This window comes from Flavobacterium sp. C3NV (assembly GCF_046825355.2).
In the GTDB taxonomy this organism is placed as follows: Bacteria; Bacteroidota; Bacteroidia; order Flavobacteriales; family Flavobacteriaceae; genus Flavobacterium.
Genome location: NZ_JBKQBJ020000010.1, coordinates 173,015 through 226,940 on the forward strand (window position 1 = coordinate 173,015; position 53,926 = coordinate 226,940).

45 protein-coding genes (1 of these 45 only partly in view) are annotated in these 53,926 nt (G+C 33.9%); 17 read left to right on the forward strand and 28 right to left on the reverse strand.

The features are described 5' to 3' along the window. On the reverse strand, window positions 1-590 hold the 5' portion of the coding sequence (locus ACIDC4_RS15670; protein WP_412043486.1) for a hypothetical protein. The gene continues 415 nt to the left of window position 1, outside the view; the window shows 590 of its 1,005 coding nt (coding positions 1-590); its start codon is at window positions 588-590; the stop codon falls past the left edge of the window. Between the two features lie 174 nt (window positions 591-764). Here ACIDC4_RS15670 and ACIDC4_RS15675 point away from each other — a divergent pair, with 174 nt between their 5' ends. After that, window positions 765-2,453: an Ig-like domain-containing domain gene (locus tag ACIDC4_RS15675; RefSeq protein ID WP_412043487.1), complete on the forward strand. Its 1,689-nt coding sequence runs from the start codon at window positions 765-767 to the stop codon at window positions 2,451-2,453. Here the strand turns inward: ACIDC4_RS15675 and ACIDC4_RS15680 are convergent. Beyond that, the gene (locus tag ACIDC4_RS15680) at window positions 2,450-3,217 is read right to left on the reverse strand and encodes a nitrilase family protein (protein WP_412043488.1); all 768 of its coding nucleotides are present in this window, start codon (window positions 3,215-3,217) and stop codon (window positions 2,450-2,452) included. The two genes, ACIDC4_RS15675 and ACIDC4_RS15680, sit on opposite strands and share 4 nt — an antisense overlap. A gap of 234 nt (window positions 3,218-3,451) precedes the next feature. On the opposite strand from ACIDC4_RS15680, the gene ACIDC4_RS15685 reads away from it, so the two are divergent. From ACIDC4_RS15685 to ACIDC4_RS15720, 8 genes are all read left to right on the forward strand, one after another. Then, complete coding sequence (locus ACIDC4_RS15685; protein ID WP_412043489.1) at window positions 3,452-6,607, forward strand: SusC/RagA family TonB-linked outer membrane protein; 3,156 nt, start codon at window positions 3,452-3,454, stop codon at window positions 6,605-6,607. A 34-nt stretch (window positions 6,608-6,641) separates the two neighbouring features. Further along, window positions 6,642-8,171 carry a SusD/RagB family nutrient-binding outer membrane lipoprotein gene (locus ACIDC4_RS15690; protein ID WP_412043490.1) on the forward strand — a complete coding sequence of 510 codons (1,530 nt, stop codon included), beginning with the start codon at window positions 6,642-6,644 and terminating at the stop codon, window positions 8,169-8,171. A gap of 220 nt (window positions 8,172-8,391) precedes the next feature. Then, entirely contained in the window at window positions 8,392-9,711 is a 1,320-nt protein-coding gene (locus tag ACIDC4_RS15695) for a GntP family permease (protein ID WP_412043491.1), read from the forward strand. Window positions 9,712-9,715: 4 nt separating this feature from the next. Next, the gene (locus tag ACIDC4_RS15700) at window positions 9,716-10,183 is read left to right on the forward strand and encodes a RidA family protein (RefSeq protein WP_041518541.1); all 468 of its coding nucleotides are present in this window, start codon (window positions 9,716-9,718) and stop codon (window positions 10,181-10,183) included. A gap of 237 nt (window positions 10,184-10,420) precedes the next feature. After that, entirely contained in the window at window positions 10,421-11,449 is a 1,029-nt protein-coding gene (locus ACIDC4_RS15705; RefSeq protein ID WP_412043492.1) for a PfkB family carbohydrate kinase, read from the forward strand. Between the two features lie 9 nt (window positions 11,450-11,458). After that, the gene (locus ACIDC4_RS15710) at window positions 11,459-12,106 is read left to right on the forward strand and encodes a bifunctional 4-hydroxy-2-oxoglutarate aldolase/2-dehydro-3-deoxy-phosphogluconate aldolase (protein ID WP_412043493.1); all 648 of its coding nucleotides are present in this window, start codon (window positions 11,459-11,461) and stop codon (window positions 12,104-12,106) included. Window positions 12,107-12,110: 4 nt separating this feature from the next. After that, a complete protein-coding gene (locus ACIDC4_RS15715) occupies window positions 12,111-13,226 on the forward strand; it encodes a D-TA family PLP-dependent enzyme (protein WP_412043494.1) in 1,116 nt (371 codons plus the stop codon). Window positions 13,227-13,354: 128 nt separating this feature from the next. Continuing rightward, entirely contained in the window at window positions 13,355-14,425 is a 1,071-nt protein-coding gene (locus ACIDC4_RS15720) for a dipeptidase (RefSeq protein WP_412043495.1), read from the forward strand. Window positions 14,426-14,642: 217 nt separating this feature from the next. Here ACIDC4_RS15720 and ACIDC4_RS15725 read toward each other — a convergent pair whose 3' ends face one another. Then, a complete protein-coding gene (locus ACIDC4_RS15725) occupies window positions 14,643-15,422 on the reverse strand; it encodes a DeoR/GlpR family DNA-binding transcription regulator (protein WP_412043496.1) in 780 nt (259 codons plus the stop codon). 191 nt (window positions 15,423-15,613) lie between these two features. On the opposite strand from ACIDC4_RS15725, the gene ACIDC4_RS15730 reads away from it, so the two are divergent. Further along, window positions 15,614-17,917 (forward strand): family 20 glycosylhydrolase, encoded by a 2,304-nt coding sequence (locus ACIDC4_RS15730; RefSeq protein ID WP_412043497.1) that lies wholly within the window; start codon window positions 15,614-15,616, stop codon window positions 17,915-17,917. 67 nt (window positions 17,918-17,984) lie between these two features. Here the strand turns inward: ACIDC4_RS15730 and ACIDC4_RS15735 are convergent, their stop codons facing one another. Genes ACIDC4_RS15735 through ACIDC4_RS15745 form a run of 3 tightly spaced genes read right to left on the reverse strand, consistent with a single transcriptional unit; the run spans window position 17,985 to window position 21,456 of the window. After that, window positions 17,985-18,731 carry a succinate dehydrogenase/fumarate reductase iron-sulfur subunit gene (locus tag ACIDC4_RS15735; protein ID WP_412043498.1) on the reverse strand — a complete coding sequence of 249 codons (747 nt, stop codon included), beginning with the start codon at window positions 18,729-18,731 and terminating at the stop codon, window positions 17,985-17,987. Window positions 18,732-18,778: 47 nt separating this feature from the next. Further along, the gene (locus tag ACIDC4_RS15740) at window positions 18,779-20,779 is read right to left on the reverse strand and encodes a fumarate reductase/succinate dehydrogenase flavoprotein subunit (RefSeq protein ID WP_412043499.1); all 2,001 of its coding nucleotides are present in this window, start codon (window positions 20,777-20,779) and stop codon (window positions 18,779-18,781) included. A gap of 11 nt (window positions 20,780-20,790) precedes the next feature. Next, window positions 20,791-21,456, reverse strand: a complete 666-nt coding sequence (locus ACIDC4_RS15745; RefSeq protein ID WP_056248540.1) for a succinate dehydrogenase cytochrome b subunit — start codon at window positions 21,454-21,456, stop codon at window positions 20,791-20,793. A gap of 356 nt (window positions 21,457-21,812) precedes the next feature. Between ACIDC4_RS15745 and ACIDC4_RS15750 the strand changes: the two genes are divergently transcribed. Beyond that, the gene (locus ACIDC4_RS15750; RefSeq protein ID WP_412043500.1) at window positions 21,813-23,174 is read left to right on the forward strand and encodes a hydroxymethylglutaryl-CoA synthase family protein; all 1,362 of its coding nucleotides are present in this window, start codon (window positions 21,813-21,815) and stop codon (window positions 23,172-23,174) included. A gap of 221 nt (window positions 23,175-23,395) precedes the next feature. Here ACIDC4_RS15750 and ACIDC4_RS15755 read toward each other — a convergent pair whose 3' ends face one another. From ACIDC4_RS15755 to ACIDC4_RS15765, 3 genes are all read right to left on the reverse strand, one after another. Beyond that, window positions 23,396-23,578, reverse strand: coding sequence for a hypothetical protein (locus tag ACIDC4_RS15755; RefSeq protein WP_412043501.1), 183 nt, complete (start codon window positions 23,576-23,578; stop codon window positions 23,396-23,398). A gap of 77 nt (window positions 23,579-23,655) precedes the next feature. Then, window positions 23,656-24,027 (reverse strand): hypothetical protein, encoded by a 372-nt coding sequence (locus ACIDC4_RS15760; RefSeq protein ID WP_412043502.1) that lies wholly within the window; start codon window positions 24,025-24,027, stop codon window positions 23,656-23,658. Window positions 24,028-24,292: 265 nt separating this feature from the next. Continuing rightward, window positions 24,293-25,033 (reverse strand): LytTR family transcriptional regulator DNA-binding domain-containing protein, encoded by a 741-nt coding sequence (locus ACIDC4_RS15765; RefSeq protein ID WP_412043503.1) that lies wholly within the window; start codon window positions 25,031-25,033, stop codon window positions 24,293-24,295. A 284-nt stretch (window positions 25,034-25,317) separates the two neighbouring features. Between ACIDC4_RS15765 and ACIDC4_RS15770 the strand changes: the two genes are divergently transcribed. Next, window positions 25,318-25,521 (forward strand): bacteriocin-like protein, encoded by a 204-nt coding sequence (locus ACIDC4_RS15770; RefSeq protein ID WP_412043504.1) that lies wholly within the window; start codon window positions 25,318-25,320, stop codon window positions 25,519-25,521. Window positions 25,522-25,594: 73 nt separating this feature from the next. On the opposite strand, the gene ACIDC4_RS15775 is transcribed toward ACIDC4_RS15770, so the two are convergent. From ACIDC4_RS15775 to ACIDC4_RS15795, 5 genes are all read right to left on the reverse strand, one after another. Then, complete coding sequence (locus ACIDC4_RS15775; RefSeq protein ID WP_412043505.1) at window positions 25,595-26,032, reverse strand: GNAT family N-acetyltransferase; 438 nt, start codon at window positions 26,030-26,032, stop codon at window positions 25,595-25,597. 38 nt (window positions 26,033-26,070) lie between these two features. Beyond that, on the reverse strand, window positions 26,071-26,697 hold the full coding sequence (locus ACIDC4_RS15780) for a hypothetical protein (protein WP_412043506.1): 627 nt from the start codon (window positions 26,695-26,697) through the stop codon (window positions 26,071-26,073). 8 nt (window positions 26,698-26,705) lie between these two features. Beyond that, window positions 26,706-28,061, reverse strand: coding sequence for a polymer-forming cytoskeletal protein (locus tag ACIDC4_RS15785; RefSeq protein ID WP_412043507.1), 1,356 nt, complete (start codon window positions 28,059-28,061; stop codon window positions 26,706-26,708). Between the two features lie 17 nt (window positions 28,062-28,078). Beyond that, complete coding sequence (locus ACIDC4_RS15790) at window positions 28,079-28,531, reverse strand: GNAT family N-acetyltransferase (RefSeq protein WP_412043508.1); 453 nt, start codon at window positions 28,529-28,531, stop codon at window positions 28,079-28,081. Window positions 28,532-28,612: 81 nt separating this feature from the next. Further along, complete coding sequence (locus tag ACIDC4_RS15795; RefSeq protein WP_412043509.1) at window positions 28,613-29,092, reverse strand: hypothetical protein; 480 nt, start codon at window positions 29,090-29,092, stop codon at window positions 28,613-28,615. Window positions 29,093-29,498: 406 nt separating this feature from the next. On the opposite strand from ACIDC4_RS15795, the gene ACIDC4_RS15800 reads away from it, so the two are divergent. Together ACIDC4_RS15800 and ACIDC4_RS15805 are read left to right on the forward strand one after the other, a co-directional pair. Beyond that, entirely contained in the window at window positions 29,499-30,791 is a 1,293-nt protein-coding gene (locus ACIDC4_RS15800) for an aminopeptidase P family protein (protein WP_412043510.1), read from the forward strand. 188 nt (window positions 30,792-30,979) lie between these two features. Next, window positions 30,980-31,756: an alpha/beta fold hydrolase gene (locus ACIDC4_RS15805; protein WP_412043511.1), complete on the forward strand. Its 777-nt coding sequence runs from the start codon at window positions 30,980-30,982 to the stop codon at window positions 31,754-31,756. Between the two features lie 76 nt (window positions 31,757-31,832). Here the strand turns inward: ACIDC4_RS15805 and ACIDC4_RS15810 are convergent, their stop codons facing one another. Continuing rightward, window positions 31,833-32,207 carry a hypothetical protein gene (locus ACIDC4_RS15810; RefSeq protein WP_230033574.1) on the reverse strand — a complete coding sequence of 125 codons (375 nt, stop codon included), beginning with the start codon at window positions 32,205-32,207 and terminating at the stop codon, window positions 31,833-31,835. Window positions 32,208-32,225: 18 nt separating this feature from the next. Further along, entirely contained in the window at window positions 32,226-32,546 is a 321-nt protein-coding gene (locus tag ACIDC4_RS15815) for a roadblock/LC7 domain-containing protein (protein ID WP_078006835.1), read from the reverse strand. A gap of 288 nt (window positions 32,547-32,834) precedes the next feature. Between ACIDC4_RS15815 and ACIDC4_RS15820 the strand changes: the two genes are divergently transcribed. Beyond that, window positions 32,835-32,978, forward strand: a complete 144-nt coding sequence (locus tag ACIDC4_RS15820) for a hypothetical protein (protein ID WP_412043512.1) — start codon at window positions 32,835-32,837, stop codon at window positions 32,976-32,978. 7 nt (window positions 32,979-32,985) lie between these two features. On the opposite strand, the gene ACIDC4_RS15825 is transcribed toward ACIDC4_RS15820, so the two are convergent. The 7 genes from ACIDC4_RS15825 to ACIDC4_RS15855 all read right to left on the reverse strand — a co-directional run bounded on the left by ACIDC4_RS15825 (window position 32,986) and on the right by ACIDC4_RS15855 (window position 43,930). After that, window positions 32,986-33,660: an ATP-binding cassette domain-containing protein gene (locus ACIDC4_RS15825; protein ID WP_412043513.1), complete on the reverse strand. Its 675-nt coding sequence runs from the start codon at window positions 33,658-33,660 to the stop codon at window positions 32,986-32,988. A 293-nt stretch (window positions 33,661-33,953) separates the two neighbouring features. Further along, on the reverse strand, window positions 33,954-36,719 hold the full coding sequence (locus ACIDC4_RS15830; protein WP_412043514.1) for a PD-(D/E)XK nuclease family protein: 2,766 nt from the start codon (window positions 36,717-36,719) through the stop codon (window positions 33,954-33,956). Window positions 36,720-36,782: 63 nt separating this feature from the next. After that, window positions 36,783-38,246 (reverse strand): OmpA family protein, encoded by a 1,464-nt coding sequence (locus ACIDC4_RS15835; RefSeq protein WP_412043515.1) that lies wholly within the window; start codon window positions 38,244-38,246, stop codon window positions 36,783-36,785. A 113-nt stretch (window positions 38,247-38,359) separates the two neighbouring features. Further along, window positions 38,360-39,553 carry a glycine C-acetyltransferase gene (gene kbl, locus ACIDC4_RS15840; RefSeq protein ID WP_412043516.1) on the reverse strand — a complete coding sequence of 398 codons (1,194 nt, stop codon included), beginning with the start codon at window positions 39,551-39,553 and terminating at the stop codon, window positions 38,360-38,362. 81 nt (window positions 39,554-39,634) lie between these two features. After that, on the reverse strand, window positions 39,635-42,793 hold the full coding sequence (locus ACIDC4_RS15845; protein WP_412043517.1) for a UvrD-helicase domain-containing protein: 3,159 nt from the start codon (window positions 42,791-42,793) through the stop codon (window positions 39,635-39,637). A 188-nt stretch (window positions 42,794-42,981) separates the two neighbouring features. Then, window positions 42,982-43,581: a lipoprotein signal peptidase gene (locus tag ACIDC4_RS15850; RefSeq protein WP_412043518.1), complete on the reverse strand. Its 600-nt coding sequence runs from the start codon at window positions 43,579-43,581 to the stop codon at window positions 42,982-42,984. Between the two features lie 124 nt (window positions 43,582-43,705). After that, complete coding sequence (locus ACIDC4_RS15855) at window positions 43,706-43,930, reverse strand: hypothetical protein (protein WP_208683374.1); 225 nt, start codon at window positions 43,928-43,930, stop codon at window positions 43,706-43,708. A 178-nt stretch (window positions 43,931-44,108) separates the two neighbouring features. Between ACIDC4_RS15855 and ACIDC4_RS15860 the strand changes: the two genes are divergently transcribed. Together ACIDC4_RS15860 and ACIDC4_RS15865 are read left to right on the forward strand one after the other, a co-directional pair. Then, on the forward strand, window positions 44,109-44,465 hold the full coding sequence (locus tag ACIDC4_RS15860; RefSeq protein WP_412043519.1) for a roadblock/LC7 domain-containing protein: 357 nt from the start codon (window positions 44,109-44,111) through the stop codon (window positions 44,463-44,465). Window positions 44,466-44,499: 34 nt separating this feature from the next. Continuing rightward, window positions 44,500-44,880 carry a hypothetical protein gene (locus ACIDC4_RS15865; protein ID WP_230033589.1) on the forward strand — a complete coding sequence of 127 codons (381 nt, stop codon included), beginning with the start codon at window positions 44,500-44,502 and terminating at the stop codon, window positions 44,878-44,880. Window positions 44,881-45,127: 247 nt separating this feature from the next. Here the strand turns inward: ACIDC4_RS15865 and ACIDC4_RS15870 are convergent, their stop codons facing one another. The 5 genes from ACIDC4_RS15870 to recO form a co-directional block, all read right to left on the reverse strand. Next, on the reverse strand, window positions 45,128-45,508 hold the full coding sequence (locus ACIDC4_RS15870; RefSeq protein ID WP_007807070.1) for a TraR/DksA family transcriptional regulator: 381 nt from the start codon (window positions 45,506-45,508) through the stop codon (window positions 45,128-45,130). A 7-nt stretch (window positions 45,509-45,515) separates the two neighbouring features. Next, the gene (gene ileS, locus ACIDC4_RS15875; RefSeq protein ID WP_412043520.1) at window positions 45,516-48,917 is read right to left on the reverse strand and encodes an isoleucine--tRNA ligase; all 3,402 of its coding nucleotides are present in this window, start codon (window positions 48,915-48,917) and stop codon (window positions 45,516-45,518) included. A gap of 202 nt (window positions 48,918-49,119) precedes the next feature. Next, window positions 49,120-51,039, reverse strand: a complete 1,920-nt coding sequence (locus tag ACIDC4_RS15880; protein WP_412043521.1) for a hypothetical protein — start codon at window positions 51,037-51,039, stop codon at window positions 49,120-49,122. A 56-nt stretch (window positions 51,040-51,095) separates the two neighbouring features. Next, window positions 51,096-52,985 (reverse strand): outer membrane protein assembly factor BamB family protein, encoded by a 1,890-nt coding sequence (locus ACIDC4_RS15885; protein ID WP_412043522.1) that lies wholly within the window; start codon window positions 52,983-52,985, stop codon window positions 51,096-51,098. Window positions 52,986-53,115: 130 nt separating this feature from the next. After that, the gene (gene recO / locus ACIDC4_RS15890; protein ID WP_230033597.1) at window positions 53,116-53,829 is read right to left on the reverse strand and encodes a DNA repair protein RecO; all 714 of its coding nucleotides are present in this window, start codon (window positions 53,827-53,829) and stop codon (window positions 53,116-53,118) included. Window positions 53,830-53,926: the final 97 nt, after the last annotated feature.

The window sequence follows — 53,926 nt, forward strand, 5'->3', positions numbered from 1 at the left end:
GAATTTTCAGCATCCGGTGCAATTGTTCCCATATTATAATACATCAAAACTCCGGAATCGACATTTGGAATTTTTGTCTTTTTAAAATATTTGACCTGATGCAAACGAATTGTTGCCGAAAGTTTTTTCTTCGAAAGTTTTTTAAATTGTTCTATAAATTTAAGATAATTGTCTTTACTTTTCAATGTCCAATCGCAATCGATTTGAATTTCCTGACAAGAAATTTTATTCTTAGTATTCATTTCTTCGACCAAGTGAACGGTCTTCTGAACCAGATCATCAATATTAAGATTAGGTAATGACATGACTTTGTTTTGAATAAAAACTACCGGAACAACATTAAAACTATTGATATTTTCCTGAAACCGGATGGGACTTATTGGAATTGGTTCTTTGGTTTCAGGATACAGACCTATATCAAAATAACGGATGTAAAGCTTAGTCACATTATTATCCGTCAAAACTTCCTTCTCAGTTTCGGATAATTTAAAGATCGTTTTCCAATAATAAAAAGCTACGACTGGCTTTTCATTTTTACCACAAGAAATCAGTAAAAGGAATACTAAACCAACGAAAAATCTTTTTGTCAAAACGAGGAAAAATTATATTTGAAATCAAAAGTAAGAAATTATATCGTGGCGATGATTTCAAATTCAAAAAAAATAGAGAAACAAGTGAAAGCTGCAAATCCTAATAAATGGATAAAAAATTTCAATTAAAGCAAATATAATCGTTATTTTGTGCAATCAAATTCAGAAAACATTATGTTGAAAAACAACTTCAGATATATTTCCTTTTTACTGGTATTTTTAATGTTGAGCTGCGCCAAACGAGGCAGCATTACCGGTGGATTAAAAGACACGCTTGCTCCGGTTTTAAAATATAGTTCTCCAAAAAATATGAGTACTAATTTTGAAGGAGACGAAATTATTTTAGGCTTTGATGAATATGTAAAGCTTAAAAACCTGAACAAGCAGCTTATTATTTCGCCGCCAATGAAACATGAGCCGTTGATTTTACCAACAACTGCAAGCAAAGTTATTACAATAAAAATAAAAGATACTTTACAACCTAATACAACTTACAGCTTTAACTTCGGGCAAAGTATTGCAGACAATAACGAAGGAAATGCCATCAATCAGTTTAAATATATTTTCTCTACAGGACCTTATATTGATTCGCTTTCTATTAGCGGACAAATTAAAGATGCGTACGAAAAAAACGTAGACAATTTTGTATCTGTAATGCTTTATGAAGTAAACGACACTTTTAAAGATTCTGTAATTTACAAACAAAGCCCACGATACATTACCAACACTTTAGACAGTTTAAGAACTTTTAAATTAGAAAATTTAAAGGCCGGAAAGTATTTATTGGTAGCACTAAAAGACAAGGGTGGAAATAACAGATACAATCCAAAAGATGATAAAATTGGATTCTTAAAACATTATATCACGGTACCAAATGACACTGTATTTGAGTTAGAATTATTTAAAGAAGTGCTTCCGCTAAAGGCATTCAAACCAATCCAGGCATCCGGAAACAGATTATATCTACCTTACGAAGGAAAACAGGATTTTAAAACTTCTAAACCAAAAATTGTTCTTAAACACGGTGATGAAGTTCTGGAAACTATAGTAACTGCTTTCCCTAAAAAAGATTCCCTGCAAGTTTGGTACAAACCATTGAAAGCAGATTCTTTGTCTATGGAAGTTAGCAGGGACACGTATAATAAACGTTTTTCGTTTAAAGTAAAAGACATAAAAAAAGATACTTTAAATATTAAGGCTGTACAAAATGGGGTTATAAATTTCAGGGATCGTTTTACCTTAGAATCTGCAACACCATTGGTTAAATTTGATAAATCAAAGATTAGATTAGTCAATAAAGATTCTGTAGCTGTAGACTTTACTACAGAATATGATGAATTCGAACAAAAATTATATGTCGACTTTAAAAAAGAACCGGTCGACAAATACAATGTCACCTTTTTTCCGGGTGCTTTGACTGATTTTTATGAAAAAACGAACGATACTCTGGCTTATAAATTAACCACAAAAGAACATGCAGATTACGGAAATCTTGTTTTGAATTTACGAAATGTAAAACGTTTCCCTATAATTGTTGAGATTACAAATAAAAAAGGAGATGTTGTTCTCGCAAGTGCGTACTCTGAAGGAAACACAAAAATCACTTTTGACTTACTGCAGCCCGAAGCATTTACATTGCGAATAACGTACGACGACAATAAAAACAAGAGGTATGACGCGGGAAGTTTCCTGAACAAAACTTATTCTGAAGAAGTATTTTATTATCAAAAAGAAGTTGATGTAAGAACAAATTGGGATGTAGATGAAACAATCGATTTAAGCATACCATATAATCCTGAAGTCGAGAAAAAACAAATTGATAAAAAGAAAAAAGAAGACGCCAAAAAGAGGACGGCATTCTAGATTTTAATTTCGAAAATATCTTTATCACTTAAGAAATCGAGTTTTTTTCGGGTTTCTACCATGGCTTTTTTGTCTAATTCAACGATAAAAACAGCTTCGGTTTCTTGAGGTTCTAAAATAAAATCCCCTAAAAAATCAACGACTTGCGAATGCCCTACGTGTTCGTAATTGTTGGCATCCAGCCCTACCCTGTTTACGCCCACTACATAACTTAAATTTTCGATTGCTCTTGCTTTTAGCAAAGTGTCCCAGGCGTTGGTACGCACTTTTGGCCAATTGGCAACATATAAAAGCAAGTCATAGTTTTCGACATTTCGGGCAAAAACAGGAAACCTTAAGTCGTAACAAACCTGCAGACAAATCTTCCAATCCAGATAATCTATAATTACTTTCTCTTTTCCGCTGGTGTAAAATTTATCTTCTCCGGCAAGCGAAAACAAATGTCGCTTGTTATAATACTGAATTTCTCCTGACGGAAAAACAAACAGCATTCTGTTATAATACTTTTCATTTTCGACAATAATCAAACTTCCCGTAATGGCGAAGTTTTTTTGTTTTGCCAAAGATTGAAGCCATAATACGGTTTCACCCTGCATAGTTTCAGCAACTTCGGGAGCATTCATGCTAAATCCCGTTGAAAACATTTCTGGAAGAACTACCAAATTAACCTCAGAATCGATCTGATTTATTTTCGATTCAAAGCTTTTTCTGTTTTTAGAAGCATCTTCCCAATAAAGATCTGATTGTATAAGTGCGATTTTCATATTTCAAAAATACGAATTTTAAGATTAAAATTAATTTCTGCAAAAAAAGCATTATCTGCAAAATTTTCTCAAAACACCTCGCGAAATCACACATCTTTTGGATATTAAAAATGCTTCGCGAAAAAATATTGCAAAAAATATGCGCTTTGTGCAAAAAATATGCAAATGTGAAAAATAAATTTTTATATTTGATCGCCAATAAAAACCAAAAAGAAACATGAAAACCAAAGAATTATGAAAACAAAGCTAATTTCATTAGTGTTTATTGGGGGGATGATCTTCTCAGCAAATGCAAAAGAGGCTGCAATTAAAAAGCACCTTTTTGAACAAAAAAGCAATCAGACAGAAATTTCAGGCCAGATAGTTGGTCAGGATGACGGAATGCCAATTGCCGGAGCAACGATTTATGCAAAAGGCAATAATAAAATAGCAACCATAACTGACGAAACCGGAAAATTCAAACTAAATGTTCCGGAAAACGAAACTCACATCATCGTTACTTACATGGGTTATGCCTCTTTAGAATATAAATTAGACAATAAACAAGATTTAGTTATAAGCTTAAAACCAGCCGAAAATGTTTTAGATCAGGTTTTGGTTACGGCATTAGGAGTTAAAAAAAGCAGCAAATCTGTTGCATATGCAGTTACGGAATTAAAAGGAACCGAATTTACAAAAGCGAAAGAAACCAATATCGCCAATGCATTAGTCGGTAAAATTGCCGGTGTCAACGTGAGCAGCACCGCAACTGGCCCTAACGGTTCGAGCAGGGTTGTAATAAGAGGTAACGGATCATTAAACGGAAATAACCAGCCGATGTATGTGGTCAACGATTTACCAATTGACAATACTCAACTGAACTTACCGGGAATTGGAAACGGGCCTGGATCTACCAGAATAAATGTTGACCGAGGTGACGGAACATCTGTTATCAATGCTGATGATATTAAAACCATCACTGTTTTGAAAGGTGGAACGGCCGCTGCATTATACGGAGCAAATGCCGCGAATGGTGTTATTTTGATTCAGACCAAAAGAGGATCTGCTCAAAAAGGAATTGGAGTAGATTATAATACTTCATTTACTTTCGAAACGCCTTCAATCATACCTGATTGGCAATATGAATATGGTTCTGGAGCAGGCGGTAAAAAACCAACAACGCAAGCTGAAGCTATTGCAGACGGGCGCTGGTCGTGGGGAGCCAAAATGGACGGAACGAATGTTATTCAGTTTGACGGAGTTGCAAGACCTTATGTAGCGCAAAAAAATAACATCAAAAACTTTTACGAAACTGGAACTACATTCATTAACTCTTTGGCTTTATCAGGAGGAAACGAAAAAGCTACAGGACGTCTTTCTTTTTCGAACATGGACAATCAGGGTGTGGTACCAAATTCTGATTTTAATCGAAAAAGCATTAACATCGCGAGTAACGTAAACCTGACAAATTGGTTAAAGTTTGATGTTGTAGCACAATACAATTTAGAGAAATCAAATAACAGAGTTACCGTTTCTGATGCTGAAGCAAATCCAAACTGGGGAACGTATATGATTGCTAATACGGTTGACATTAGAAATCTTGCTCCCGGATATGATGCAAATGGCGTAGAAGAAGCATGGAATCCTGTTGCGGTGGCTACAAACCCTTATTTTGTAGTAAACAAGATTAAAAACAATGATACCAAAAATCGCTTTATCGGAATGTTGAATGTAAAATTGAACTTTACACCAGAATTATTCCTTCAGGGTAGAATTGGTCAGGATTTTACGGATTATGAATTCTTTGGATACATCCCAAAAACAACTTTAAACAATCCTATTGGTTATGCTCAGGGTTCAAGAATGAAAATATCAAACCTGAATTCAGAAGCTATTTTGAATTATACGAAGAAAAACATCTATAATAATTTCTCTTTAAATGCTTTAATTGGGGTTAACTCCCGTACCAACTTAAGAGACGAAACCAGAGTTGAAGGTTCCGGGTTTGTACTGGATGATTTTTATGCTTTAAGCAATTTATCGACGCTAACTTATAGCTATCCATACGGGAAAACCAAAACAAATTCGGTTTATGGTGCTGCAGATTTTGATTATAAAAATATCGTGTTTTTGAACATTACAGGCCGTCAGGATTGGTTTTCTACACTTTCAAAAGAAAACAATACTGTATTTTATCCTTCTGTTGGAACAAGTATAATAGTTTCAGACATTATAAAAATGCCGGATTTTATTTCATTTGCAAAACTAAGAACTTCATGGGCTCAGGTTGGTGGTGCAACACCGGATCCTTACGCGTTAAACCAATCGTATTCGATGATTCAGGGCGGACACAATGGTCAGCAATTGCAAGGACCAACAAGTTCTAGAGTTCCTAATGCAACTTTAAGTCCGTTGACTTCTACAACATTTGAGATTGGAACCGATTTAGGATTTTTCAACAATCGCTTAAATTTAGATTTTGCTTACTACAACCGCGCCACAACAAATGATATTGTCGAAACTACCATTTCAAACGCTTCAGGATCGAGCACCGCTTTATTAAATCTTGGAAAAATGAGAAATAAAGGGGTTGAAGTTTTATTGAGTGGAAAAATCATCAATTCTGAAAATTTCTCCTGGGATGCAAGTTTCAACGGATCATACAACCAAAACACAGTTGAAGCACTTACAGATCAGCTGAACTCTATTACAATGGCAACATCTGTAAACGGATATGTAACCATAACAAGTGATGTTGGCCGCCCTTACAGCATTATAAAAGGATACAAACCTCGCGTAGATGCCAACGGAAATACAGTTTACAACGTAAGCGGTGGTTCTGCCACTATTGCACAAGGTCCGCTTGAAGAGTTAGGTCAGGGAGTTCATCCTTGGGCAGCGGGAATTAGCAATGAATTCAAATACAAAAATATCTCTTTCAGCTTTTTGATTGATGGTAAATTTGGAGGAAGCTTATATTCCGGAACTGACTTGTACGGAACTCGTATGGGATTGACAAAACTAACGCTTGAAGGCCGCGAAAATGGCTTACCAATAAAAGGTGTTGATACCAACGGAAATCCTGTTGATATGGTTATTGCTCCTGAAAACCTAAGAACGTATTACGACGGTTTAAGAAACATTTCATCAACATTTGTTTACGATGCAAGTTTTGTAAAACTAAGACAAATAATCTTGGGGTATGATTTACCAATTCAAAAGATAAAAGGATTATCAAAACTTCAGGGAGCTTCTGTTTCATTTATTGCCAGAAACTTATTCATTCTTTATAAGAAAACACCAAACGTAGATCCGGAATCTGTATTTAGTGCAGGAAATGCTCAGGGTGTAGAACAATTTGGAGTGCCAAAAACCAGAAGTTTCGGTTTAAGTTTAAATGTTAAATTTTAAACTCACTTAGTTGCTAATTTTTAAATTAAAAGACATGAAAAAGTTAACCATATTATATATCGCAGGAATACTTTTAGGAAGTATGGCATCCTGTACTGATGATTTTGAAGAAATCAATACCAACCCGAATTCTGTTGATAAACCAAACCCTAATTTTGTTTTTAGTAAAGCACAGCTTGACGGTTTAAACAACAATTATTTTTTTACTAATATTCTAGAATGTGGCGGAATGATCCAACACTATGCGACTTACAAAGAAGCATCGGGCGTGGGAGATAAATATTTAAGTAATGAAGTTTACTTTTCGGCTTATTACAATCAATTGTATCCAAATGCTTTAAATGAAACTGAAATTGTAATTAATGCTTTAAAAGCAAATCCAAATGACAGCAACCGATTAAATATTGCCAGAATCTGGAAGGCGTATTTGTATCACCGTGCTACAGATTTGTATGGCGATATTCCGTACTCAGATGCTGCAAAAGCAATTAGTACACAAGTTTTTCTTCCAAAATATGATACACAGGAATTCATATACAAAGATTTACTAAAAGAATTAGATGAAGCTGCAATAGCATTAGATCCTGCGAAACCAAGTTTTGGCAAAGCCGATTTTATTTATGATGGCGATGTTGCAAAATGGAAAAAATTCTCTTATTCTCTAATGCTTCGTTTAGGATTGAGATTAAGCAAAGTTGATCCTGCCCTATCAAAAACCTGGGTAACCAAAGCGATTGCCGGAGGAGTAATTTTAAATACTGCTGACAATGCGATTATGAAATACACAGACGGACCAAATGATTTCAACAGAAATCCGGTTGGTTTCGATGCCAGAAGACAAGATTTTACAGCAGGATCATACGGTCAAAAAAATGTTGAAGGCGGAAAATTAGCCCAAACCTTTATCGATTTATTAAAAAATACTGCCGATCCAAGAATTAGTGTTTATGCTGGAGTTTGGCAGGGAACTGTTCAAAACACCACTCTTGCAGCTCAAAAAGGTTTTCCTAACGGAACTAAAATTGCGCCAACGCCTGCTGAACAAGCCACTTATTCTGAACCTAATCAAAGTACTATTCTTAAATATGATGCTCCGCTTGTACTTTTAAGCAATGCCGAAACGAATCTTTATTTAGCAGAAGCTGCCGCAAGAGGATGGTACACTAATGAGACTGATAAAGATTTATACGAAAAAGGAGTTAAAGCGTCTTTCTTAAATATGGGGATTTACGGTATAAGTTATGCGATCACAGATGCAACCGCTTATTTAACGCTAAATCCATATAATGCGGCAGGATCATTTGAAGAAAAAATGAACCAGATTCATACTCAAATTTACGTAGCGTTATTTGTAGATGAGCAGGAAGTTTATGCCAACTGGAGAAGAACAGGATATCCTGTTTTAGTTCCTGTAAACTTTCCGGGTAACGTTACAAACGGCACAATTCCAAGACGTTTGAAATATTCCACCAGCGAATATTCAGTGAATTCAGCTAACTTAGCAGAAGCAGTTAAACGCCAGGGAGAAGATAGTTTTACAACCAGAATGTGGTGGGATAAATAATAATTAAGAGTTAAGATGTGCCTTTAGGCACTAAATACTGGTAGAAAACATGAATCAGAATATCCAGCGTGCTGTAGGTACGCAATAATTAACATTTTGTTCCGTACCTACGGCACGCCCACGAATCTCAAACCTGTTTTTTCTACCAACCTTTAGTGTCTAACGGCACAAGTCAAAAACCACCAACCGTTAACTGGGATAAATAAAATACAAAAGATAAATGAGCATTTTAATTCTTACGGCATGCATTGCGTTTTTAATCATTCAGATAGCCTGGCTTAAAATAAATCCTTTTATTGCCTTTATCATAACAGCTTTATTAGCAGGTCTGTTTTTAGGTTTGCCAATAGAAACTTTGTCTCAAACGGTTCAAAAAGGTTTGGGCGAAATGTTAGGATCTATCACTTTGATTATTGTTTTCGGGACCTGTATTGGTAAACTTACCGTTTCGTCAGGTGCCGCCAATGTCATTGCCAAAACAGTTATGGGATGGACGGGCAAAAAATACGTTCGCCTTGGCTTAATGATTACCGGATTTATTGTTGGGATACCGCTATTTTACAGTGTTGGATTTGTTTTGTTAGTTCCATTAATCTTCTCAGTAGCCCATCAATTTAAGCTTTCAAAAGTATATCTGGGAATCCCAATGCTGGCGTCGCTTTCAGTAGCACACGGTTTTTTGCCTCCACATCCGTCTCCTATGGCTTTGAGCAGTATTTTAAATGCTGATATCGGACTTGTTTTAGTCTACGGAATCATCATTGCGATTCCAACCATTTTTATTGCGGGTTTGTTATTTTCTAATTTATTAAAGAACATCAAAACCGAATCGGATCATGAAATATTGAATGTTGAAGAAGTCGTCAACGAAGGAAAAAAACCTAGTTTCTCGCTGAGTTTATTCTCCGCCTTATTTCCCGTTTTCGGATTAACGTTGACATCCTTATTACCCATGATTTCTAAAAATGAAACTCTGGTCAATATCTGCAAAACGGTTGGAGAACCAAGTATGATTATGCTGATTTCTTTATTGATTTGTACCTACACGTTAGGAATCAGAATGAACAGAAGCATCACATCGGTAATGGATGATTATGCCGTTGCGATAAAAGATGTCGCTCTTATTGTTCTCATTGTTGGTGGAGCCGGAGGTTTAAAAGAAGTGATGATCGTAAGCGGCGTAAACGAAACTATCGTAGCTACTTTAACACAAATAAACATTCATCCGTATTTATTGGCCTGGATGATGGCGGCAATCATACGCGTTTGTGTGGGTTCTGCTACAGCAGCCGGATTAATGACTGCGAGCGTTTTATTACCTTTACTACAAACCACCGGACTCGACCCTAACTTACTGGTTTTATCCGTAGGAGCCGGAAGTTTAATGTGTTCACACGTCAACGATCCAAGCTTTTGGATGTTCAAAGAATATTTTAATATCAGCCTGAAAGACACGTTCAAATCATGGACCGTCATGGAATCTCTAGTATCTGTTTTAGGAATCATTTTCGTTTTTATTTTAAACTCTATAATACATTAATATCATGAATTTATTACCACAAGAAAAATTTGAAACATTAGGCTTATCCTTACCGCCGGCACCACAACCGTTAGGTATTTATAAACCATATTTAGTTGATGGTAAATATTTATACCTTTCAGGTCACGGGCCTGTTAATGACGACAAATCCCTGATCATTGGCAGAATTGGTGATGACATGGATATCGAAGAAGGAAAATTAGCAGCAAGACAAGTCGGCTTAACAATGCTTTCTACAATTGTAACTAATTTTGGAAGCCTGAATAAAGTAAAACGAGTTATAAAAGTTTTAGGAATGGTCAATTGCAATGGCGATTTCCTAAGACATCCGTATGTAATAAACGGATGTAGTGAATTATTCGCCGAAGTTTGGGGACAAGAAAACGGAATTGGCGTAAGAAGCGCCGTAGGAATGGGATCTTTACCAGATAATATTCCTGTTGAAGTTGAAGCTGTTTTCGAATTATATTAGATTAAAGAATTTAGCCCACGGGTTTGACGGATTTAAACAGGTTTACACAGATTTTTTTTTCGCCGCGAATTTCACGAATTTTCACTAATTCGATGTGTGAAAATAATTCGTGCTAATTCGTGAAATTCGTGGCAAACTAAACACAACGTATATAAATCATTTCAATCTGTGAATCCCGATAGCTACCGGGAGTGGCAAAAAAGGAACCCATATAATCTGTGGCAAAAAACAAAAAATATGAATACAACACCACAAACTAGAATTGCAACTTTCGGAGAATTATTACTCCGGATGAATGTTGCAGATGGAAACCGATTTACGCAGGCCAATGAAATAAAAATACACGTTGGTGGTGCCGAAGCAAATGTTTGTGTTTTACTTTCTCAACTCGGCATTCAAACCGATTATATTACCCGATTACCCAAAAATGATTTGGCGCAATTAGCCTTAAACGAACTTCAGAAATATAAAGTAAATACCTCAAAATGTGTTTATGGCGGAGAACGTTTGGGATTGTATTTTGTCGAAGCCGGAAATCAAATCAGGCAATCGCAGGTTATTTATGACCGTAGCAATTCTTCGTTTGCAACCATTCAAAAAGATCAGATTAATTGGGATTTGGCTTTCGCCGATGTTACGCATTTTCACTGGTCCGGAATAAGCCCGGGAGTTTCTGAAGAAGCAGGTTTAGCTTGTAAAGAAGGAATTCTCGCAGCGCATAAAAAAGGAATTCCGATTTCTTCTGATTTTAACTTTCGATCAAAATTATGGCAATACGGAAAACATCCTTCTGAAATTATGTCCGATTTGCTTCAATACAGCACAATCACCGTTGCTGATCTTGATGCTATTGAAATTTATTTCGGAATCAAAACAGATCAAAACGAATCCGATGAAAATCGTTTTCAGAAAACGTTCGAATTAGTAAAAGTAAAAGTGCCTTTTCTAAAAACACTAGCAATGAGTTTTAGAAAATCAGACGGACCGGCACATTTATACAAAGGATTACTGATTCATGAAGGTAATTTCTACCAAACACAAGAACACAAAATACATGTTGTAACGGATCAAATTGGTTCCGGAGATGCCTTCAATGCCGGATTATTATACGGATTATCGAATAAATTATCGGGACAAGAATGCATCGAATGGGCAACGGCTTGTGGCGTAATCAAACAAAGTATTCACGGAGATTTTGCTATAACAAATCTCGACGAAATAAGTCATTTTATCAAAAACGGCTCAAGTAATAGAATTAATAGATAAATAAAGAATATGTACAGCATTTTAAAAGCACAAGGCGTACTACCATTAGTGACACAAATTAATATTGAAACCGCACAGATTGTATTGCAATCGGCGGCTGATGCTGGCATAAAAATTATCGAGTTTGCTGCTCGTGCAGATAATGCTAAAGAAGTTTTTACGCAAATGGTCGCCTTTAAAAAAGCGAATAATCTAAATGTAAAAATAGCTGTTGGATCTATTCTAAGCGTAGATGATGCCAAAGCATTTCATCTATTAGGTGCAGATTGTATTGTTTGCCCTCACACCGATTTAGAAATTGGCAATTACTGTTTTAAAAATAATATTTACTGGATTCCCGGAGCTGCGACATTAAACGAAATTCTTCACGCTAATAAACTAGGTGCCGAAATTGTAAAGCTTTTTCCAGCCGACAAAATTGGTGGTCCGGGATATGTAAAAGCAATTAGAGCTCCATTTCCGAATTTGAAAATTATGCCAACAGGAGGTGTAACTTTAGAAGAAAGCAACTTGAAATCCTGGTTCAAATCGGGAATTGTTTGCGTTGGAATTGGTTCTAATTTATTTTCAAAAGAAATGCTTTTGAACTTAAATTATGAGCAATCATTACAGGCTTTTCAAAGTTTAATTGAAGTGGTAGAAAAAATAAGAAACTAAAGTTATGCAAAACAATTGGTGGAAAATTAATTCCGAAATCCGCATTGATACGCCATTTTTAGCCGTTTACGAAGATCGTATTCAGGCAAATATCGAGCGTTTGATTGAATCAGTAAATGGTGATACTCAAAAATTGAGACCACACATCAAGACGCATAAAATTGGTGAGATTCTGGATTTATTTAAAACCTACAACATCAACAAAATTAAATGCGCTACCATTGCCGAAGCCGAACTTGGGGCAATTCACAAAATTGAAGACGTACTTCTCGCCTACCAACCTGTTGGTGTCAAAAAAGAAAGATGGATCGCATTGATTCAAAAATATCCAAATACTGCTTTTTCGACTATAGTTGACAATCTTGATTCGGCGAAAGCCTTAAATGAAATTGCAGAGAAAAGCAATTTAAAACTTACGGTTTATTTGGATTTAAATACGGGAATGAACAGAACCGGAATTTCGATTCATAAAAACTGGAGCGCTTTAATTGATGAAATTGCTACACTAAAAAATCTTCATTTTGCGGGAATTCATATTTACGACGGCCATTTAAAAGGTGATGTCAAAAAACGAACAGCTGTAGCTTCCAACTTATTTTTTAGTATAAATGAAGAAATTGAAAACATTGAGAAAAAACTGGGTTACGAACTAAAAATTGTTGCCGGAGGATCGAATACATTTCCGTTTTATGCGACTCAAAAAAATGTAGAATGCAGCCCGGGAACTTTTGTTTTTTGGGATTCAAATTACCAAATTCATTTACCGGAACAAAATTTTGAACCGGCGCTGGTTATTGTTGGAACCATAATTTCAAAACCAACCACTTCTACTTTTTGTATTGATATCGGATACAAAGCCGTAGCTTCTGAAAACACGATTGATAAAAGATTAGTGATTTTAAATGACGAAAATCTAATTCCGATCGCACATTCAGAAGAACATTTAATTATAGAAAACCAAGGAAAAAACGAGTATACAATTGGCGATACGATTTATGCCCAACCGTATCATGTTTGCCCAACTTGCGCACTTTACGATTTGGTTCAGGTGGTCAATGCGGCGCATGAAATTTGCGATCAATGGCAGGTTGTTGCCCGAAGCAGAAAAATTAATATCTAGCAGCAGAAAAAGGAGAATAAAGAAAAAAAGAATAGAAAAATAGAGCGAAGAAGAAAGAGAATAGACCTCATAATAACACTTGTAGAGAACCTGAGCCTTTGGACCTTTGTGCCTTAAAAAAAAATACTATGTTTATAATAGACGCCCATTTAGACCTGAGCATGAATGCGATGGAATGGAATCGAGATTTAAGAAATGACGTTCCCACTTTGCGCCATCTCGAAAAAGGAATGACGGACAAACCAGATCGCGAACGTGCAACGGTCTCATTTCCGGATTTGCGAAGAGGAAATATCGGAATTGTGGTTGCCACTCAAATTGCAAGATTTGTAAAACCGGACAGTATTATTCCGGGATGGAATTCTCCTGAACAAGCCTGGGCGCAAACTCAGGGACAATTGGCGTGGTACAAAGCAATGGAAGAAGCCGGCGAAATAACTTCAATTACCGATAAAAAATCGCTCCAGAAACAAATTGATTTATGGAATGACGGAACGCCAAACGATAAAAAAGCTATTGGTTATATTTTGAGTTTGGAAGGTGCCGATTCTATTATTGATGTTTCGTATTTAGAGAAAGCACACCATTACGGATTACGCGCGATTGGTCCTGCACATTATGGTCCGGGACGTTACGCAAACGGAACGGACGCAACGGGAAAAATGAATCAAAACGGTCTTGATTTATTAAAAGAAATGGAGCGCTTGAATATTATTCTGGATGCAACACATTTATGTGACGATGCTTTTTGGCAGGCATTAGATCATTATCACGGGCCAGTTTGGGCAAGTCATAACAATTGCAGAAGTCTGGTTGATCATAATCGCCAGTATAGTGATGAAATGATTCAGGCTTTAATTTCGAGAGGAGCAGTTATTGGCGGCGCTTTAGACGCTTGGATGTTAGTACCAAATTGGGAAAGAGGTGTTTCTACTCCGCAAGGTACCAATTGCAATCTGGAAACTGTTTTTAAACACATGGATCACATTTGCCAGTTGGCAGGAAATGCAAATCATATTGGTATAGGTTCCGATTTAGACGGCGCTTTCGGAACAGAACAAGGTCCGTATGATTTAGATACGATTGCTGATTTGCAAAAATTAGTTTTGATTTTTAAAGACAAAGGATATTCTGATGATGATTTAGATAAAATTTTTCACCAGAACTGGATTAATTTTTTAATGAAAAACTGGGATTAAATAGTATGACAAAAAATACCAAACTTATTTTTTTTGCCACTAATTTCTCGAATTTTCTCGAATTTCTATTTTGAAACTGCTTAAAAAAACTAACCGCAAATTTCACAGATTTACACAAATTTTTTAATCTGTACAACAAAAATAATTCGCGGTAATTCGAGAAATTCGTGGCAAACTTTTTATATTATTTTGGCTTGGTATTCGTCACAGAATCATATTAAATAAAAACTAAACTGGGAACTGCCTTCTTATACGATTGTAATTTTTCGTCACTGGGATCAACTTCCGTGACAACATAATCAACCTCAGATAAGTTGGCAATTTTCATTTTTAGAACTGTATCGAGTTTTTCAGAAATAGTCAGAATAGCTGTTTTTTCAGAAGCCTGAATCATTGCTTTTTTTACCTGAACGGTTTCCCAATCAGAGTCTGAGAATCCGCCTTCAATATCTAAAGCATTGGTTCCTAATATTAATAAATCGACTTTAATATTCGCCAATTGATTGTAGACATCGCCGCTCACACACATTTGGCTGTAAGAGGAAATACTGCCGCCAATCATGATAATTTTAACATTGGGTTTATCCAGAAGTTCAACAGCAGATAAAACGGTAACAGTAAAAATGGTCAGATTTAAATCATCAGGAATTAAGCGAATGAATTCGCGAATGGTAGTTCCGCCGCCAATTAATAAAACCATTCCGTCATGAAGTAAACCTAAAGTTTTTTGGGCAATAATTTGTTTTGATTCGCCTGCATAAGTTTGATTATTAGCCGAAGAATGGTGATAGGCCTTTGTCATCGCACCACCTTTTACCTTAATCAATAAAGATTCTGATTCAAGTTCATTAATATCACGTCTAACCGTATCTTCTGAAACAAATAATTTTGCTGAAAGTGTTTCAAAACTTACACGAGTATGCAAGTTTATTTCTTTTAAAATAAGATTTTTACGTTCTTCCTTAGTGTAATTAACCACTTCATTATCATTACTCATGCAAATTCAATTTTATTGAAGCAAATGTAAACATAAAATGCAATATTATTGCGAAACAAATTATAACACAATGTAATAAAAAAGTTAATTCGTCTATTTTAAAGACATTTAAGCATAAAATCATTTTGCAAAAAAAATGCAAACTAATTTACAAATCCTAAATTTGTTTAACAAACCAAAAAAAAACAACCATGCATAAAAGTTTATTACTCCTTTTACTATTTTGTTTTTCTTTCGCGAATGCCCAAACTTCTTTCGTAAACAATTCTATTATTCCTGCTCCCAATTCATACAAAGCAACCGGAGATAGTATTCGTTTAAACGGACAGATAAGGTTTACTTTCGAAAAAAATAAATTCAGCGCCAAAGAACTTAAAACCGCTCAAATTTTCGAGTCGGCTATAAACTCGAATACTTCAAACAAAAAAAGCAACATTGAAGTTTTGTTTGTTGCTAAAAATCCATCAACATCTTTAAAAAAGGAAGCGTATAAAATTGTTATTACTCCAAAAAAGATTACCGTTACCGGAAGTGAAGAAGGATTATTTTATGCCGTTCAGAGTTTGTTACAGCTTTTGCCCAATAAACCAAAGAATCAGGAAATAAAATTGCCTTGTGTTACTATCGAAGATGAGCCCAGATACAACTACCGCGGGCTTCACCTGGATGTTTGCCGTCATTTTTTCTCTGTCGATGTTATAAAAGATTTTATAGCACAAATGGCCAGTTATAAGTTAAACAACTTCCATTGGCACTTAACAGATGATCAGGGATGGAGAATTGAGATTAAAAAATATCCAAAACTGACAGAAGTAGGTTCGAAAAGAGCACAAACTTTAGTGGGAAATAAATTTGAAAGATCACCTTATTTTTTTGACGGAAATCCGTACGGAGGTTTTTATACTCAGGAAGAAATCACAGACGTGGTGACGTTTGCCGAAGATCATTATGTAAATATAATTCCTGAAATCGAAATGCCGGGGCATGCAACTGCAGCTGTTACAGCTTATCCTAATTTATCCTGTTTTCCGGATCGCCCTTATAAAGTGGTAGAATATTGGGGCGTTTTTGATGATATTTTCTGCGCCGGAAAAGAAGAAACTTTTACTTTCCTTGAAGATGTTTTGACAGAAGTTATGGCTTTGTTCCCAAGTAAATACATTCATATTGGCGGAGATGAATGCCCGAAAACAAGATGGAAAGAATGTCCGAATTGTCAAAAAAGAATCAAAGAATTAGGTTTAAAAAACGAACACGAATTACAAAGTTACCTGACAACCCGAATCGAGAAATTCCTCAATGAAAACGGAAGGCAAATTTTAGGATGGGATGAAATGCTCGAAGGCGGACTCGCGCCAAACGCAGCTGTAATGTCATGGCGAGGTGAATCTGGGGGAATTGCCGCTGCCAAACAAAAACACAATGTGATTATGAATCCGGAGCAGGTTTTGTATCTGGATTATAATCAAGGTTATTCACCGAATGAACCCTTAACAATTGGAAGATTAACCACAGTTGAAAAAATGTACAACTACAATCCAACTCCGGTTGATAGTTTAACCGTTGAGGAACAAAAATATATTATAGGCGTGCAATCTAATCTTTGGTCAGAATACTTAACAAGTCCTGCCAAACTGAATTATATGATTTATCCTCGTGTATTTGCTTTAGCCGAAATTGCCTGGACTGCACCTCAAAATAAAAATTTAAATCATTTTATTCTGAATCAAATTCCGTATCATTTAGAAAAACTGGAAGCACAGAAACGATTGTATAAAGTTCCAACACCTTTTGGCGCAAACGAAACGGCATTAATCGCGGATAAATATGTTTTGGATTTAAAGCCAACTATCAAAAGCGGACAAATATTTTATACTATTGATGGATACAATCCAGACGAAACTGCAGAACTTTACACAAAACCTGTCACAATAAACATTCCGAAAGGAGAATTCAGAATCATCAAAACGGTCCAGATTAGCCCAAGCGGAAGAAGAAGTTCTATAAATAAAATATTGGTTCGAAACCCGGATTTAAAATCGGCTCTAGCCATAAAACCAACCAAGAAAGGTTTAAAATTTGATTATTATACCGGAACATTATTTCAACAAACACAAGATTTAGAATTAGCAAAACCTGTGAATTCAGGGATTTTTGAAGGCGCCATAAGCAGTGAAAAATGGAAAACGAAAACAGAGCGTTATATCGGTTTAAAATTCGATGGTTATATCTATATTCCGGAAACGGCAAATTATACGATTTCGACGCTTTCAGACGACGGATCGAAGCTTTTTATCGATAATGAATTAGTAGTTAATAATGATGGTATTCATTGGCTCAACGAAGCTTATGGAGCGGTAAAACTTGAAAAAGGATTTCACAAAATCAACATTAGTTATTTTGACCAGATTGGAGGAACTACTTTAAGCTGTTTTATTCAGCAGGAAGGAAAGGAAAAACAAGAAATTAGCGGTTCGCAATTGTATTACGAATAAGATCATAAAAAAACGCATCAGCCGTGGCTGATGCGTTTTTTCTATTTAACTAAAAATGTTTTTTAGATTATCCTTTCAAACTTGCAGATAAATACTCACGGTTCATACGTGCGATATTTTCAAGTGAAATTCCTTTTGGACATTCAATTTCACAAGCTCCTGTATTTGTACAGTTACCAAAACCTTCTAAATCCATTTGGTGTACCATGTTTAAAACACGATCAACTGCTTCAACCTTACCCTGAGGTAATAATGCATATTGAGATACTTTTGCTCCAACGAACAACATTGCTGATCCGTTTTTACAAGTTGCAACACAAGCTCCACAACCAATACAAGCTGCAGCATCAAATGATTTATCTGCATCATGTTTGTTAATCGGAATTGTATTTGCATCAATTGTATTTCCTGAAGTATTTACCGAGATAAATCCTCCTGCGTGTTGAATTCTGTCTAAAGAACTTCTGTCAACAACTAAATCCTTAATTACAGGGAAAGCTTTTGCTCTAAATGGCTCGATAAAAATCGTATCGCCATCTTTAAACATACGCATGTGTAATTGGCAAGTAGTAACTCCTCTGTCTGGTCCGTGTGCTTCTCCGTTGATGAACAAAGAACACATTCCGCAGATTCCTTCACGACAATCGTGGTCAAATGCTACTGGCTCTTCTCCTTTATTGATCAATTGTTCGTTAAGAACATCAAGCATCTCAAGGAAAGACATATCTGGTTCGATTCCGTCGATTGGGTAATCAACAATTCCCCCTTTATCTTGGGCGTTTTTCTGACGCCATATTTTTAATGTAAGTTTCATTTTGTGTAAGTTTTAAGTATCAAGAAGTATCTGAACTTTCTTAAATACTATTTGTAGCTTCTTTGAACTAATTTAATGTTTTCGTAAACCAGAGGTTCTTTGTGTAATACTGCATCACTTGGTTTTCCTTTGTATTCCCAGGCTGCAACGTATGCAAAGTTTTCGTCATCACGAAGTGCTTCTCCTTCTTCAGTTTGGTATTCTTCACGGAAGTGACCTCCACAAGACTCATTACGGTGTAATGCATCTTTAGCGAATAATTCTCCTAACTCTAAGAAATCGGCAACACGAGTCGCTTTCTCTAATTCCTGATTAAATTCGTTTGCGCTTCCAGGAACTTTTACATCTTTATAAAACTCTTCACGTAAAGCAGCAATTTCTTCGATAGCTTCGGCTAAACCTTTAGCATTACGAGCCATACCAACTTTATCCCACATAATTTTTCCTAATTTCTTGTGGAAATAATCTACAGAATGAGTTCCTTTATTATTGATAAATCTGTCGATTTGATCTTTTACTTCTTTTTCTGCTGCTACGAATTCTGGTAAATCTGTAGAAATTTCTCCCATCTTAATATCCGGAGCTAAGTAATCTCCAATAGTATAAGGTAATACGAAATATCCATCAGCTAAACCTTGCATTAAAGCAGAAGCTCCAAGTCTGTTTGCTCCGTGATCAGAGAAGTTAGATTCTCCAATTGAGAAACATCCCGGAATTGTAGTCATTAAGTTATAATCAACCCAGGTTCCACCCATTGTGTAGTGAACCGCAGGGTAAATCATCATTGGCGTTGTATAAGGATCTTCGTCGACGATTTTGTAATACATCTGGAATAAGTTTCCGTATTTACTTTTCACGATTTCAGCTCCTAATTTTGTTACCAAAGCAGCATCATTAGCATCTAAACCTTTTACGAAAGCTTCTTCAGTTCCGTAACGTTTGATAGCCGCAGCGAAATCTAAGTAAACAGCTTCTCCAGTTTTGTTAACTCCAAAACCGGCATCACATCTTTCTTTTGCAGCACGAGATGCAACATCACGAGGTACTAAGTTACCAAAAGCAGGATATCTTCTTTCTAAGAAATAATCTCTTTCAGCTTCAGATAAATCAGTTGCTTTTTTCTTTCCTTCACGAATCGCTTTTGCATCTTCTTGTTTTGCAGGAACCCAAATACGACCGTCATTACGTAACGATTCAGACATCAAAGTCAGTTTTGACTGGTGATCTCCAGAAACCGGAATACATGTTGGGTGAATTTGTGTGTAACAAGGATTTGCGAAAAATGCTCCTTTTTTATGAATTTTCCAAGCTGCTGTTGCGTTACTTCCCATAGCATTTGTTGACAAGAAAAATACGTTTCCGTATCCTCCTGAACCTACTACCACTGCGTGAGCAGAATGTCTTTCGATTTCTCCGGTAATTAAGTTACGAGCGATAATACCTCTCGCTTTTCCGTTCACGATTACAATGTCAAGCATTTCGTGACGGTTGTACATTTTTATTTTTCCACGACCAATCTGACGGTTCATTGCAGAATAAGCTCCTAACAATAATTGTTGTCCGGTTTGTCCTTGTGCATAAAAAGTACGGGAAACTAAAGTTCCTCCAAAAGAACGGTTATCTAAAAGTCCGCCATATTCACGAGCCAATGGTACTCCTTGAGCCACACACTGGTCAATAATATTAGCAGAAACTTCAGCCAAACGGTGAACGTTTGCCTCACGTGCACGGTAGTCACCCCCTTTTACAGTATCATAAAATAATCTGTAAACTGAGTCACCGTCACCTTTATAATTTTTTGCTGCATTGATACCACCTTGTGCAGCAATAGAGTGCGCACGTCTTGGTGAATCCTGAAAACAAAATGCTTTTACGTTATATCCCTGCTCAGCCAAAGTAGCCGCAGCTGAACCTCCAGCCAAACCTGTACCAACAATGATAATATCTAAATTACGTTTGTTTGCCGGGTTTACTAAATTAATATGATCTTTATAATCTGTCCATTTGTCCGATATTGGGCCGTGTGGAATTTTTGAATCTAATGCCATTATAATTTATATTAATTATTGAAATGATGAAATAATGCGATAATTACGAAAAGTGCCGGTACTACAACTGCAAAACCGTAACCTACTTTACTTAAAAATCTTGAATACTTATTGTGCATCCCCATTGACTGAAGAGATGAACCGAATCCGTGCCAAAGGTGAAAACCTAATAACACAAATGATATACAATACAATCCTGTACGAATTGGATCATGAAATTTATGCACTAACTCTCCATAATACCTTGTAGCATCTGGCGTAGCACCTGCAATATATTTGTAGTTAACCTCCGGAAACCAGAAATCATAAAAATGCAATCCTAAGAAAGCCAAAATAACTAATCCAGAAATAATCATATTTCTAGAACTCCATGAAGCATTTGCAGCTCCGTTGTATTTTGCATATGCAATTGGTCTAGCAGCAGTATTTTGAGCAGTCAATACGAATCCCATAACGAAATGGAAGATTACTCCGATTGCCAAAACTGGTTGCATTACATATTGAATCAGCGGATTGTATCCCATAAAGTGAGATGCTTCGTTAAAAACATTTTCACTAATAATAGAAATAAAATTTAAGGAAACATGCAGCGCTAAAAACGTGATTAAGAATATTCCCGAAAGGGCCATAGCCACTTTCTTTAAGATGGAAGCATTCAATAGTGCAGATTGTGCCATAATTGTTTAAGTAGTTTGTTTTAAAAAATTACACAAAAATAACTCAATTAACAAAGAACTACAACCATTTCGCTGTTATTTATAATGATTTTAAAATAGACTACGTAATACGTATTTTTACGTATGAACAATGTTGTATCCCAAATTATTTCATTATAAAAACTAACAAAAGTGTCATTTAACCAAATTTTCAGCATAATAACGAGCTTATCAATAGATAAAAGTTTGTCATATTATTATTTTAAGTAAACTTTTAATTTGTTTTCTTCAAAAGTTACTACCTACCGAAATTTTATAAGGTTAAAAAATTGTCATTCCACAACATAATTTTACCTTTATCGGCTTAAAATTTAATAATGAAAACAGGAATTGACGCTATCTCTTTTGATGTAGCCAACATACATTTACCCATAAAAACTTTGGCTGTTGCCAGAAATATTGAACCCGAAAAATTAGAAAAAGGTCTTGGATTAATAAAAATGACTTTACCGGACGTTCATCAGGACGCGGTGGTTTTTGGAGCAAACGCTCTGACAAAACTTATTCTCGAGAACGAAATAAACCTAAACGAAGTTAGCCGGATTTATGTTGGAACCGAAAGCGGAATCGACAGTTCTAAACCAATTAGTTCTTTTTTAATTAGTTTAATGGAACAAAAATTCGGCGAAGATTCTCTTGCCGAATGTGATGTTGTCGATTTTACTTTTGCCTGTATTGGCGGTGTTGATGCTTTGCAAAACTGTATCGACTTTGTAAAACTGAATCCAACCAAAAAAGCAATTGTTGTTACTACAGATTTTGCCAAATACGATTTAAATTCTACCGGAGAATACACACAAGGAGCCGGAGCATTGGCAATGTTGGTAGCTTCAAGCCCAAGAATTATTGCTTTTGATGAAAATTGGGCAACAAGCACAAAAGGTGTTTTCGATTTTTTCAAACCTTACAGAACTATATCTAAAGAAGCAATTACCAAAAACGAAAGCAACGATCCGTGGTTTGATAATTTAGAAGCCGAAATAGAAATTCATAAAGATCAACCGGTTTTTGATGGTCAATATTCGAATCAATGTTATATGGATCGTACACGAAATGCGTACTTTTCGTTTAAGAAACTAAAAAACACTACCGAAATTTTATATAATTCCTGGAACAGCATTATTATGCATCTTCCGTACTCTTTTCAGGGACGCAGAATGTTGTCTGAAATTTATGCTTTAGATCACGCTGATAAAATTATTGTAGAAAATATCGAACCGGCAGATTATCAAACTAAAATTAAGGAAGTTGGAAAATCTGATGAATACAGAAAATTTGTAACAGAGAAATTACAGCCTGCAGAATTGGCTTCCTCTTTAATAGGAAACCTTTACACAGGATCTATTTTTATGGGATTATTATCAACTTTGGCTCATTATTATGATACCAAACAGGAAGTTGCCGGAACAAAATTTGGATTTCTTGCTTACGGAAGCGGATCGAAATCGAAAGTTTTTGAAGGAACGATTCAACCCGAATGGCAATCGGCTTTAGCCAAAACCAAACTTTTTGAAAACTTAGCAGAAAGCGTGGAAATTGGTTTTGAAACTTACGAAAGTCTTCATAAAAAAGAACAAAAACAAAGTGTAAGAACTCCTAAAAATGAATGGGTTTTAGATCGAATCGAAAAAGAAATTCCTGTTTTGATTGGGGCGAGATATTATAAATGGATTGAGTAATTAAATTCCTCCCGATAGCTATCGGGACCAAATTCCAATAAAAACCGAAGCAGAATTGCTTCGGTTTTTTTATTAGCACAATCTTGTCATCCTGAGCGAAGTCGAAGGACACGCAAGTAGCTCGACAATGTAAATCTCTTTGTGTTAATTTCGTACGTATCCTTCGACTTCGCTCAGGAGGACATACTGTATGTTTAAAAGATCTTTTCGCAGAAAAACATTCAATCCTTTTTATGCTGCTCTGTATAATTCTGATTTCCTTTAAGTGCTTCATCATGCACATTCATTCCGTTTGACATTCCGAGCATAAAAGCGGTTATAATTACTATGAGTTTTCTTTTTACCCAATAAAGAACTGGCCGCTTAGATTGCTCTAAACGTTTTTTATTATTTTGTTTATACATTTTGAAAATGATAAATGATTAAACATTATTTTATCATCGTATACGCTGAAACGCATACTATTTAGAAAATAAATTCTCTAAATGTTGTATAAACTTTTGCGGTAATTATTTGAAGTGATTATTTCGTTTACAAAAACAGATTGTTTTATTAATGAATTTATTCTTTGATGAAGAAGTGCCCGTGTTTTTTGAAAAACCTGAATTTGAAGACTAAAAACTACTGCAAACTCAAGAAATTTTACAGGAATTAAAAATGAACTTTTTATTCTGGAAACAAATTGACTGAATGTATATAAACGAGAATTTTTAAAATCTAATTCTGTCTTTAGAATTACATAAGAAGATTGATAATAATCGGCTGATTTTGATTGAGAAACTAAAGTACCATCACTTGCAATCACGACAAAAGCGAGAAAGAGTGAGATTAGATATTTTAGATATTTATTCAATTTATTCTGTTTGATTTTATCAGCTAAACGAAAGTACAAATTAAAACAAAACCTACAATTTTGTAAACTGTTTTTGTTTATTGGTTTTTATTTCGATAAAGCAAAAGTCCCAATCCTGAAGTAAAAACCATACAAATCAGCAACTTAAGTTGTTTTGTTGTCATAATTTATGTTTTAAATTGATGAGACAAAACTACTATAGAGATATTTCTTAACAGCTTATTTTATTGAGTTTGGTACAAAACTATCGGTTTTAGATACAGAATTATAATGCCAATAAAGTTTCTTTATAGTTTTTAGAAACCGGAAGTTCTATTTGGGTTAGAATTATTGTATTTGGATTTCTCCAGGACTTAAAATGCGCAGGATTTATTAAATGAGAACGATGTATCTGCATTAAAAAATCAAAATCTTCCTGGACTTTTTTAAGCGAAGACCGAATCAATTTTGACACGAGTTTACCGTTCTCGATATAAAAAATCTCTACATAATTTTGAGCATTTGAAACACAAACCAAATCGTCTTTTTTGATTTTTAAAACATCCAGTTTATTTTCTCCCCTAAAATTCAAAATATCTTCTTTTAAAAGAATCAGTTTAATCAAATACCTTCTTGCCAGAATAATCACAGGAGTTAAAATCAAGGCAACTTTAATAAATATTACAACAAAGAACTCTTCAAAACCATATCCTCCATTTAAAATCGGACTTTTATAATAGGCGTAAATTCCAAAAAAATAAATCACATAAAAAAACAGCAGACTAATTACTTCATAATTTATATTCCATTTTGATATTTTCTCATAAACACTTTTTTGAAGAACGGCGAGAATAGCATAACATAAAAAAGCCATTACACTAAAACCAAAACTGATTAAAAACCAAGCTCTCAAATTTATTGTTCCGTCATCAAAAGGTTTTATGATGAAAGCAAAAATAAAAAGCCATAAAGCGATTAGCAAACCCACTATTAAATTATGTTTTATGGACATGTTGAGTTGTTTCATTTTCTTAAAGCGATTATTAACATACAATATTAGACTTAAATTCAACTTGTTTCAAGTAAGATTTATCAGTTTTCCACTTTTTTCAAGATCAACAATTACCAAAATACAAAAGAAGTAAAATACCACAAACTAATTTTTAAAAAGAAGAATTTTATATCGTATTAAAAAAATAAAACAGGGCTTCAAGCATTTCTGTAAGTATTTATTTAAAAATAATTTGTATTTTTATCACAGTCGTATCCGAAAAACTTATAGAGTAGGAAAACCCAAAAAACAAATTAACTATGAAAAATTTACAAAATTTATCAAAATTGCAAAAATTATCAAAAGAAGAATTGAAATCAATTAACGGTGGTAATGGCACACCCTGTGAACCATGGCCGCTATGTAACGGTCAAGGAGTCGATTTTTATGCAATAAACTCATGTGGTTGGTATTTATACAAAACATCAACAAGTAGCACCTGTATGGAATATGGAGCAGTATAAGCATTAATTTATTAAAACTGCTATCCTGGTCGATAGCAGTTTTTTTTATGTTCAATTTTTCATCGCTCGAAAGTTACTTATAAATAGTAAATTTATTATGCGTTAAACCAAAACCAAGATTCTCGTAGATAAGCACATTTTCTACCCGTCTTTTATTTGTTGTAACTTCTATACTTTTCAGGTTATTTTGATCAGCATAATTCATGATTTTTTCGATCAATTGTTTACCAACGCCTTGACCGCGATAGCTTTGATGGATAAAAAACCCCTGAATCTCGCCCACTAATCCGCAATGATGAAGAAGGTTTTGGGTATGAAAACTAATAAAACCTACGCCTTCATTCTGGTTTTCTGCGAGTAAATATAAATTCTTTGGGTTGGAGATATTTTCATTGAAAATTTTCTTGAAAACTTCAAAATCTAAAACTTCACTTTCGAGTTCGCAAATTGCTTTGTAAACAAAGTCCAGGTCTTGTTTTTCTACTCTCCTGATTTTAATATCTAATTCCATAATTTAATAAATTACCAAACAAAAATATTATTAATTTGTTAGTACATTGGCGAAAGCTTTCCACCATTATTAAAGGCCTTTTTTAACTCTTCAAGATTTGCTAACCATTCAATAGTTATAAATTTTGAACAATCATTTTTCAATTCATTAGACCAGTCAATTAAAATAGCTGCGCCATCATTTTTAATTTCATCTTTAGCAAATTGATATGTTTTATTAAAATATGCCGCTGCTTCTCCCCTAAGATCAAAAGACACATATTTTGTTTTTGAAAAAACTGCACATAACGAAAGTCGTTTTCTCTCACTCGTATCAAGTTTTTTTACTTTGTCTTTTTTTGTAAAATCATCGACTTCGAAAATTCTCGATACTGAGTTTTTTAGATTTGCATTTCTTTTTAAATACCCGCCCACACTCATCGGATTAAATATTCTTTTTAGTGCTGATTCTTCGATTGGTCTTGCAAAAGTCAACGGTTTTATTACTTTTACATTCTCATGATGTGCTTTTCCTGCAAAAATAGCTACCAATTGCTCTTTCAGATCATCAAAATGAGCTCCTCCTTCTAAATAGACAATAACCAACTCTCCTTCTCTTAATTCAAAAGGCGGTATAAAATAATGATCTGTCTTGATTCCTTTACTTTCAATTATAAGGTCCTTCATAATATCTTTTACAAATACTCATTCAACTCAAGACGCTCAAATTTAACCTTGTATTTCTGAACGTAATTATTCCATTCTTGTTTATGATTTTCATTATTATAAATTGCCGCTGCATAATCAACAACTTCTTTACTAAAATGATTTCCAAAAATAGCATCTAAATTCTCTATTCCAGTATCTACAATTCGTTTTAAAATTGATAATTTATCTTTCCCATTTTCTTTACAAGCTTTATCAAGCCATAATCCTTTGCCCATTTTCACATATTCTTCAAGCAAAGTATCAGTAATAAATTCAAAAGGAACATCATTTATGTCGGGTTCGTGTTCGCCGTTTTTGAATGTCGTTAAAATCAATTCTTCCGAATAAAATTCATTCGGGATAAGCGAAATCAGTGTTCCGCTTTGAGCCGCTTTTAGACAAAGTTCTTTTGTTATAAATTTATCCGGTATTTTCTGAATAGCAAAGCCATTTTTTTCTACTAATCTTTCGCAAAGTTCGGGCGTAATAAATTCCGGATCAACATAAGGCAATGCGTGAAAAGTAATATCTAATGCCAACTTAATAAGTTCAGCAGTTTTAAATTCCTTCGGAACCAATTTTAGATCTCTATAATTTAACTTTACTCTCTTTTGCCAATATTCATAGTTTTTCGACGGCGGATTATTTTGTTTTAAAACCAACTCTCCACTTTCTAATTCGCGTTTTAATTCTTCGAAGGTTTCGATCAAAGGATTTTTGAGATGTTTGCGCAACTCGGTTGAGATAATATATTCTTCGCTTTCATCATCATATTCACAACTATTTTTAGCATCAAAATCATCTGTTTTATCGTTATAATAAAACAAATCGTTTTTTCGATCTGCAAATGTAGTATAATGATCATCGACTATAAAAACGGGAGCTTCAATAATGCCCGAGCATTTAAAATTTCCGTGATTATACGACGTCATTACCACTTCCTGAGCTTTTACATTACCGGTTATTTCGACATATGAACCGCCTAATAATAAACTTTGACAAGTTACATTTCCATTAATAAAAACATAAGGCCCGTAATCACCTTCGGCATTTATAATTGTTCCGGTTGTCGAGAAATTTCCGTTTATTAAAATTCCTTCGATTCTTATTTTCTCCATTTCTTTTAATGAAAGATTTAAGATCTTGCCAAGCCATTTTTTCTCTTTATCTTCATAAAGATCCAGATAGAAGTTGCCTTTTAAATCAACATCTTCGTTTGCAACCAAAAAGAAATCTTCGTCGTTCCATTCATCGAAATAATCAAATCCTTCATGATCAATTAGAAACGGAAATTGGGATTTTACTTCTTTTATTGTTATTAGTTTAAAGTTTGAATGCTGCATTTTATTATTCCTTAATTCTAATTAATTCTCAACTCCATTACAGGCAAATATCGATCTTTAATAGAAGTTTCAATTTGTCCCACTTTTATAAATCCGAATTTAGCATAAAATATTTCAGCATTTGGTTCAGAATTGAGAACTATTTTTTGAACGTTTTGATCTTTTATTCGAAGCAGAAAATCATTCATTAATACTTTCCCGAATCCTTTGCCAATAAACTCAGGCAAAACAAATAAATTATCGAGTTTTATTGTATTTTCACTTTCGTGAAAGAATGAATAATAGCCAACAATCTCATTATCTACCATTAAATTAAAAACTGAATTCGTCTCGATATATTCTTCTGAAACCGTTAGAAATGGATGCCAGATTTCTATTTGTTCATTTGAATATCCCCAATAAGCTTTTGACTTTTTGGTTATTTGGGTTAAGATTTCGTGGTCGTTTCGGATTGCTTTTTGTAGGGTCATTATTCAATAAATCTTGAGTTAATATCGATTTTGTTTTCGGTATGGATTTCAAATCCTAAAACCAGATTTAAGAGTCTAGTACTAACATTGTATTCTTTTTGCTCCAACAATAAAACTTCCCTCAACATCAGTAATAAATGCTCCATAGGGATCAACATATTGATTGGCATTATTTTTATTTTCAATATTAAACCAAAGCGAAAAATTATAATAGCCATCACTAAAATTATTCTTTACAGAACCTTTAAATTGCAAACTAGAAAAAACCATATGATAATCTTCTATTTTTTCATCTTGATTTATACTACTTCCAAAAGCTTCTGCCAGAGCCAGCAATACTTTTTTAGATTTAGACAATAGTAAAGGCAAACTGTTTTTATGTTTTATATTCTTAACAAAATCAACAAAAAGATCCCAGTCGATTTGACTTTGATTATATTCATCTTCATAAATTTCAAAACTAACATCTATATCATTAACATACTGAGTTGACATGTAACATTTTGCACTTTCGGAATATACAAAATCAAATTTTTGATTATCAATTTGAAGTGTTTTCATAAGAATTTGAGTAAGAGGTCTAATTAATAAAATGGTATTGTTTTCAAGCCAATATACAAAATACCACAATTTAAAAAAACCGATGTTCTAAATAAATAATTAGATTACTAATGATTTCGCGTGAGGGATAGAGGCGGTATCCTTTTATGAAGCGGAGCGGAGTAAAAGATATAGCCGAAAGCCCGACCCGGAGGGACACGCCATTATTAAGATTCTGTGCTGAGTTTTCTAAACCTTTGCGTCAATTGTTAGTGAGGTTGCTTCGTTTCTCGCAATGACAAAAACTTTGTGACTTAGCGCCTTCGTGGCAAACCAAAACAAATAAGAAAACTTTAATAAATCAATCTTATGCCACTTCTGTAAAAATCACTAATTTTGAAATTCGAAGTTCAAAACTCACATTATTATGAAATATCATCAAATAAACAGCGCTCTTTTTGTAAAAAATCGCAAAAAATTCACGGCAGAAATGAAACCTAACAGTGTTGCCGTTTTTAATTCAAATGACATTTACCCGGTTAGTGCTGATAGTACTTTGCCATTTGCGCAACACAGGGATATTTTTTACCTAAGCGGTGTTGATCAGGAAGAAAGTATTTTGCTTTTGTTTCCAGATGCACCTTATGAGAACCAAAAAGAGATTCTTTTTTTAAAAGAAACCAATGATCATATCGCAGTTTGGGAAGGTGAAAAGTTAAGCAAAGAACGTGCATTTCAGGTTTCAGGAATCAGAACGGTTTATTGGTTGCAGGATTTTCATAAAGTTTTGAACGAAATGATGACGTATGCTGATACAATGTATATTAACACCAACGAACATTATCGTGCAAGCGTTGAGACCGAAACTCGCGAGGCTCGTTTTATAAAATGGTGGAAAGAGCGTTATCCGGCACATAACGTAGCAAAAAGCAACCCGATCTTGCAACGTATTCGCTCTGTAAAAGAAAGCGAAGAAATCGATTTGATTCAGCAAGCTTGTGATATTACTGAGAAAGGTTTCCGTAGATTATTGTCGTTTGTAAAACCAAATGTTACAGAATATGAAATCGAAGCCGAATTGATTCACGAATTCGTTCGTAACCGTTCTAAAGGTTTTGCTTATACACCAATTATTGCTTCGGGAAATAATGCAAACGTTTTACATTATATCGAAAACAATCAGCAATGTAAAGCCGGAGATTTGATTTTATTGGATGTTGCTGCTGAATACGCGAATTATTCAAGTGATATGACAAGAACAATTCCGGTTTCGGGGAAATTCTCAGATCGCCAGAAAGCGGTTTATAATGCTGTTTTGAAAGTAAAAAATGAGGCTACAAAAATGTTGACTCCGGGAACGCTTTGGAAACAATACCATATTGAAGTGGGTAAAATCATGACATCTGAATTACTTGGTTTAGGTTTATTAGACAAAGCCGATGTTCAGAACGAAAATCCGGAATGGCCTGCTTACAAAAAATATTTCATGCACGGAACTTCTCACCACATGGGACTTGACACGCATGATTACGGATTGCTGCACGAACCAATGAAAGCTAATATGGTTTTTACGGTTGAACCAGGAATTTATATTCCGGCAGAAGGTTTCGGAATTCGTTTAGAAGACAATGTTGTCATTCAGGAAAAAGGAGAGCCTTTTAACTTAATGCGCAATATTCCGATTGAAGTTGATGAAATCGAAAGTTTGATGAATTCTTAAAAGAATATAAATTATAGAAAATAGAATAAAGACGGCTGGCAGAAATGTTAGCCGTTTTTTTTTCCATATAAGTAATATAAGTTCATCTAAAATTGAACCAATACGTAGTAATTTTAACTCAAATGAACTTATAGTACTTATATGGTTTTAGCTTTTCTTATCTTTGCAATTATAATAAAAACACTATTTTGAAAACTCTTTTATATAAAAATACCAAGATTTCTTATTCTGATTCAGGTCAGGGAACTGCAATTGTTTTGCTTCACGGCTTTCTTGAAAATAAAAAAATGTGGGACGATTATGTTGCTCTTTTCGCTGAAAAATATCAGGTTATCGCTATCGACTTATTAGGTCATGGCGAATCTGATTCGTTGGGATATGTTCATTCTATGGAGGAAAATGCAAATGTTGTACACGAAATTTTAAAACATTTGAAGATCGAAAAAGCCACAATTGTGGGGCACTCTATGGGAGGTTATGTTGGTTTGGCTTTCGCCGAATTATTCCCAAAGAATATCAATAAATTGGTTCTGCTCAATTCTACATCAAAAGCAGACAGTCACGAGAAAAAAATAAACCGAAATCGCGCCATAAAAGCAGTAAAACAAAACTATGTAAACTTTGTAAGTCTTGCGATTGGTAACTTGTTCAGTGAAAACAACCGAACGCGATTGGCTGACGAAATAGAAAAAGCAAAAGTTGAAGCTTTAAAAACTCCATTACAAGGAATTGTAGCTTCGCTCGAAGGAATGAAAATTCGAAAAGACAGAGCATCGCTTTTGCAAAAAAACTTATTCCCCGTTTTATTGATTTTAGGTAAAAAAGATCCGGTTTTAAACTACGAAGAAAATATTAGTCAAATCGAAAATACAAACGCAAAATTAGTTTCTTTTGAAGACGGACACATGAGCCAGATCGAAAACAAAGAAGAACTGAAAACCACTTTATTGGATTTTTTCGAATAATTATAATCCACTTTATAAAACCAAAAAAGGCTGCTCAAAAAATATGAACAGCCTTTTTCTCATTATTGGGGCAAACTTATAATTTTGATATAATGTCTTTTTTGAATTTAGACAAAGTTGCTCTTGTTAATCCAAGATTCGCTTTTGTTGAGTCAACCGCTAAGTAAATAAAATACTTACCATCTTCAGAAACATCTATAATATGTATCTGATCTGTAAGTGTTATTAAGATATCATTGATTTTTTGATCTAATCCCAAAGCTTTAATAGCACTTAATTTTGCTTTTACCACTTCTAAATTATAAGCAGATGCTAATTCCGGGTCAAAATTAGGATTTAAAGAAAGCGAAGAGTAAGACATTCCTGTTTCAACCTCGGTTACTGAAACAGCAATAAATCCGTTGATATTTTCTTTTAAATCGTTTTGGAAATTCTGTAAAAAATCTGACATGTTTTAATTGTATTTAAATTAATTATTGAAAACGGTATCCATTTTGCGCAGCAAAAGTCCCATTTTACTTATATCTTTAGAAAGCAACGCAACACAGTTATCCTGTTCGTCTTTATTGGCCACCACAATACCATCTTTGTTCTTAATCATGACTTGTTTAAGATCTCCGTTATTTACATCTTCAGACATTTCTAAACACATCTTTAATATCATTCCGATCATCGCTGCTACATTTCCGTCATACTCTAAATTAACCGATTCGAGCAAAATACCATCTATGTTAAAAGTTAATCCAGATTCGGCTCCAGTCTCTTCTACGAGTGTGTTTAAATCAATCATATCGTTGTTATATCATTTTTAAGAAGAGCCAAAGATATTTTAATAAATAGAATTGTCCGATAAACACTTGTTAAAAAAAAGACACACGTAACCGTTTGAAACACTTTTATTTATACGATAGTGTTTCTTTATTTTTTAAATAAACTTTCTAAAAAACGTTAACAAAAAAAGAAGATTTAACTAAAAAGAGATCAATCTGTTTGAGATATCCTAAATAGTATTTTAACATTTGCAAGACCATCTGTTTACAGCAAGTTTTTCCATAGCTTTGCAAAAAAATTGAACAAAATGAAAACTGTTGACGAACTACGTTTTGACTTAAATGTAAAATTGATGAAATTTAGAAGATTTCGTTTTGAAAACGGAAGCATAAACAATCCTAATTTGCAGGAAAGCGCAAAAAAGGGATTTTTTAAAAAGATTTTCAGCTAAAAGCCCCCTACAAAAGCTCCAAATCTACCAAATAACCTTTTGACACAAGTTCTGCATTATTCCTGATATAATGCGTTTTACCCTCTTTGATCAAAACCAATTGAGTTGAAATTTTGATTACATTTTTATAATTGTGATCTGTAATAACAATTCCCTTTTTGTCTGAATTTGCCTCGATCATTTCATTGACAACATCTACCATCAAAGGAGATAATCCATTATAAGGTTCATCTAGCAAAACGAATTTTGAAGGATTCGAAAGAACAATTTTAATTTCTAAATATCGCAATTCGCCACTTGACAAATGACTTATTTGTTTCCCTAAAAGAGGCGCAATAAATGAATCATTGTTAAAAAAACTAATTTTTTGTTTATCGATTGATAATGACACTGCTTTTTTTACCGAAAAGTGATTTGGAATAAATTGTTCCTGCGACAAATAACTAATCTCACTGAACACATTATTGTCATTGTTTTTTGAAACTGAATCGATACGGATACATTTATTAGGTGCCGGTATTATTCCGAAAATAATTTTCAATAAAGTTGATTTTCCTGAACCATTTCGTCCTAATAAACCAATGATTTGCGAGGTTTCACATTTTAGATAAACATCTGAAAGAATTACTCTGTCATTGTATTTTTTTTGAATTCCGTCAACTTCTAAAATATGTTTTTTCAAAATATTTTCTTTAATAAAAAAATTATCAAACCAATTAAAACTGTAGCAATAAAAGTCATCAAATAGCTGGAAAGCAAAAGCCAGAGTTTTGAAATTCCGTTATTCGAATAAAATAAATAATCATTTTTTCTATACAACTCTTTAAAACCAATACTGATCAAAAATCCGAAACTCAGGAACATTATAAAAAAGTAATCAAAACCTCCCAATAAAACAGCAATAGCACAAACAGTTAAATTAATAACTAAAGTGGTTTTAAAAAATTCAAAAATGTTGTTTAGCTTTCTGATACTTTACATTATTTTTTCCTCAAAAGGAATATTAATATTAAAAATTTCTGTAAGCAGAATAACAATTTCTTCTAAATAATTCTTCAAAATCTCATTTGAAACCACCATATCCAATTCTTTTTCCTCTTTAAATCCAAAAGGAAGAAATCCCGATTTTAGATTTTTAAACGAGATAATCCCAACTTCAATTGGCAAACCTGCAGCTTCATTTTCGAACATAAACGCATAAGCCAAAACCTGAATGATTTTATCGTTTTTAAGCTCCTGTGTCAATCCGTTCCATGACTTTAGTATAACATTGTTTTTTTCTACTTTACCGGTCTTATAATCGATAATTCTTATTTTTCCGTTACGTATTTCAATCCTGTCGACATTTCCTTTTATTAAAACCGGAAAAGGCAAATTTGGATGATTTAATGTGCGACCGTAAGTTTGTTCTAAAGCTATAATTTTAACTGCATCTCCATTTTTAATAGCTTCTAATTCCATTTTCAAGAAGTTCGAAACATTTCGCTTTGCCACTTCAAAAGCCAGAAGATTACGTCCTTTTTTAATTTCACCTTCTTTATAGACAACTTTAAATTGTCGTAAAACTTCATCATCTAACAATTTAAAACAATTTTCAAGATCAGTCTCAGAAATAAACCTGCCCACAAAAGGATCATACAACGCTTTTAAAGTTTCATGAATTATTGTTCCCAGTGTATTTAACGCAATATTTTCTTCTACCTCTTCTACTTCACGAATACGCAGTATTTTTTGAAAATAAAACTCAATCGGATTTCGAATATAACTCGTCAATGCCGAAGGCGAAAAACCAGCAGTAGCAATTTCCTTTAAACGTTCCATAACCGCATCAGATTTTGGAACTACCATAGGCTGATAGGCCGATGTTGGCAAAACAGGATTATAAATATCAAATGTCAGATTGTGCTTCGATTGCTTCTCGACCTCAAGCTGCGTTATAAAACGGCTTCTTTCTCCTGCATCTAAACCATCATTTTCGGTATTATAAATCAGATAGATGTTTTTAGCTCTTTGCAATAAGTGATAAAAGTGATAGGTATAAATGGCGTCTTTTTCCTTGAAAGTTGGCAAACCCAATTCTCTTTTTACATCATACGGAATAAATGAATTCTGAGATTTTCCTGCAGGAAACTTTCCTTCATTCATAGAAGTTACAATCACGGTATCAAAATCAAGAACACGACTTTCTAAAACTCCCATGATTTGTAGCCCATGCAAAGGTTCACCTTCAAACGAAACTTCGGCCACATCAATAATTTGCTTATAAATAGCGTGCAAAGTATCAATATTATCAATATGATGATGTTGCGAATAATAGTTAATCAATTTATTAATGACTTTAAAAACAGCAAAAACAAATGCTTTTGCAATCTTTTCTTCTTCATTGTCATTGCTAAAATTCTCTTTGATTAACAGCAAAAGTGCCGATACATTTTCAAGAACTGCAATCGACCCGTTTTCCCATTTCTGAAACAACAATTGAAACAATTGCGACGGATAGGAATTAAGTTCAATAATTCGGTTATGAGTAATAAACGTATAATTATTTTCTTTGATGATTCGAACTAAATTGCCTGAATTTGCATAAGGTTCAACTAAAGGATGGGTCAAAATATCAAGTACATCTTTATAATAAAACACATAACTCTCGCCTTTTCTGGAAAGCGCATTGGTATGCATTTTAAACAATTTGGCAATCAATATTTGTGATGGATTATTCTTCCCGGAATATCCCATTGTAATATTTAAACTTCCAATAGAAGAAGGTAATGAATACAAAACAGGCATTAATAAATTTTCCTCCCCCAGTACAATAGCCACTTTATCGAGCGATGTTGTAGGGTTTTGATTAATTATATTTTCGACAATACTTCCGGCTAACTTGGCCTGCCCTATTGTTTTAGGAGTCCCTATAACCTGAATATTTTTAGACTGAGAAAAATCATCTACAATCCATTCAAAAATATTTGTTTTATAATGTTTCCAATTCTCTTTAAAACGACGAACAAAAAGTCCGGCATCATGATACGGATCATTAAGAAAAGTTTGATCTACATCCCAATAAATTTTAGCCCGATCTAACGCCAATAAATGTTGTACAATTTTTTCCTCAGCAGCATTTAAAGCATTAAAACCGGCGAAAATAAAATTTCTGTTTGCAATAGTATTCGAAAAGTGATTCAGATTATTTACTGCTTCTCTATAAATCAAACCTTGATATCCAATTGATTTATTCAGTAAATGATTGTATAATGAATCATAGTATAAAGGCAGAAGTTTCCAAAAATCGATATAATTTTCTAAAAGTTTGGTTTTATTTTCGACTTCAATTCCCCATTTCTTGATATCTTCTATATCTTTCAAATAGGATAAAACATGAACCGGATCTAATAAGTAGCGATCGATTTCATTAAAATCCTGCAAAAGCGTTTTAGCCCAATTGGCAAATAACTCGAAGGATTGCTGATTTTGTTTTTCTGTTATAGAAAGATACACTTCATAAAACTCAAACAAAAGCTCAATTGAATCTATCGATCTTATTGAGGCTACATCTTGTACAAAGTCTTCTATACTAATAATTTCCGGAGAAAGAATAGTATTTTTAGTTTCATTTTTTAAAGCTTCAATCAAAAAAACCTTTGCTCTTTTGTTTGGCAAAACAATAGTAGTTTCAGTAAGCTTATCCGAATAATCCTGAATTATAACAGTTGCTATTTTTCCGAGAAAAGAAGTATTTATCATTGTATAAAAATAAAAAAAGCCATTCAATTAAGAATGGCTTTTAGTATTTATTTAGAAAGTAAATTAGATTTTACCTTGGTATTTAGAACCAATGTGTCTAATTTCAGTTCTTCTGTTTTGTGCTTTACCTGCAGCAGTTTTGTTAGTTGCAACTGGTTGAGACTCTCCAAAACCTTTAGAAACTAAGTTATCAACGTTTACTCCTCTTTCGATCAAAGCGTTCATAACAGCAGTAGCTCTTTCTTCAGAAAGTTTTTGGTTCAATTTGTCAGAACCATCGCTATCTGTGTGACCTTCAATACTGAATTTCGCGTTTGGATAGTTTTTAAGGATTTCTTTAATAGCATCTAATCTAGCTGGAGTTTCTTTGTCACCAGTTTTGAAAGTAGCTTTTCCAGAGTTAAAGTAAATAGCTCTTGCTTGAACTTTAAGATCTTCTAAAGCTTCAGTAGTAACTTCAGGACAACCTCTGTTAGAAGCAGGACCGTAAACTGTAGGACAATCATCATCTTTATCAGCTACACCATCTTTGTCAGCGTCTAAGAAAGGACAACCACCATTTTCTTTAGGACCAGCAACTGTAGGACATTTGTCATCTTTATCAGCGATTCCATCTCCGTCAGTATCAGGACAACCTTTTAAAGCAGCTAAACCAGCAACATCTGGACAAGCATCATCTTTATCAGCAATTCCGTCTCCGTCTTTATCAGGACATCCGTTTAATGCAGCTAAACCAAATTCAGTTGGACAAGCATCACTAGCGTCAACGATTCCGTCTCCGTCAGTATCAGGACATCCGTTGAATTGTTTTAAACCAGCAACATCTGGACAAGCATCATCTTTATCGTAGATTCCGTCTCCGTCAGTATCTTTACCTCCGAATTTGAAAACTAAACCAGCAGTGTGTTGGAAGTGAGATACAGCATCTGGAGTTCCAGAAGCATCAACTCTATCTCCGCTAACTGCCCATTTGTATCTTGTAGCAAGCTCAAGACCAATAGCATCTGTAAACCAGAAAGTTAGACCAGCACCTGGATTAACTGTTCCGTAGCTGCTATCACCAAAGAAAGTATAACCTCCACCAACAGATAACGAAGGATCGATTACTTTAGATTTGATTAATTCCTGGAAGCTATATTTAATAGTAGCATCAATTCCGTAGTACATTAAATCACCAGGATTACTTACAACGTTTCCTCTTGAATCATGCCCTGGAGCAGTTGGAAGAAAAGTAACGAATTTATCAATTTTGTTTACAGATCCTTGTAAACCAACAGAGAAACCACTACCTACATATCTAGACACACCAATGTAAGATAGAGAAGGAAGAATATTCCAGTTGTCTTTTGCAGCGAATGCTTGAGAAAAGTGTTGATCAAAGAATCCACTTCCTGATCCAGAACTTGTTCTAGTATCAACGGCATTAACTCCAAAAGAGATAGCCCATGGATTGTTACTGTCTTGTGCGTGAGAACTTAAACCCATCACCATCATCACAGCAACTAAAAGTTTGTTAAGATGTTTCATACTTAATTTTTTTTAATTACAATTTAGTTAATTACAAGCAAAAGTAACACCAAATTTTTTAAATACAAAATGAAATGTTAAAAAAAACCTACAAAAATTTCCGTATGTGGAAATTATATAACTTTTAACATTTTTCCGACAACTGTAAAGGCTGCTATAGCTCTATCTAAGTGGTCTTTAGTATGTGCAGCAGATAATTGAACCCTAATTCTGGCTTTTTCTTTAGGCACAACCGGAAAGAAGAATCCTATTACATAAATACCTTCTTTCAAAAGTTCATTAGCCATCGTTTGTGATAGTTTTGCATCATATAACATGACAGGAACTATTGCAGAGTCTCCATCAATGATATCAAAACCGGCTTTTTTCATTCCTTCTTTGAAATAATTCGTATTCCACTCTAATTTATCACGCAAAGAGGTATCTTTTTCTAACAGTTCAAAAACTTTTATAGAAGCACCAACAATAGCAGGCGCTAATGAATTTGAAAATAAATACGGACGTGAACGCTGACGCAATAATTCGATTATTTCTTTTTTAGCAGTTGTATAACCTCCCATTGCACCACCAAGTGCTTTACCAAGAGTTCCTGTTATAATATCAACTCTTCCCATTACACCTTTTGCTTCAAGCGTACCTTTACCAGTTGCTCCAATAAATCCTGCCGCATGACATTCGTCCACCATTACCATTGCATCATACTTATCTGCCAGGTCACAAATTTTATCTAAAGGCGCCACAAGACCATCCATAGAGAAAACTCCATCAGTAACAATTAATTTAAAACGAGCTCCGGCTTCATTAGCTTTAATCAGCTGCTGTTCTAAATCTTCCATATTACTATTTTCATAACGGTAACGTGCTGCTTTACACAAACGAACTCCATCAATAATAGAAGCGTGGTTCAAACTATCCGAAACAATTGCATCGTTTTCTCCTAACAATGGTTCAAAAACACCACCATTTGCATCAAAAGCTGCTGCGTAAAGAATAGTATCTTCTGTACCATAAAAATCAGCAATCTTTTTTTCTAATGTTTTATGAATATCCTGAGTTCCGCAAATAAAACGTACAGATGACATTCCGAAACCGTGTGTATCCATCGCATCTTTTGCAGCCTGCACCACCTCAGGATGCGACGAAAGCCCCAAATAATTGTTCGCACAAAAATTCAATACTTTCTCTCCTGTCGAAATAGTAATTTCTGCATCCTGAGCAGAAGTTATAATTCGTTCTTTTTTAAAAATTCCGTTTTCTTCAATAGTTTGCAACTCACTTTGCAAATGTTCTTTTATTTTACCGTACATTTTTATTTATTTAAAACGTTAAAAATTAACAACTTAAGCCTGTTAAGACCTAAATATCTCTTTAACATCTGATTAATTTCTTCACAAATTTACTACATCGATTTCTGTTCCTATATACACCAAAGCTTTTTTTAACACTTTGTACCCTAAATCTTCAATAGCATCCTGATATTCCTGAATTTGTTGTGTGTATTTGGAATTTATCGCCCCTGTCTTATAATCTAAAAGATAAGCTTCTTTGTTAGCAGTCAAAACAATTCGGTCCGGCTTTAATATTCTGCCTTCTTTCTGAACGATTGTTTGCTCATTCAGAATAGTATAATTTCCATCAAAACAAATAGTCAATTCAGGATGATTTACAATTTCCCGAAGCGATTTCAAGACCATATCTACCTGATCGATTGTAATCAAACCATTTTCAATCGCTTTTGTAATCGCCAAATCAATATCTGACTTATCTTTTACAAAGGCTAAAATCTCGTGAACTATATTTCCGTACGCGATTGCTTCTTGCTGATGCGTTCCCCACATTAGGGATTCTCGTTGTGCTATTTTGATGTTTTTAGGATTTAAAACATCTAAAACTACCGGAATCGTTTTTACCAAATCGATTAATTCTGTCGATTTTGAAAGCCTGGTTTTATCTCCAAATTCATATTCTAATTTATCCGGATCAAAAACACCTTTGTTAATTAAGTATTTAATAAAAAAAGAAGCCATATTACTTGGGAACTCACCATCTTTCCTTTCTTTTAAAGATTGAGAAATAACATACAGCTGTTCTTCTGCGCGAGTCAGCGCTACATACAAAACATTAATATTATCGAGTAACTCTTCTTGTTTCTTTAAATTAAAAACATTCGAAGCGCTTTCTCCAAAACCTTCGACAGCACTACTATTATCAATTAGAGCTTTTGGAACATCCAAATCAACATCTTCAGTATCAAGCCATAATTTATCTTTTGGCTTTCGATTATAATCTTCTTCGGCAAAAGGCATAATTACCACAGGAAACTCCAAACCTTTCGATTTATGAATGGTCATAATTCGAACTGCATTAATCCCTTCCGGGGAAGGAATACTAAATCTTCCTGCATTTTTATCCCAATAACCAAGAAAATCTGCAATTCCGGCCTGATTTCTAATATCTCTCTCTAAAACGATATCCAGAAAAAATTGCACATAAGCATTTCCTTCTGCAAGAGGCACAAATTTCGAAATGATAATTTCTACTGCTTCGTAAAGTGACTTTTTTCGAATATTTTCAAAAGACAAAGCAACATCAAAACTTAGAAGCCATTTTTCGAAATCAACTTCTAATTTATGCGCCATTCCCTGAGCAATGAAGTCATGAACAGGCATTTGAATTTCTTTGTTTGAAGCCAAAAAATGCAGAAAATTAGCTTTTGATTCAAGATCAGCACTATTGTGCAAATATTTCAACAAATGAACAATTAAACGAACTTCTGTAGCATTTTGAATCATCAGGGTTTCTGAAGACAAAAGCGGAATATTTTGTTCGGTCAAATAATTGGCAATCGCAATTCCCTGATCTCTTTTTCGGGTCAGGATAACAATATCATTATATTCAAAACCTTCACGAACTACTTTTTGAATCGTGTTTAATGTCGCTAAAACATATAAATCTGATTTTTCGACTACCTCTTCTTCATCTGCAAAATCATTTTTTTCGATTATTGGAAGAAAAGAAATATTGACATAACCGCCTTTTTTTGAATTTGAGTTTTGAAAACTATGATTCTCATACAAGTTTTTATAATCTTCATTTGAAAACTCAGTCGAAATGAGTTTAAAAAAGGAATTATTAAAATCAATTACTTCACTATAACTTCTATAATTGGTATCTAAATGCTTTATTACTTTTTCAGGATTATTAAAAGGATTTAAACCTTTACTCAATTCTATAAATTGCTCCGCTTTACCACCTCTCCAGCGATAAATAGATTGCTTAGGATCACCTACAATCATCAAAGTTCCCTTATTACCTAAATCATCTAAGCCTGAAAGCGAATTATCTATTAGCGGAATCAGATTTTGCCATTGCATCTCTGAAGTATCCTGAAATTCATCAATAAAAAAATGACGATAACGCTCACCTATACGTTCATAAATAAATGGCGCGGGCTGGTTCTGAATTTCGCGATGAATTATGGCATTAAATTCAGAAATCGATAAAACATTTTGTTCGGCCTGGATTTTTGCCAACTCATTGCTAACGGTATTTAAAAGAGAAAGAGGTGTTATATTTTTTAGAAATGCTTTATAAAAATCTCTTTTTTCGAAATTCTTATAAATTTTCTCCAGAATCTGAAGCAGCTCCGGAATAATATTTTCGATTAATGCTTTGTCTTTGGCCGTTTTATTAATTGCGATGTCATCAAATTCATGAAAAGTTTTATTTCGCGGATTAAATTTTCCATCCCGAATACTTTCCAGATGATTCGGAAAAGTTCCGCGGGAAAATGATTTTAAATCTATTCCGTTTTTATCGATCAAAGCAAGAGCTTCTGTAGCAAAAACTTCATTTTCAGATTCCAGATCTTTACAAAGAGCCAGCATTTTCTTCTTTATCACCACAAATTCCTCAATAGATTTGTCATGAAAATGAGAAATTTCATTTCGATTATTTTCATTCAAAACCAATCTTCCTGTCTCTAAAATTTCACGCGATATATCCCAACTCTTATCGTCGTCGGTTTTTTCCATCGTAAAATCGATCAACAATTTAGTCAGCGTTTCGTCCTGTCCGGCTTGCGCAATAATCGCATCAACCGCTTCTGTCAATAAATTTTCAGTATCTAAAGTAACCTCAAAAGTCATGGGTAAATTCAGGTCATGCGCAAAAGCACGAATTACTTTATGCGTAAACTTATCGATTGTAGAAATATCGAACGCAGCATAATTATGAATAAGATGCTTGATGATATTCTGCGATTTTGTTTTGATTTTAATAACAGAAAGTCCTGTATCCCGAGACAAATCTTCCATTAAATCCAATGCTTTTCCTGAAGGTTCTTCTTTTGTAAACTCAGACAAACTTCCCACAATACGGCTTTTCATTTCATGAACCGCTTTATTGGTAAAAGTTATAGCGAGGATATTTCGATATGCATCATTTTTAGGAGAAGAAAGAATAATTTTAAGATATTCTTTCACCAAAGTATAGGTCTTTCCTGAACCTGCAGAGGCATCATAAAGGGAAAAGGACGGACTTTGCATAACTTTAGTTTTATAATGTAAAAATAGCACAATAAATATTAAACCCCAATAATGGAAATTCTAAATTCCAATATCTACTTGAGGCAAATACTAAATCAAATAATGAAAAATTCCAAATTCCAATGCCTGACGTATTTATTACACAGTTATTGGAATTTGGAATTTTGAATTATTGGAATTTTAAAAGTTTATGCAGTTTTAGGGAATGCTCTTTTATTAAAAAATAACAAAATCCCAACACCTGTAGAAATCGCCATATCGGCAACATTAAAAATAGCATTAAAAAAAGAAACTTCTTCGCCTCCCCAAACAGGGAACCAAGCTGGCAAAGTACCTCTCCAGAGAGGAAAATAAAACATATCTACTACCAAACCATGAAACCAAGTTCCGTAAGGTTCCGGCGAGAATAATGTTGCCAGATTACCGTGACTGTCATCAAAAATAATCCCATAAAAAACAGAATCAATAATATTCCCGGCTGCTCCTGCAAAAATTAAGGCAATTGCAACGATCAAATAATTAGAATGACGTCTTTTAATTGAATCAGACAACCAATATGCGATACCAAATACAGCAAAGATTCTAAAAACAGTCAAAATCAACTTTCCGTATTGTCCCGGTATTTTTGTTCCCCAGGCCATTCCTTCATTTTCTATAAAATGAATTCTAAACCAATCAAAAACAACAACTTCTTCACCTAAAACAAAATTTGTTTTTACGTATATTTTTGAAAGCTGATCAACAATTAAAACTAAGAATATAAGGAAATACGCTTTTGGTAATGACATTTTATTAAATTTTGATGGGGCAAAAGTAACAATTTAATCAAAAAAAACGCTCCCAATGGAGCGTTAATTCTTTTCTGCCACAAACAGAGGCGTGTCAGATTAATTTATTTATTCTTATAAAGGTTTATTTTTTAGTATTTGGCTGGACTGGTGCCTTTGGAGTCTTTGGCGTATCTGCAAAAAATTCAGAAATAGACTTAAGCAAACCTTTACCCTCTTTTCCGGCTGTTGCTTTTTTAGCTTCGGCCTTTTTTACATCAGCTTTAAATTTAATGCGAATTTTTTCAAATTCCTTCATTCTATGCTCTACGTCAGAGTTTACATCTTTGAATTTCAATACTTTAGCCATTGTGTAAGTTTTTTATGTTAAATAAATAAAATTATTAATGATTTGGTATTACAATGATACATAATTTAATTTATATTTGTTAGTAAAAATTAACACTTGTTTAGATCGAAAAGCAATATTCCTTACCAATAGACATCAAAATAAATTAATTTTAACAGTTTTGCTAAATCCTACAAATATGACTGAAATAACATCTACTCTAAACAACTTCCTGGTTACTACAAAATCTTCTGCTGCATTAATAATAAACGGAAAAGGAAAATTAATTACATCATTAGAGATTGATTATGCAGATAGCGTTGCCGCAATGAGCGCTGCTATCTTATCAATGAGCGAAAAATTCTTAATTGATTTAGATAAAGGGGTATTAAAACAATTATTTCTAAAAACCTCGGAAGGTGTTGTTATTGGAAATAAAATAAGCGGTACAAACTTTATAATTGCATTTTCGAAAGATGGAAGTAATCTGGGTTTATTAATGCGCTCAACTGATGAAGTCGCTACAGAATTAAGTAAGAATTCCCTATTAAAATAACATAAATCTATTAACCCAAAAACAACCCTAAACTATGAGTAACGACTTTTTAAACGTTTTTTTAAATGAAATGAAAACCAACGTAAACGGCTTTATAGCGGTAGCTGTAACCGAAATTGAATCAGGATTAAGCTTTGGAAATCTAACAATTGATCCGGCGTTCGATCCTGAACTTGCAGCGGCCTATAATCTTGAAGTTGTAAAAGCCAAATTAAGCGCCGTAAAAGCTTTAAATTTAAACCAGGACATCGAAGATATTTTGATCACACTTTCGAATCAAATTCACATTATCGATATTTCTCCAAACAAAAAATTCATGATCTATCTTGCTGCAGATTCATCTAAGGCAAATTTAGGAATGACAAGAGCTGTATTAAAAAAACACAAATTAGAGCTAGAGAAAAACTTAGCTTAGTTTTTAGTTTTATTTTTTAATTAGAGCTATCTGCAATCAAGGTAGTTCTAATTAAAAAAAATTTTTCGTTGCCCCAAATCGCATACTTTTTACTTCTTACAAAAAATTGACTTATAATTTTAGCTCTTCTTTTTTAATTATAATCAAATTCTTTCAAAAGGTTTAAACTCACCTTAAACACATTACAACAAAACATTAAACAAAAAAAAACGCCCCTAAAAGGAGCGCTTATTTCATTCAGTATTTATTATCGTTGCAAGTTCTTCGCTTCGATACTCATTGTTGCATGAGGAACGATTTTAAGCCTTTCTTTGCCAATTAATTTACCAGTTACTTTGCAAATACCGTATGTTTTATTTTCTACACGGAATAATGCGTTTTTTAGATCGCGGATGAATTTTTCCTGTCTGATAGCCAACTGCGAGTTCGCTTCTTTAGACATTGTTTCGCTTCCTTCTTCAAATGCTTTAAAAGTTGGAGAAGTATCATCTGTTCCGTTATTCAAATCATTCATGTAAGCACTTTTTATTAAATCCAGATCGGCTTGTGCTTTTTGTATTTTATTTTGAATTATTTCTTTGAACTCTGCCAAATCAGCGTCAGAGTATCTTGTAATTTCATCTATCATTTTATATTTATTTTGAAATTAATATCATTGTTTTTATATCATCAAATTCAATTTCTGTGCCGTTTTCTAAACTATCCACAAAAACCAATTCATCTGTTAATGTCTCAGACTTAATATAGTCTATATTTTTTAGAATTGCTTCTTCTAAAATACCGTTTCGTTTTATTTGAACTTTAATCTTATCAGTAACTTCAAATCCTGAATCTTTACGGATGTTTTGAATTCTGTTTACTAATTCTCTCGCGATACCTTCGTTTTTCAATTCTTCAGAGATTGTAATATCAAGCGCAACTGTTATTCCGTTTGAATTTGCAACCAGCCAACCTTCGATATCCTGCGATGTTATTTCGACGTCTTCTAGTGATAAAGTTACATTATTTCCAGCAATAACAATATCTAACGTGCCCTGCTTGTCTAACCGATTGATCTGATCTGCCGAAAAAGATTGTATCTCTTTGGAAATCAAACCCATATCTTTACCAAAACGTGGACCTAAGGCTTTAAAATTAGGCTTAATTTGTTTTACCAGAATATCTGAATCATCCTCTAAAAGTATGATTTCCTTAACGTTTACTTCTGCTTTTACAAGCTCGGAAATAGCTAAAATTTCGGCTCTCTGATTTTCGTCAAGTACCGGAATCATTACCTTTTGCAAAGGTTGACGCACTTTTATCATTTCCTTTTTACGAAGCGATAAAACCAAAGATGAGATGGTTTGCGCCTTCTGCATTTTGCTTTCTAACGTTTTATTAACAAAGTTTTCGACAAATTTCGGGAACTGAGCCAAGTGAACACTGCTGTATTGCTCAGATTCTGTCGAACTTGTTAAATCACGATACAATTTATCCATAAAAAATGGAGCAATTGGAGCGCTTAATTTACTGATCGTTAACAGACAAGTATAAAGCGTTTGATAAGCCGCGATTTTATCGTGTGCATATTCTCCTTTCCAGAAACGACGACGACATAAACGAACGTACCAATTACTTAGGTTTTCCTGAACGAAATCAGAAATTGCCCTTGCTGCTTTTGTAGGCTCATAATCTTCGTAACATTCATCAACAAATTTTATTAAAGAATGTAATTCAGACATGATCCATTGATCGATTTCAGGTCTTTCGTTTAACGGAATTTCAGCTTCTTCATATTTAAATCCATCGATATTCGCATATAATGAGAAGAATGAATAGGTATTGTATAATGTTCCGAAGAATTTACGACGTACCTCAGCAATTCCTTCAAGATCAAATTTTAAGTTGTCCCAAGGATTCGCATTCATGATCATGTACCAGCGTGTAGCATCAGGACCATATTCTTCGATAGTTTTAAAAGGATCTATAGTATTCCCTTTACTCTTAGACATTTTTATTCCGTCCTTGTCTAAAACCAAACCATTCGAAACTACATTTTTATAAGCTATTTTATCAAAAACCAAAGTTCCGATCGCGTGCAGGGTATAGAACCATCCACGTGTCTGATCGACACCTTCGGCGATAAAGTTCGCAGGAAAATCTTTATTCTCATCAATTTTATCTTTGTTCTCAAAAGGATAATGCCATTGCGCATAAGGCATAGCTCCTGAATCGAACCAAACATCAATTAAATCGCTTTCGCGTTTCATTGGCTGTCCTGAAGCCGAAACTAAAGTTATTTGATCGACGACATTTTTATGCAAATCGATTAAATCATAGTTAGACTCAGCCATATTTCCGATTTCAAAACCTTTAAACGGATTTTCTTTTTGAAAACCAGCTTCGATAGATTTTTCGATCGCGTTGTATAATTCTTCAACAGAACCAATAAGAACTTCTTCTTTTTTGTCTTCAGTTCTCCAAATTGGCAACGGAATACCCCAATATCTAGAACGAGATAAGTTCCAGTCGTTGGCATTTTTAAGCCAATTTCCAAAACGTCCTTCACCAGTAGACTTAGGCTTCCAATTGATAGTTTCGTTCAGGTCGAACATTCTATCTTTTACATCGGTTACTTTTATGAACCAGGAGTCTAGTGGATAATATAATAACGGCTCATCAGTTCTCCAGCTGTGTGGATAACTGTGCACGTATTTCTCAACCTTAAAGGCTTTATTTTCTTCTTTTAATCGAATAGCAATTTCAACATCAACAGAACGCTCTGGCGCTTGTCCCGCATCATAATATTCGTTTTTCACGTATTTACCAGCAAGTTCTCCTAAATGCGAAGTGAATTTTCCTTGTAAATCTACCAGCGGCACTGCTGTTCCGGTTTCGTCCAGAACCAACATTGGCGGCACTTCTGGTTTCGCTTCTTTTGCTACTTTAGCATCATCAGCCCCAAAAGTTGGAGCAGTATGTACAATTCCGGTTCCGTCTTCTGTAGTAACGAAATCTCCAGCTATTACTCTAAATGCATTTTCAGCATTTTGATAAGGTAATACGTATGGCAATAATTGCTCGTAACGAATTTCAACTAAATCAATTCCTTTTGCTTCCGCTAAAATTTTGTACGGAAGTTTTTTATCACCTTCTTTTACATTGTCAAAGTCAGCATCGTCTTCACTTAAGAAAAAACCTTTTCCGAATTGTTTTCCAACTAAATTCTTAGCCAAAACAACATTTACCGGCTCAAAAGTATATTGATTGAATGTTTTTACTAAAACGTAATCGATTTTTGGACCAACGGTCAAAGCGGTATTCGATGGCAATGTCCACGGAGTTGTCGTCCAGGCCAAGATGTGAATATCTCCAAAACCTTGTAAAAATGAAGGCAATGTTTCAGGCAATGTTTTAAACTGCGCAACAATGGTAGTATCTGTAACATCTCTGTAAGCTCCCGGCTGATTTACTTCATGAGAAGACAATCCTGTTCCTGCTTTTGGAGAATAAGGCTGAATCGTATATCCTTTGTACAACAAACCTTTATCGTAGATTTGTTTCAAAAGCCACCAAACAGACTCCATATATTTTGGTTTATAAGTAACATACGGATCTTCCATATCTACCCAATATCCCATTTTTTCGGTCAAATCATTCCATACGTCGGTATAACGCATAACGGTTTTTTTACACGCTTCGTTATATTCTTCGATCGAAATGGTTTTACCAATATCTTCTTTTGTAATTCCAAGTTCTTTTTCGGTACCTAGTTCTACAGGTAATCCGTGTGTGTCCCATCCGGCTTTTCTTTTTACCTGAAAACCTTTTTGAGTTTTATATCTGCAAAAAATATCTTTAATCGCACGTGCCATCACGTGGTGAATTCCCGGTAAACCATTTGCTGAAGGCGGACCTTCAAAAAATACGTAAGGCTCAGCACCTTCGCGAGTTGTTACGCTCTTTTCAAATATATTTTCTTTCTTCCAAAAATCAAGTACTTCTGACGCTACTGTTGGCAAGTCAAGTCCTTTGTATTCAGTAAATTTTGTGCTCATTTTATCCTTTTCTTAAACGAGGTGCGAAAGTAAGGAATTTTGGATTATTGACCGCCACTTTCTTGAAATTTCACAAACTTTTGTTGAGATAATGGGTACAAAAACAAAAGAATTGATTAGTTTCCGGTACTAAACTCAAAAAATTGAGCCATTAAACCAAAAACCAATCAATTCTTATTATTCTTTTTTTAAGTATAAAAGACTATTTAAAACTTCCGAAATAGACTTCTTTCATGAAAATTCTATTTCCAAAAACAGCATTTACTTCAACTTTTTCACGACTTTCCTGATAAGAAGTATCTCCGTAAAAATCCTCAATTTCATAATTGATTTTATGCGGAATTTTTCCTGAATTTAATGCCGTTACCGGACGATAATCTTTAAAAAGCTTTCTCTCAAAAAAACTTTTGTTTCCATCATCAAATTCTGTTCTTTCTGTCGCTACAATCGAAAAGTTTTCTTTGTCTACAAAAAGATGATAATCTGTTTTAGGAATTGTTCTATTACTTGTATTTAATGTTTTTTCGAAATAATTCAAATGATAACATAATTTTCCATCGACCATTTCGTCTTGCAAAAGATCCAGTTTATTCCATAAGTCAAGTCTAAAAGCAGTTAAAAAATTCACCGGATCTAAATTTGCAGAAAGATTACCGTAAGTGTACACTGGTAATTTTGCCCATTTAGCTTCTATTCCACTTTCGCGATCACTGTGACTCCATGCTTCCGGCCCATTTACAATTTCATAATAGGTTTCGGGCATTTTCTTTTTCAGAAGATAATTAGTCGTCGTCGCCCATCTTTCTTCTGTTTGAGGTATCTTACTCTCTTCTAAAGTTAACTTAGATAATAAATGTGTTTTCTCGACTTTTTTCAGAACATCGCTTCCGCCAAAATTAGCAATGATTTTCGCTAACAAATCCGGATTAGATTGATAAGCAATAGAATCCAGCATATTTTCACGCTGAATTTTGCTTTTTTCTAAAGCTGCTGCTCTATTTTCTTTCTCAATACTCCAATCAGCTTCCTGACGGTCGATTTTTTCAAAAAACGCTAATCTTAATTCTTCTTTTTCCTCCGCAATCTTTAAACCTAATTTTTTAAGTTCTGCAAAACGTGGTGTATGGCTTCTTATTTTTTTATCTGCAAAATAACCTCTGTTAACTCTTTCGATAATTGTAGAACCTCTTGAATCCTGCTTGTCATTTTCAATCAATAAATTGGCATACTGCAAAGCTTTTTCTTTATTTTCAAGTAGAAAATAAGTTTCAGCCAAATTGTTGGTAACTATAAAACGAATATCTTCATTTGCGGGAGAAAGCGGATATTTAACCAACAAGCTTTCTAAATATTGCAGATGCGGTGTTAGTAATTTCTCGTCTAAACCTTTCTCGAGAGTTACTTTCTCCATCTGAGCTGTAATTTCTGTCTCGAAAGCAAGCATTTGTTTGTATTCTGAATGCCCTTTTGAAGTTACAAACTCAAATTTTTCCTTTACTATAGTAGTTGAATATCCAAATTTATAATTTAAAAAATCCTGAATCCTTATTGCCGCTTTGTAAACAACATTATCAAATCCAAGCCCTACATCGCTGTAATCTGAGTTCTTTACAGCTGTCTTTACTTTTTTGTCCTGTTCTGAGGCTGCAACTTTTAAAGCACCAATACTATTTCCCACACTTACTGAATAAGAATCTGAACCCCCAAAATCCTTAGTCAATATAATTTTATCGCCAAGCTTAACATCTAGTTTTACATTATTTATATAGTTAGATTGCGCATTATAAGTCCAGCGATTTTTTTCTTTATCATAAACACTATCTATTTGAGTGTTTGTATATCTGGGCATCGCAAAGGTTAAGTAAAGCTTAAGCTTTCCGTTTACCGGATCTTTTATAAATCCATCAATATTAAAAAAATCCTTCTTTAAATTAGATTCTTCTTCCTGCAGCGATTTATCCATTTGATAAAAAGCAGTTTGCGTTAATACATTATCAAGAGCTGAAAATTCTGAATATCTAATTACCGGAATTTTAAATTTCTTTGTTTTCGAACTTATTTTTTCTTGTGCCTGAACTGAACCAATTACAAGCAAAGCTATTAAGAGTAATATTTTTTTCATAGGCAAAAAAAAAGCCACCAGAAATAAATTCTGATGGCTTTGGGTTTTTAATTTTCTTATTTTTTATTGAAAATTTGAATAGATTTATCAGACACATAAAAAATGTTTTGTGTCGCAGGATCTACTTCATAAACTGGTTTATTGTTATTGAAAATAATTTTATCAACCTCAACTCCATCAACTTTACTCACTTTTACAAGAATTTTTTCTCCAGAATCTGCTTTTGCAAAAATATAAGAGAAGTCTCTGTTTTGTTTCATTGCATTAAAACGAGAGTTAAATTTAGCTGCTACTATACCAAGAGCTGCTGACCCGGCTGCATAAGCTTTTGCCTGATCCTTATTTGTTTGATCTCCTTTTGCAACTGCGGTTCTCATGTTACCGTCAGAATCGCGATATGTCATAGTTATATCAGCACCTTTAACTGAACTTACTGCAGAACCAACACCTAAACCAATACTTCCGGCAATTGCAGCGCTTTTAAGTAAACGCCTTGTTCCTTCACCTGGTTGTGTATAAGTAAGGTGGTATTTTATAGTTCCATCCATATTAACTCCCATTACTTCAAGCGGTCCTGAAAGCACAACTCCCCAAGGAAATAATTCAATACTATTTAATTCTTTCTCTTTTTTGATATTTACTTTAGCAAATGGTTCTGGCTTATCGCTAATGCTTGGATCAAATTTGTACAATTTCTCGTCATTATATACTAAGTAAGAGTTTGTAGCTTCGTCGTAAGTTGGTAAAACCGGACGATCTTTTTCAAACTTAATATTACGTTTCCAAAGTTTAACTCCTGTTTTATAATCAACCATGTTTCCGTAAGTTCCTGTAAGGTACATTACTTTTTCACCTACTTTTCCTAAGTAATAAATTGGATCTTCTTTGTCGTCTGAAATTTCAATGAATTTTTTCCAAAGTTTTTCTCCGTCTTTGTTGATCAGCATCATTTCATTTTCTGCAACATATAAGAAATCCTGATCGATAGGGATTACTCTTTTCAAACCATCTCCACGAGCATCTTTTTTCCAAACTTTTTCTCCTGTATTCAGGTCAAAAAAGTTAAAACCACTATAATGAGCAATTAATAATTTTGTACCCCAGTCTTCTAAATAAACAACACGTTTTGTTTTAATAGATTCTTTCCAGATACTTTTCCCGTTTTCTGTGTTCAAAACATTCAAATATTCTTTGGCTGCAAATAAACCTTTACTGTTTACAACTACAATATTTTTATCATTTTGAGTCAAAAAGAATCTTGAATAATCCTCTTCGGCTTTCCAGTTTAATTTTCCTGAATTTCTGTCAAATGAATATAGTTTTCCGTACAACAAATAATAAATTACTGATCCGTGTACTGTCGCTTTATTGGTATTTGAAGACTCTTTTAATGAGAAGCTAAATAATGATTTTGCTTTATCTACAGTAGTATTCCATTTTAATTCTCCTGTTTTCATATCTAATAAAGCAATTGCCATATCTCCGTCTTTTTTCAAAGTAAGCAAATACTCATCTGTTTCAGGAATAAAATCTGACTGCATTACCCAGAAAGATTCTTTAGACGAATTGTAAACCACTTTACCACCATCTGTATTAATGATAATATATTTACTATTGATGTAAGCCTCTACATAAGGACTTCCGGGAACACTTGATAAATCACTTTTTTCTTTAAAAAGTTTTCCAAAATCAGGATCAGTCAGGATATCACCCGCTGAAGTTGCTCCAAAATCCTCTTTTGTTAATGTCCAAACAATTTTTTTCGTTTCAGGATCTAAACCTTTTACAGTTCCACCTTCTTTAAAAACAACAATTCCTGTTATTTCGTTTTGAACCATGTCTTTGACACTGTTCTCTGTAGTGATTATTTCGTCGTATTTTCTTTGAGCAGTCGCCGAAAAAGCAACTAAGAAAACCAAAATAATCGAAAAAGCAATTTTCTTCATAGTAATTTTTTTCTTTAAAAAATTTAATAATTAGGCTGGGGTTTTTAGTAATGAATTCACTTATTAAAATAATAATTAAGAAAATTTTAATAAAAATTCACTGCGCAAATATATAAAAATAGCATTCACTTTAAGAAAAAATTTCTTTCAGAATATCAAGTGATTTTGGCTTCTTAAAACCGTCTAAATGAAAGCTATAATAATCGATCAGAATCTTCAATAAAATCTGTCTTTCGATGACATGAAAAACTTTTTCGGTATTGTCAAATTTCAAATCAATCAATTTTTTAAAGAGGTTGGTTTCATGTTCTGTAAGGGCAGTCAAACCATGAAAAAGGGTAAAAACACCATCGTTTATTTCGAAGTAAGGCAAATCAACATCTGAGACATCCGGATAAAAACCCAAATACTTGGTGATTTCTAAAAGTAAAATCAAATGAAAATTAGAAATTTCGTCATGATGATCCAGCCAGGTTAAAGCCGTTTCCAGAAAAACAAAAAGCGATTCGTTTTTTTCTTCTTCCTGAATAGAATAATGAAGCATCTCAGACAAAAACATGACCATGGTGCTTTTTATAATATCTGTATGAATGCTTTGAAAAGGAACTGCGGTTTTTATTTCTTTGAAATTTTCTAAAGTCCCTTTGTTTTTATGTACGGCTTCGATTTCGAGAATCGACAAAGGCTGAAAGTAAGCAATTTTCTGACTGGCTTTTCGGCTCGAAAAAGCATCGCGCACAAAATAAGACTTCAGACCGTTTGAAAGCGTAAAACATTTTACAATCAAACTTTTTTCCTGAAATTTTAGCGAAGAGATTACTATTGCTTTGGTTTTGACTAACAAATTTAGATTTTAGATTTTAGATTTTAGATTTTAGATTTTAGATTTTAGATTTTAGATTTTAGATTTTAGATTTTAGATTTTAGATTTTAGATTTTAG

Bases quoted from the DNA above. Each gene is read 5' to 3' on its own strand.
- ACIDC4_RS15865 (WP_230033589.1), top strand. From the start codon at position 44,500: ATGAGTAACGACTTTTTAAACGTTTTTTTAAATGAAATGAAAACCAAC.
- ACIDC4_RS15800 (WP_412043510.1), top strand. From the start codon at position 29,499: ATGAAATATCATCAAATAAACAGCGCTCTTTTTGTAAAAAATCGCAAA.
- ACIDC4_RS15880 (WP_412043521.1), bottom strand. From the start codon at position 51,039: ATGAAAAAAATATTACTCTTAATAGCTTTGCTTGTAATTGGTTCAGTT.
- ACIDC4_RS15795 (WP_412043509.1), bottom strand. From the start codon at position 29,092: ATGAAAACACTTCAAATTGATAATCAAAAATTTGATTTTGTATATTCC.
- ACIDC4_RS15720 (WP_412043495.1), top strand. From the start codon at position 13,355: ATGTTTATAATAGACGCCCATTTAGACCTGAGCATGAATGCGATGGAA.
- ACIDC4_RS15740 (WP_412043499.1), bottom strand. From the start codon at position 20,779: ATGGCATTAGATTCAAAAATTCCACACGGCCCAATATCGGACAAATGG.
- ACIDC4_RS15850 (WP_412043518.1), bottom strand. From the start codon at position 43,581: ATGTCATTACCAAAAGCGTATTTCCTTATATTCTTAGTTTTAATTGTT.
- ACIDC4_RS15715 (WP_412043494.1), top strand. From the start codon at position 12,111: ATGCAAAACAATTGGTGGAAAATTAATTCCGAAATCCGCATTGATACG.
- ACIDC4_RS15885 (WP_412043522.1), bottom strand. From the start codon at position 52,985: ATGAAGAAAATTGCTTTTTCGATTATTTTGGTTTTCTTAGTTGCTTTT.
- ACIDC4_RS15845 (WP_412043517.1), bottom strand. From the start codon at position 42,793: ATGCAAAGTCCGTCCTTTTCCCTTTATGATGCCTCTGCAGGTTCAGGA.
- ACIDC4_RS15675 (WP_412043487.1), top strand. From the start codon at position 765: ATGTTGAAAAACAACTTCAGATATATTTCCTTTTTACTGGTATTTTTA.
- ACIDC4_RS15780 (WP_412043506.1), bottom strand. From the start codon at position 26,697: ATGAAGGACCTTATAATTGAAAGTAAAGGAATCAAGACAGATCATTAT.
- ACIDC4_RS15690 (WP_412043490.1), top strand. From the start codon at position 6,642: ATGAAAAAGTTAACCATATTATATATCGCAGGAATACTTTTAGGAAGT.
- ACIDC4_RS15870 (WP_007807070.1), bottom strand. From the start codon at position 45,508: ATGATAGATGAAATTACAAGATACTCTGACGCTGATTTGGCAGAGTTC.
- ACIDC4_RS15695 (WP_412043491.1), top strand. From the start codon at position 8,392: ATGAGCATTTTAATTCTTACGGCATGCATTGCGTTTTTAATCATTCAG.
- ACIDC4_RS15855 (WP_208683374.1), bottom strand. From the start codon at position 43,930: ATGGCTAAAGTATTGAAATTCAAAGATGTAAACTCTGACGTAGAGCAT.
- ACIDC4_RS15745 (WP_056248540.1), bottom strand. From the start codon at position 21,456: ATGGCACAATCTGCACTATTGAATGCTTCCATCTTAAAGAAAGTGGCT.
- ACIDC4_RS15790 (WP_412043508.1), bottom strand. From the start codon at position 28,531: ATGACCCTACAAAAAGCAATCCGAAACGACCACGAAATCTTAACCCAA.
- ACIDC4_RS15815 (WP_078006835.1), bottom strand. From the start codon at position 32,546: ATGATTGATTTAAACACACTCGTAGAAGAGACTGGAGCCGAATCTGGA.
- ACIDC4_RS15820 (WP_412043512.1), top strand. From the start codon at position 32,835: ATGAAAACTGTTGACGAACTACGTTTTGACTTAAATGTAAAATTGATG.
- ACIDC4_RS15730 (WP_412043497.1), top strand. From the start codon at position 15,614: ATGCATAAAAGTTTATTACTCCTTTTACTATTTTGTTTTTCTTTCGCG.
- ACIDC4_RS15765 (WP_412043503.1), bottom strand. From the start codon at position 25,033: ATGAAACAACTCAACATGTCCATAAAACATAATTTAATAGTGGGTTTG.
- ACIDC4_RS15700 (WP_041518541.1), top strand. From the start codon at position 9,716: ATGAATTTATTACCACAAGAAAAATTTGAAACATTAGGCTTATCCTTA.
- ACIDC4_RS15755 (WP_412043501.1), bottom strand. From the start codon at position 23,578: ATGTATAAACAAAATAATAAAAAACGTTTAGAGCAATCTAAGCGGCCA.
- ACIDC4_RS15710 (WP_412043493.1), top strand. From the start codon at position 11,459: ATGTACAGCATTTTAAAAGCACAAGGCGTACTACCATTAGTGACACAA.
- kbl (WP_412043516.1), bottom strand. From the start codon at position 39,553: ATGTACGGTAAAATAAAAGAACATTTGCAAAGTGAGTTGCAAACTATT.
- ileS (WP_412043520.1), bottom strand. From the start codon at position 48,917: ATGAGCACAAAATTTACTGAATACAAAGGACTTGACTTGCCAACAGTA.
- ACIDC4_RS15860 (WP_412043519.1), top strand. From the start codon at position 44,109: ATGACTGAAATAACATCTACTCTAAACAACTTCCTGGTTACTACAAAA.
- ACIDC4_RS15775 (WP_412043505.1), bottom strand. From the start codon at position 26,032: ATGGAATTAGATATTAAAATCAGGAGAGTAGAAAAACAAGACCTGGAC.
- ACIDC4_RS15770 (WP_412043504.1), top strand. From the start codon at position 25,318: ATGAAAAATTTACAAAATTTATCAAAATTGCAAAAATTATCAAAAGAA.
- ACIDC4_RS15685 (WP_412043489.1), top strand. From the start codon at position 3,452: ATGAAAACAAAGCTAATTTCATTAGTGTTTATTGGGGGGATGATCTTC.
- ACIDC4_RS15835 (WP_412043515.1), bottom strand. From the start codon at position 38,246: ATGAAACATCTTAACAAACTTTTAGTTGCTGTGATGATGGTGATGGGT.
- ACIDC4_RS15680 (WP_412043488.1), bottom strand. From the start codon at position 3,217: ATGAAAATCGCACTTATACAATCAGATCTTTATTGGGAAGATGCTTCT.
- ACIDC4_RS15810 (WP_230033574.1), bottom strand. From the start codon at position 32,207: ATGTCAGATTTTTTACAGAATTTCCAAAACGATTTAAAAGAAAATATC.
- ACIDC4_RS15725 (WP_412043496.1), bottom strand. From the start codon at position 15,422: ATGAGTAATGATAATGAAGTGGTTAATTACACTAAGGAAGAACGTAAA.
- ACIDC4_RS15830 (WP_412043514.1), bottom strand. From the start codon at position 36,719: ATGATAAATACTTCTTTTCTCGGAAAAATAGCAACTGTTATAATTCAG.
- ACIDC4_RS15735 (WP_412043498.1), bottom strand. From the start codon at position 18,731: ATGAAACTTACATTAAAAATATGGCGTCAGAAAAACGCCCAAGATAAA.
- ACIDC4_RS15785 (WP_412043507.1), bottom strand. From the start codon at position 28,061: ATGCAGCATTCAAACTTTAAACTAATAACAATAAAAGAAGTAAAATCC.
- ACIDC4_RS15705 (WP_412043492.1), top strand. From the start codon at position 10,421: ATGAATACAACACCACAAACTAGAATTGCAACTTTCGGAGAATTATTA.
- ACIDC4_RS15750 (WP_412043500.1), top strand. From the start codon at position 21,813: ATGAAAACAGGAATTGACGCTATCTCTTTTGATGTAGCCAACATACAT.